44 protein-coding genes and 16 pseudogenes (2 of these 60 running past the window's edge) are annotated in these 57,671 nt (G+C 56.4%); 41 read left to right on the forward strand and 19 right to left on the reverse strand.

The genetic code is table 11. The features are described 5' to 3' along the window. On the forward strand, nucleotides 1-943 hold the 3' portion of the coding sequence (hrpA, locus tag SOPEG_RS12075) for an ATP-dependent RNA helicase HrpA (protein ID WP_025245536.1). 2,945 nt of this gene lie to the left of the window's left edge; 943 of the gene's 3,888 nt are visible here — the last part of the coding sequence; its start codon lies beyond the left edge, outside the window; the stop codon is at nucleotides 941-943. A gap of 24 nt (nucleotides 944-967) precedes the next feature. Here the strand turns inward: hrpA and SOPEG_RS12080 are convergent. From SOPEG_RS12080 to rstA, 5 genes and pseudogenes are all read right to left on the reverse strand, one after another. Continuing rightward, nucleotides 968-1,758, reverse strand: a pseudogene (locus SOPEG_RS12080) (trypsin-like serine peptidase). 98 nt (nucleotides 1,759-1,856) lie between these two features. Continuing rightward, complete coding sequence (ydgU, locus tag SOPEG_RS31195; RefSeq protein WP_470250508.1) at nucleotides 1,857-1,985, reverse strand: small membrane protein YdgU; 129 nt, start codon at nucleotides 1,983-1,985, stop codon at nucleotides 1,857-1,859. A gap of 140 nt (nucleotides 1,986-2,125) precedes the next feature. Next, nucleotides 2,126-2,440: an acid resistance repetitive basic protein Asr gene (gene asr / locus SOPEG_RS12085; RefSeq protein WP_025245539.1), complete on the reverse strand. Its 315-nt coding sequence runs from the start codon at nucleotides 2,438-2,440 to the stop codon at nucleotides 2,126-2,128. A gap of 351 nt (nucleotides 2,441-2,791) precedes the next feature. Beyond that, nucleotides 2,792-4,079: pseudogene (gene rstB / locus SOPEG_RS12090) on the reverse strand (two-component system sensor histidine kinase RstB). Continuing rightward, nucleotides 4,076-4,803 (reverse strand): annotated as a pseudogene (gene rstA, locus SOPEG_RS12095) (two-component system response regulator RstA). The pseudogenes rstB and rstA overlap by 4 nt, the downstream one beginning before the upstream one ends. A gap of 276 nt (nucleotides 4,804-5,079) precedes the next feature. On the opposite strand from rstA, the gene SOPEG_RS12100 reads away from it, so the two are divergent. Next, on the forward strand, nucleotides 5,080-5,505 hold the full coding sequence (locus SOPEG_RS12100) for a hypothetical protein (RefSeq protein ID WP_025245540.1): 426 nt from the start codon (nucleotides 5,080-5,082) through the stop codon (nucleotides 5,503-5,505). 147 nt (nucleotides 5,506-5,652) lie between these two features. On the opposite strand, the pseudogene ydgH reads toward SOPEG_RS12100, so the two are convergent. Then, nucleotides 5,653-6,607, reverse strand: a pseudogene (ydgH, locus tag SOPEG_RS12105) (DUF1471 family protein YdgH). A 193-nt stretch (nucleotides 6,608-6,800) separates the two neighbouring features. On the opposite strand from ydgH, the pseudogene SOPEG_RS12110 reads away from it, so the two are divergent. The 3 genes and pseudogenes from SOPEG_RS12110 to pntB all read left to right on the forward strand — a co-directional run bounded on the left by SOPEG_RS12110 (nucleotide 6,801) and on the right by pntB (nucleotide 10,904). Next, nucleotides 6,801-7,725: pseudogene (locus SOPEG_RS12110) on the forward strand (IS5-like element ISSoEn1 family transposase). A gap of 250 nt (nucleotides 7,726-7,975) precedes the next feature. Beyond that, complete coding sequence (pntA, locus tag SOPEG_RS12115) at nucleotides 7,976-9,508, forward strand: Re/Si-specific NAD(P)(+) transhydrogenase subunit alpha (RefSeq protein WP_025245541.1); 1,533 nt, start codon at nucleotides 7,976-7,978, stop codon at nucleotides 9,506-9,508. Nucleotides 9,509-9,518: 10 nt separating this feature from the next. Continuing rightward, nucleotides 9,519-10,904, forward strand: coding sequence for a Re/Si-specific NAD(P)(+) transhydrogenase subunit beta (gene pntB / locus SOPEG_RS12120; protein WP_025245542.1), 1,386 nt, complete (start codon nucleotides 9,519-9,521; stop codon nucleotides 10,902-10,904). Here the strand turns inward: pntB and SOPEG_RS12125 are convergent. Next, a complete protein-coding gene (locus SOPEG_RS12125; RefSeq protein WP_071882190.1) occupies nucleotides 10,834-11,727 on the reverse strand; it encodes an SDR family NAD(P)-dependent oxidoreductase in 894 nt (297 codons plus the stop codon). The genes pntB and SOPEG_RS12125 overlap by 71 nt on opposite strands. Before the next feature lie 337 nt (nucleotides 11,728-12,064). Here SOPEG_RS12125 and SOPEG_RS12130 point away from each other — a divergent pair, with 337 nt between their 5' ends. Both SOPEG_RS12130 and SOPEG_RS30885 read left to right on the forward strand, forming a co-directional pair. Beyond that, complete coding sequence (locus tag SOPEG_RS12130; protein ID WP_417903412.1) at nucleotides 12,065-12,667, forward strand: LysR family transcriptional regulator; 603 nt, start codon at nucleotides 12,065-12,067, stop codon at nucleotides 12,665-12,667. Beyond that, on the forward strand, nucleotides 12,655-12,933 hold the full coding sequence (locus SOPEG_RS30885; protein ID WP_417903413.1) for a hypothetical protein: 279 nt from the start codon (nucleotides 12,655-12,657) through the stop codon (nucleotides 12,931-12,933). Before SOPEG_RS12130 ends, SOPEG_RS30885 begins: the two co-directional genes overlap by 13 nt. 345 nt (nucleotides 12,934-13,278) lie before the next feature. Here the strand turns inward: SOPEG_RS30885 and SOPEG_RS12135 are convergent, their stop codons facing one another. Both SOPEG_RS12135 and SOPEG_RS12140 read right to left on the reverse strand, forming a co-directional pair. Next, nucleotides 13,279-14,202, reverse strand: coding sequence for an IS5 family transposase (locus tag SOPEG_RS12135; RefSeq protein WP_025245544.1), 924 nt, complete (start codon nucleotides 14,200-14,202; stop codon nucleotides 13,279-13,281). A 118-nt stretch (nucleotides 14,203-14,320) separates the two neighbouring features. After that, nucleotides 14,321-15,244 carry an IS5-like element ISSoEn1 family transposase gene (locus tag SOPEG_RS12140; RefSeq protein ID WP_025243865.1) on the reverse strand — a complete coding sequence of 308 codons (924 nt, stop codon included), beginning with the start codon at nucleotides 15,242-15,244 and terminating at the stop codon, nucleotides 14,321-14,323. Nucleotides 15,245-15,358: 114 nt separating this feature from the next. Here SOPEG_RS12140 and SOPEG_RS12145 point away from each other — a divergent pair. Then, nucleotides 15,359-15,616, forward strand: a pseudogene (locus SOPEG_RS12145) (transposase); the annotation flags it as partial. A gap of 35 nt (nucleotides 15,617-15,651) precedes the next feature. Here SOPEG_RS12145 and SOPEG_RS12150 read toward each other — a convergent pair. Continuing rightward, complete coding sequence (locus SOPEG_RS12150; RefSeq protein ID WP_025245546.1) at nucleotides 15,652-16,863, reverse strand: IS256 family transposase; 1,212 nt, start codon at nucleotides 16,861-16,863, stop codon at nucleotides 15,652-15,654. A 394-nt stretch (nucleotides 16,864-17,257) separates the two neighbouring features. After that, nucleotides 17,258-18,254: pseudogene (locus SOPEG_RS26375) on the reverse strand (acyltransferase family protein); the annotation flags it as partial. 436 nt (nucleotides 18,255-18,690) lie between these two features. Between SOPEG_RS26375 and SOPEG_RS30245 the strand changes: the two are divergent. The 9 genes and pseudogenes from SOPEG_RS30245 (at nucleotide 18,691) to SOPEG_RS12190 (ending at nucleotide 25,666) form a co-directional block, all read left to right on the forward strand. Further along, the gene (locus tag SOPEG_RS30245) at nucleotides 18,691-19,263 is read left to right on the forward strand and encodes an inverse autotransporter beta domain-containing protein (protein WP_148297068.1); all 573 of its coding nucleotides are present in this window, start codon (nucleotides 18,691-18,693) and stop codon (nucleotides 19,261-19,263) included. Then, on the forward strand, nucleotides 19,175-19,933 hold the full coding sequence (locus SOPEG_RS30250; RefSeq protein ID WP_250635972.1) for an inverse autotransporter beta domain-containing protein: 759 nt from the start codon (nucleotides 19,175-19,177) through the stop codon (nucleotides 19,931-19,933). The genes SOPEG_RS30245 and SOPEG_RS30250 overlap by 89 nt, the downstream gene beginning before the upstream one ends. Nucleotides 19,934-20,354: 421 nt before the next feature. After that, nucleotides 20,355-20,822: an ATP-independent periplasmic protein-refolding chaperone Spy gene (gene spy / locus SOPEG_RS12165; protein ID WP_025245548.1), complete on the forward strand. Its 468-nt coding sequence runs from the start codon at nucleotides 20,355-20,357 to the stop codon at nucleotides 20,820-20,822. Nucleotides 20,823-20,959: 137 nt separating this feature from the next. Next, a complete protein-coding gene (locus SOPEG_RS12170; RefSeq protein ID WP_025244151.1) occupies nucleotides 20,960-21,883 on the forward strand; it encodes an IS5-like element ISSoEn1 family transposase in 924 nt (307 codons plus the stop codon). Between the two features lie 204 nt (nucleotides 21,884-22,087). Next, nucleotides 22,088-22,279 (forward strand): LysR family transcriptional regulator, encoded by a 192-nt coding sequence (locus SOPEG_RS30890; protein ID WP_071882192.1) that lies wholly within the window; start codon nucleotides 22,088-22,090, stop codon nucleotides 22,277-22,279. Beyond that, entirely contained in the window at nucleotides 22,189-22,839 is a 651-nt protein-coding gene (locus tag SOPEG_RS12175; protein WP_051419673.1) for a LysR family transcriptional regulator, read from the forward strand. The genes SOPEG_RS30890 and SOPEG_RS12175 overlap by 91 nt, the downstream gene beginning before the upstream one ends. A 116-nt stretch (nucleotides 22,840-22,955) precedes the next feature. Then, nucleotides 22,956-24,509 (forward strand): annotated as a pseudogene (istA, locus tag SOPEG_RS24775) (IS21 family transposase). 11 nt (nucleotides 24,510-24,520) lie between these two features. Then, nucleotides 24,521-25,270: an IS21-like element ISSoEn3 family helper ATPase IstB gene (istB, locus tag SOPEG_RS12185; RefSeq protein WP_025245549.1), complete on the forward strand. Its 750-nt coding sequence runs from the start codon at nucleotides 24,521-24,523 to the stop codon at nucleotides 25,268-25,270. A gap of 126 nt (nucleotides 25,271-25,396) precedes the next feature. Beyond that, the gene (locus tag SOPEG_RS12190; protein ID WP_025245550.1) at nucleotides 25,397-25,666 is read left to right on the forward strand and encodes a hypothetical protein; all 270 of its coding nucleotides are present in this window, start codon (nucleotides 25,397-25,399) and stop codon (nucleotides 25,664-25,666) included. Here the strand turns inward: SOPEG_RS12190 and nadE are convergent. Then, nucleotides 25,606-26,430 carry an ammonia-dependent NAD(+) synthetase gene (nadE, locus tag SOPEG_RS12195; protein ID WP_025245551.1) on the reverse strand — a complete coding sequence of 275 codons (825 nt, stop codon included), beginning with the start codon at nucleotides 26,428-26,430 and terminating at the stop codon, nucleotides 25,606-25,608. The two genes, SOPEG_RS12190 and nadE, sit on opposite strands and share 61 nt — an antisense overlap. 234 nt (nucleotides 26,431-26,664) lie before the next feature. On the opposite strand from nadE, the gene osmE reads away from it, so the two are divergent. The 5 genes and pseudogenes from osmE to SOPEG_RS12220 all read left to right on the forward strand — a co-directional run bounded on the left by osmE (nucleotide 26,665) and on the right by SOPEG_RS12220 (nucleotide 34,181). Continuing rightward, nucleotides 26,665-27,003 (forward strand): osmotically-inducible lipoprotein OsmE, encoded by a 339-nt coding sequence (gene osmE / locus SOPEG_RS12200; protein ID WP_025245552.1) that lies wholly within the window; start codon nucleotides 26,665-26,667, stop codon nucleotides 27,001-27,003. A 491-nt stretch (nucleotides 27,004-27,494) separates the two neighbouring features. Then, nucleotides 27,495-28,651 (forward strand): annotated as a pseudogene (locus tag SOPEG_RS12205) (efflux RND transporter periplasmic adaptor subunit). Nucleotide 28,652: 1 nt separating this feature from the next. Continuing rightward, a pseudogene (locus SOPEG_RS12210) lies at nucleotides 28,653-31,803 on the forward strand (efflux RND transporter permease subunit). A gap of 2 nt (nucleotides 31,804-31,805) precedes the next feature. Further along, nucleotides 31,806-33,233 carry an efflux transporter outer membrane subunit gene (locus SOPEG_RS12215; RefSeq protein WP_025245553.1) on the forward strand — a complete coding sequence of 476 codons (1,428 nt, stop codon included), beginning with the start codon at nucleotides 31,806-31,808 and terminating at the stop codon, nucleotides 33,231-33,233. Nucleotides 33,234-33,599: 366 nt separating this feature from the next. Beyond that, a complete protein-coding gene (locus SOPEG_RS12220; protein WP_025245554.1) occupies nucleotides 33,600-34,181 on the forward strand; it encodes a TetR/AcrR family transcriptional regulator in 582 nt (193 codons plus the stop codon). 114 nt (nucleotides 34,182-34,295) lie between these two features. Here the strand turns inward: SOPEG_RS12220 and SOPEG_RS12225 are convergent, their stop codons facing one another. From SOPEG_RS12225 to SOPEG_RS26380, 5 genes and pseudogenes are all read right to left on the reverse strand, one after another. Further along, the gene (locus SOPEG_RS12225) at nucleotides 34,296-34,853 is read right to left on the reverse strand and encodes a TetR/AcrR family transcriptional regulator (protein WP_025245555.1); all 558 of its coding nucleotides are present in this window, start codon (nucleotides 34,851-34,853) and stop codon (nucleotides 34,296-34,298) included. Nucleotides 34,854-35,064: 211 nt separating this feature from the next. Beyond that, the gene (gene katE / locus SOPEG_RS12230; protein WP_025245556.1) at nucleotides 35,065-37,317 is read right to left on the reverse strand and encodes a catalase HPII; all 2,253 of its coding nucleotides are present in this window, start codon (nucleotides 37,315-37,317) and stop codon (nucleotides 35,065-35,067) included. Nucleotides 37,318-37,662: 345 nt separating this feature from the next. Beyond that, nucleotides 37,663-38,247 (reverse strand): annotated as a pseudogene (locus tag SOPEG_RS12235) (metal-dependent hydrolase). Nucleotides 38,248-38,340: 93 nt separating this feature from the next. Further along, entirely contained in the window at nucleotides 38,341-39,102 is a 762-nt protein-coding gene (kduD, locus tag SOPEG_RS12240) for a 2-dehydro-3-deoxy-D-gluconate 5-dehydrogenase KduD (protein WP_025245557.1), read from the reverse strand. A gap of 76 nt (nucleotides 39,103-39,178) precedes the next feature. Beyond that, nucleotides 39,179-39,491 (reverse strand): annotated as a pseudogene (locus SOPEG_RS26380) (5-deoxy-glucuronate isomerase); the annotation flags it as partial. A gap of 80 nt (nucleotides 39,492-39,571) precedes the next feature. On the opposite strand from SOPEG_RS26380, the gene SOPEG_RS12250 reads away from it, so the two are divergent. Further along, on the forward strand, nucleotides 39,572-40,495 hold the full coding sequence (locus SOPEG_RS12250; protein WP_025243926.1) for an IS5-like element ISSoEn1 family transposase: 924 nt from the start codon (nucleotides 39,572-39,574) through the stop codon (nucleotides 40,493-40,495). Between the two features lie 78 nt (nucleotides 40,496-40,573). Here the strand turns inward: SOPEG_RS12250 and SOPEG_RS12255 are convergent, their stop codons facing one another. After that, complete coding sequence (locus SOPEG_RS12255) at nucleotides 40,574-41,782, reverse strand: IS256-like element ISSoEn2 family transposase (RefSeq protein WP_025245559.1); 1,209 nt, start codon at nucleotides 41,780-41,782, stop codon at nucleotides 40,574-40,576. Nucleotides 41,783-41,830: 48 nt separating this feature from the next. On the opposite strand from SOPEG_RS12255, the gene SOPEG_RS12260 reads away from it, so the two are divergent. The 18 genes and pseudogenes from SOPEG_RS12260 (at nucleotide 41,831) to SOPEG_RS12335 (ending at nucleotide 57,315) form a co-directional block, all read left to right on the forward strand. Next, nucleotides 41,831-42,673, forward strand: a complete 843-nt coding sequence (locus tag SOPEG_RS12260; protein ID WP_236851811.1) for a DNA adenine methylase — start codon at nucleotides 41,831-41,833, stop codon at nucleotides 42,671-42,673. Beyond that, nucleotides 42,651-43,067: a hypothetical protein gene (locus tag SOPEG_RS22995; RefSeq protein WP_148297069.1), complete on the forward strand. Its 417-nt coding sequence runs from the start codon at nucleotides 42,651-42,653 to the stop codon at nucleotides 43,065-43,067. Before SOPEG_RS12260 ends, SOPEG_RS22995 begins: the two co-directional genes overlap by 23 nt. Before the next feature lie 42 nt (nucleotides 43,068-43,109). Next, nucleotides 43,110-44,561, forward strand: coding sequence for a replication endonuclease (locus SOPEG_RS12265; protein ID WP_335334097.1), 1,452 nt, complete (start codon nucleotides 43,110-43,112; stop codon nucleotides 44,559-44,561). Beyond that, a complete protein-coding gene (locus tag SOPEG_RS12270) occupies nucleotides 44,531-44,953 on the forward strand; it encodes a hypothetical protein (protein WP_025245561.1) in 423 nt (140 codons plus the stop codon). The genes SOPEG_RS12265 and SOPEG_RS12270 overlap by 31 nt, the downstream gene beginning before the upstream one ends. After that, nucleotides 44,950-45,291, forward strand: a complete 342-nt coding sequence (locus tag SOPEG_RS12275; RefSeq protein ID WP_025245562.1) for a DUF2590 family protein — start codon at nucleotides 44,950-44,952, stop codon at nucleotides 45,289-45,291. The genes SOPEG_RS12270 and SOPEG_RS12275 overlap by 4 nt, the downstream gene beginning before the upstream one ends. Continuing rightward, nucleotides 45,269-46,453, forward strand: a complete 1,185-nt coding sequence (locus SOPEG_RS12280) for a baseplate J/gp47 family protein (protein WP_025245563.1) — start codon at nucleotides 45,269-45,271, stop codon at nucleotides 46,451-46,453. Before SOPEG_RS12275 ends, SOPEG_RS12280 begins: the two co-directional genes overlap by 23 nt. After that, nucleotides 46,446-47,012 (forward strand): annotated as a pseudogene (locus SOPEG_RS12285) (phage tail protein). Before SOPEG_RS12280 ends, SOPEG_RS12285 begins: the two are co-directional and overlap by 8 nt. Beyond that, nucleotides 47,012-48,673, forward strand: a complete 1,662-nt coding sequence (locus SOPEG_RS12290; protein ID WP_025245564.1) for a phage tail-collar fiber domain-containing protein — start codon at nucleotides 47,012-47,014, stop codon at nucleotides 48,671-48,673. Before SOPEG_RS12285 ends, SOPEG_RS12290 begins: the two are co-directional and overlap by 1 nt. 40 nt (nucleotides 48,674-48,713) lie before the next feature. Beyond that, a complete protein-coding gene (locus tag SOPEG_RS12295) occupies nucleotides 48,714-49,862 on the forward strand; it encodes an IS256-like element ISSoEn2 family transposase (RefSeq protein ID WP_025245565.1) in 1,149 nt (382 codons plus the stop codon). Nucleotides 49,863-49,954: 92 nt separating this feature from the next. Further along, nucleotides 49,955-50,110 (forward strand): annotated as a pseudogene (locus SOPEG_RS12300) (tail fiber assembly protein); the annotation flags it as partial. Between the two features lie 86 nt (nucleotides 50,111-50,196). Further along, nucleotides 50,197-50,715, forward strand: a complete 519-nt coding sequence (locus SOPEG_RS12305; RefSeq protein WP_236851462.1) for a hypothetical protein — start codon at nucleotides 50,197-50,199, stop codon at nucleotides 50,713-50,715. Nucleotides 50,716-50,794: 79 nt separating this feature from the next. After that, nucleotides 50,795-51,330: pseudogene (locus tag SOPEG_RS12310) on the forward strand (baseplate complex protein). A 4-nt stretch (nucleotides 51,331-51,334) separates the two neighbouring features. Continuing rightward, complete coding sequence (locus SOPEG_RS12315; protein ID WP_025245566.1) at nucleotides 51,335-52,801, forward strand: hypothetical protein; 1,467 nt, start codon at nucleotides 51,335-51,337, stop codon at nucleotides 52,799-52,801. 654 nt (nucleotides 52,802-53,455) lie between these two features. Next, nucleotides 53,456-53,608 (forward strand): type I toxin-antitoxin system Hok family toxin, encoded by a 153-nt coding sequence (locus tag SOPEG_RS24780; protein WP_071882195.1) that lies wholly within the window; start codon nucleotides 53,456-53,458, stop codon nucleotides 53,606-53,608. Nucleotides 53,609-53,823: 215 nt separating this feature from the next. Further along, on the forward strand, nucleotides 53,824-54,048 hold the full coding sequence (locus tag SOPEG_RS12320) for a hypothetical protein (RefSeq protein ID WP_025245567.1): 225 nt from the start codon (nucleotides 53,824-53,826) through the stop codon (nucleotides 54,046-54,048). 55 nt (nucleotides 54,049-54,103) lie between these two features. After that, nucleotides 54,104-54,646, forward strand: a complete 543-nt coding sequence (gene ycfP / locus SOPEG_RS12325; protein WP_025245568.1) for an alpha/beta hydrolase YcfP — start codon at nucleotides 54,104-54,106, stop codon at nucleotides 54,644-54,646. A 189-nt stretch (nucleotides 54,647-54,835) separates the two neighbouring features. Continuing rightward, entirely contained in the window at nucleotides 54,836-56,140 is a 1,305-nt protein-coding gene (locus SOPEG_RS12330) for an NAD(P)/FAD-dependent oxidoreductase (RefSeq protein WP_025245569.1), read from the forward strand. A gap of 669 nt (nucleotides 56,141-56,809) precedes the next feature. Continuing rightward, nucleotides 56,810-57,315 (forward strand): annotated as a pseudogene (locus tag SOPEG_RS12335) (glycine zipper 2TM domain-containing protein). A gap of 136 nt (nucleotides 57,316-57,451) precedes the next feature. Here SOPEG_RS12335 and mfd read toward each other — a convergent pair. Beyond that, on the reverse strand, nucleotides 57,452-57,671 hold the 3' end of the coding sequence (gene mfd, locus SOPEG_RS12340; RefSeq protein WP_025245570.1) for a transcription-repair coupling factor. It continues 3,230 nt past the right edge of the window; only the last 220 of its 3,450 coding nucleotides appear in the window; its start codon lies off the right edge, out of view — the gene reads right to left on this strand; it ends in the stop codon at nucleotides 57,452-57,454.

The raw sequence follows: 57,671 nt of genomic DNA on the forward strand, positions 1-57,671 counted from the left end.
AGATCTGGACAGTCTGAAAGCCCAGCTTAAAGACAACGTTCAGCAGACCCTGGCGGCGGTAGCGGAGGAAGGGCTGGAGCAGGAGAATGTGCAAAGTTGGCATTTCGGCTCCCTACCGCAGCGGTTTGAGCAGAAAAAGGGCGGCTATCGGCTTATGGCTTGGCCGGCGCTGGTGGATGAGCAGCAAAGCGTCGCCATCAGGCTGTTTGAGACCGAAGAGCAGCAGCGGCGGGCCATGTGGCAGGGCGTACGCCGCCTGCTGCTGCTCAATATTCCCTCGCCGATCAAATATCTGCATGAAAAATTGCCCAATAAAGCCAAACTGGGGCTCTATTTCAATCCTTACGGCAAGGTGCTGGAGCTGATAGACGATTGTATCAGCTGCGGCGTGGATAAACTGATGGCGGAACAGGGCGGGCTGGTGTGGCAGGAGCAGGACTATTTGCGGCTACAAGAGCATGTGCGCGGCCATCTTAACCCGATGGTGGTCGACATCGCCAGTCTGGTGGAGCAAATTCTAAGCGTGGTGTTCGCCATCAATAAGCGGCTGAAAGGGAAAGTCGATCTTAGCCTGGCGCTGGCGATGTCCGATATCAAAAGCCAGCTCGACGGCCTGGTGTACCGCGGCTTTGTCACCGCGAGCGGCGAGCGGCGGCTGGCGGACATTTTACGCTATTTGCGCGCCATCGAACGCCGCCTGGATAAATTGGCCATCGATCCGCATCGGGACCGTGCGCAGATGCTGAAAGTGGAAGCGGTGCAGCAGGCGTGGCGGCAATGGTTGGCCAAACTCCCGGCCGCCCGGCGAGAAGAGGAGGCTGTGGCGGACATTCGTTGGATGATTGAAGAGCTCAGGGTCAGCTTTTTTGCCCAACAGCTGGGGACGCCGCCCCCCGTCTCGGAAAAACGCATTCAGCAGGCTATGGATCTTATTCAGCCGTAAACTGTGCGTTAAAGGTGCCGGCGCTTAGGGCGCCGGCTTATTCCGCTCCCCGGCGCTGAGTTGCGTCAGTTGGTCGCGAATCGCGGTAATAGCCAACGCGCGGTTATCGGCCCGGTAGCGGTCTTTCGCCAGAGGCGCCGAACTTTGGATGGCTATCAATCGCCAGCCGGTCAAGGTATAGAGCATGAGCGGCGAGCCGCTGTCGCCAGGCAGCGGTGCGATGGCACCGCACTCTGCGCCCAGCCGGTAATCTGACAGTTTTCATGGCGATAGAGCGTATCGAGATGATCCTCGGGATAACCGGCCTGCGTAACGTGCCGTTCTGCTTGTTTCAACTGTAAGGTTAACTCTTCGCGATCGCCTTCCCAAAGCGGTAGCGGCTTTAATGCCGTGAAAGCCTGTTTCAGGCGAATTAACGCAAAATCTTCCCCGGGCCGCCGACGGTGGTACCACCCAGCCATCCCCGGCGGGTTTCAATCGTTTGCCTAGCGAAGAGGAGACCAGTGTTTCGATCGCGCTGGTCTGATAGCGCCAGCGCTGGTGGTCGGCGACAAAACGTAACATAACGGCGGCGTCAGCACACAATGGCCGGCCGTCAACGCCAGATGCGCAGAGATAAGCGTGGCGGTACACAAATTGCCGCTGGCGGTTTCCACCTGGCCAATAGCCTGCCACGGCCAACCGGTGGGATCCATAATGGCCTGACGTTGGTCGTGGCCGAAGAAAAGCGTGCGCTGCTCGTCGCTCAATGCGGCGGCGGCGCGGGACAAAGGGATCATCGTGACCAATAACACCAGCAATGGCGCAATACGCATAGAAAGACGTGCCTTATGATTATCTCGAGATTCATCCGTGCGGCGTTTACTCACTATAGCCGATAATAGTCACTAAGGAGAGTAAAAAACGTTGTGTTTCAGTCGGCTAAAGGCAGCCTGCCGTAGGCCGTCCGTCTGTCGGGTAGCCAGAGGTAGAATGACGTACTAATTAGCGCGCAGAGGATCAAGACGCCCAGAATAATTTCATAGCGATAACGTCGCAGCACATAGATCGGACCCTAATAAAGCGACACCCGGAATTCCGGGTGTCGCGGTAGAGCGATTTTCCGCGGACCAGGCCCGCGAAGACCCTGGCCGAGCGCGGCGGTGAGGGGGAGTAACCGCCGGTCGGCAGGGGTTACCTCAATTAAGCGGCAGGCGTGGCGGCAGCGGCTTTCGGCGCGGCTTTGGTGTGTTTTTTCACGTGTTTCTTCGCGGCCTGGGCAGTTTGGGTGGCTGCAACTTTTTTATGCTTCTTAACGGGTTTCTTAGCCGCCTGAGTAGTTTGTGCCGGTGCGGTTTTCTTGGCTTTTTTGTGTTTTTTGACGTGATGCATGGTTTTTGCCGGTGCCGTTTGGGTGCTGCTGCTGCCGGCGGCCGGTGCGGTGGTGGTATCAGCGGCGAAAGCTGCGCTTGACAATCCCATGGTAGCGGCAACAATCAGTGCGAAAATTTTTTTCATTATCATATCCTCAGCATTGCGGTTTCGGTGACAACCCCGAGTCGGGGCCGATGACGGAAGTTTAGGGGAAGGCGCGCGCGTTGTAAGTAAGTGAATGGTATCGCTCTGTAACCGTTTGTACGACGTGCGGGTCACTATGACTCTGGGAGGTCACGCCTTGAGGTTAGGCAGTCATATGCGACGTCACCTTCCGCTGCCGCCACGCCTTGGCCGCCGGCTGAGGGGAAGCATGCTACCGTGGGCTCGAAAGTCATAGCGGATATTAGTTACAACATACGATGGATTTGAATCATTTTTACTCCTCGTCCGGCGCTACCGCTAAAACAACGCATCAGAGCAGAGCGGGCTAGACTAACCGTGTGGGAAAGCGGCCGCCGATTTGAGCGGCCAGCAGAACAGAAAACGGGCGCCGCCCAGATGGCTTTCGCCGACGCTAATCTCGCCACCATAGGCGAGGGCGATGGAGTGAACGATGGCCAACCCCAGGCCGCAGCCGCCGGTGGTGCGATCGCGGCTTGGATCCAGGCGGACAAAGGGCTCGAAAATCCGTTCGCGTTCTGCCGCCGGAATCCCCGGGCCGTCATCATCGACCTGCAGATATCCCCAGTCGCCCTGCTGGCCGAGACGAATGCTGATGCTTTGACGGCTGTAGCGCAGCGTGTTGTTTACCAGATTATCCAGCACTCGTTCGGTAAGCCGTTCATCCAGGGGACCGAAATCTCCCCCGGCGGGGACCTCCTGCGCAATAGCGCGCTCCGGATGCAGGGTGCGCATATCCTCGATTTTCTCGCCGAGCCAGCGCGGTAGATCAAAGGCGGTCAGATTAAGCACCACCTGCGGCCGGTCGAGCCGGGCGAACGTCAACAGCTCATCGATAAGCCCCTCCAACTGGGCAATGTCATGATTCAGACGTTCTTGCTCATCCGGGGCCACGCCTTCGCTCATCGCCAGCCGGTAGCGCAAGCGTACCAGCGGCGTTCGCAGCTCGTGGGCGATGCCGTCGATAAGCCGTTTTTTACTGGCGATGAGCGTATTGACGCTATCCGCCATTTGGTTGAAAGCGATACCCAGCCGATAGAGACTGGAGGCGCTGTCAAAATGGGTACGCTCATTGAGATGGCCCTGGCCGAGACGCTGCGCGGCCAGCTCCAGCTTCAGCATGTCCTGCCAGTGCGGGCGCATCCAGACGAATACCGGAAAGGCCTATCATGACCAGTAGCGCTAAATCCAGCAGGCGCATCTCGTGCAGAAAGAATAAATAGGGGATCGGCCCGACCGCCAGCACGTAATTACTGCGCGAAATACGCTGGATAAAGGTGTATTCATCATCAAGGGCGATGATTTCGCCACGCCGTAAACGCCGGTCCGAATCCGGCCGCCGGCGGAATTTTTTCATCGGCTCGATATGCAACTTGAACGACAAATTGAGATCAAGATGGTTGATGGTTTTGTTCCAGTCGCGCGGCGGGATGGCGCGCAGTTCACTTTTCATCAGATAAAGCGAGCTTTTCATCAAATCATCAAGGGATTTGCGGCCGGCGCGCTCGGCGGTGACTTTGTAGACCAGTCCCACCAATAGCGTCATGATCAGAAAGCAAACGAACAAAAGCAGGTAGAACTGGATAAAGAGCTTTCTCATGGCCGGGTGCGGTCCCAGGCGTTGGGGGCTAACAAATAGCCTTATTGCGGATGGTTTTAATACGAAACGGCTCAAGGGCGCTGTCGTCGAGCTTTTTACGCAGACGGGATATCGCCACGTCGATGCTGCGGTCCAGGCCGTCATAACTGACGCCGCGCAGCTTTTTCAGCAGCGCCTCGCGATCCATTATCTGCCCGGCATGGCAGGCGAGCTCCCAGAGCAGTTCAAAGTCCGCCGTGGAGAGCAAAACGGTGTGGCCGTCGAGGATCACCTGACGATTGATGGCGTCGATACTCAGTTGACCAAAGTGCAGCACGCTGGCGGTGCTCGCGGCGGCGGGGAACGCAGGCGCGCGCGCCGCGCCGCTATTCTGGCGCAAATGCAGCCGTACTCGGGCCAGCAACACCGCGAGCGGCGTCGTTTTAAAAATATAATCGTTGGCGCCCATCTCCAGCGCCAGCACATGATTCATATCGCTGTCCAGCGAGGTCAACAAGACGATAGGGCCCGCGTAGCAGGGACGTAAATCCCGGCACAGCGTCATACCGTCTTTGCCGGGCAACAGGATATCCAGCAGCACCAGATCGGGCGCGTGCGCCTCGATAACCTCCAGCGCTCGGTTGCCGCGCGGCTCCACAATCACCTCGAAGTCGTGCTTACCCAGCCAGGCGGCTATCAGAGTGCCGACTTCGCTATCGTCTTCTACATATACGATCTTGTTCATCAATAGACTTCACCGCTTTCCAACGCCAACATCCCCACCCAGAGCATACCGCCACTCGCGCCTCGACGCCACGTGCCGGGATAAATGATTTGTTAACAGCAATAAAGGTGAGATCCCGGCCACAAATGTTGACAAAGAGGGGGCGATTGCGCGTGACCATGTCAACTTTTAGCACTTGCCGATGCGGCTTAGCACCTATTATCCCGACCGTTATGATATAGTGCGAAACGGGCGAAAGGCGAGCGACGCCAAACGGTTTAGAGAGGAACGGGCGAGATGAGCAAACCTCAGTTTGCAAATGCCGAGCAGGGTGAAACCTTTTGCTTCGATTACACGGATTATCTCTCCGCGAGCTGTAAGAAACGCTGGAGCTTCATCGACGCGATATACGGCGTTATTCCCATTTTCGGCATGGTCACGCGCAAGGCCGCGGCGAGTAGCCAGACCGATCAGGAGAAGCTGAAAGCGTTGGCGTTGCAGGTTCTTTCAACCCAGGTGAATGATGAAACGAATATTATCCGGCTAATCACGCTTGCCGGCCAGCAGGGGCTGACCCGCTTTGATATTCAATTGCCTTACGCTCTCGAAGGGGAGCAACTGGCGCAGATCCGCCAGGAAGTTGGCTCACCGCTGCAACTCACCCAACAAGATGAGCGGCTGCTTATACGTCTGCCTATCCCTAACGCCGCCACCTCGGCCTGAAACGCGCGCCTTGATCTGACTAACGTCTGCGCCGCCTGTCTTCGGGTGCCAGGGGCTAGGGCGACAATAACCCCCGGCGCCTGGCGCGCGCGGCACATCTACGGTGAAATTACCTCTACACGGCAGGCACTCAGGCTACGCGCGCCCTTATTTAAACAGGTCGGCGCTGATGGTCAGGTTACTGCCGCTCTGGTTCTGCTGCCACTGGCGCGTAATGTGATAAAACTTGGCGCCTTTCTTCGCCGCACGTCGCGCGGTTTCGGTTGAAATATCGGTTGAGCTATTGAAATGGCCGGTAAAGCTGATGGAGTCAAACGGGACCATTTGCGCCGCGGTGATGTTGTTAACTTCTTGAATCTTGGTACCGTCGGGTAAGGTGACGGTGTAACGCGCGCCGCGAGTGGATTGCGTCTCAAAGAAGCGGCCAACTTTACTGCTGGGGGACTCTAACGAAGCAACGCCCGGAATTTCCACATTGGCGGCCGCGGCACCCCCGGCGGCCAGCGCCGTTTTACCGGCTTCGGAGTTGGCCGGGATCTTGTCCGGGCTCTGCACTACGCGCTTCGGCGCATCCGCTCGATAAATGAAGGCGGTGGCAAACTGGTTTCCGCCCTGATTGGCGTTTATCTGGCGCACAATATAGTAGGAGTTGGCGCCTTTGGCTTTCGCCGTTTTGGAAATGGCGTCATTGATTTCCGGCTGGTTGCGATAAAAACCGTTAACCGATACGGTATCATAAGGCTCCAGTAAATTGGCCTCGGTGCGCGGTAGCTCCTTGACGCCATTGAATACCCGGTACTGCGTCTCGGTGGAGGCGGGGGGGCGCATCTTGACGATACAGATCGGCGGTGACGCGCCAGTTGCCGCTGTTGTTGGCGTCATTGATATTGACCACGTAAAACGCCGCGGCGCCAACCTGGTCCGCGCGGCGCGAAACCGCTGCGGCGGCATCGTTAATGGCGTTAAACCGACCGGTGATATTAATACGTTCAAAAGGCTGCAAACTGGCGGCCTTTTCCGGCGAAAGCTCCTGCGCCGCTTGCGCGCTAAAGGTCAGTAAAATCATTAACGCCGATGTCAATAGTGTCTTCTTCAGCTTCATACACGCAAAATGTGCTGAACTGTTGATGTATAACAGATTAGGCGCCGATTATGGCATGTAATAATGGCAACTGTCTCAGCATTTCATGTGACGATTGACAACATTTGCTTTTAACGACGGCTTTGTTGAATAAATCGAACTTTTAGGTGACTGGCGGCTCTGATCACTACATTCGTTTCAACATCAGGTCCCCATGGCAAAGCAAAAGTTTAAAATCACCAACTGGCCCGCATACAACAATGCGCTCAGGCAAGCGGGAGGACCTGACAGTATGGCTTGATGAGTCAGCCATTGCTGCATGGACTGAGAGTACACCACCTGAACATCGTGGCCGGCCGCTTCACTACACCGATATGGCCATTACCACGGTTCTGATGATAAAGCGCGTGTTTAACCTTTCGCTCCGGGCGTTACAGGGTTTCGTTGACGCGATTTTTAAACTGATGGGGCTGTCGCTGCGCTGCCCAGATTACTCTCTGGTCAGCCGGCGAGCAAAAACCGTCGACATCAGCATAAAAACGCCAACCCGCGGCGAAATCTCACACCTGGTCATCGATGGCACCGGCCTGAAAATCTTCGGCGAAGGCGAATGGAAAGTCAGGCAGCATGGGGCTGAGAGGCGCAGAGTATGGCGCAAGCTTCATCTGGCAGTGGATAGCGCGACACATGAAATTATCTGTGCCGATTTATCGCTAAGCGGTACGACAGATGCGCAGGCGCTGCCCGGGCTGATTAACCAAACCCACCGGAAAATCAGGGAAGCGTCAGCTGACAGTACTTACGATACGCGTTACTGTCATGATGCTCTGCTGAGGAAAAAAATAAAGCCGCTTATCCCACCGCGAAGTGGTGCGCAATATTGGCCAGCTCGATACCATGAGCGTAACCATGCGGTGGCAAATCAGCATCTGAGCGGCAATAACGATACCTGGAAAAAGAAAGTAGGTTATCACCGGCGTTCACTGGCTGAAACGGCCATGTTCCGGTTTAAAATACTTCTGGGTGGTCATCTGAGTCTGCATGACTATGACGCGCAGGTAGGTGAGGCTATGGCAATGGTCAAAGCGCTTAACCGGATCACGCTGTTAGGAATGCCAAACAGCGTCCGCATCATGTAACAATCGCCCTGATAGGGAGGAAGTCGTCACAAATTTCGGATTTATTCAACAAAGCGTTTAACGACCTGAATGCGGCGGGATTTTTATCCCAAAACGTAATTAACCGGCACAAAACATAGACCGCTTATCTTAATTTAAGTAGGTTAGTAGTTGACGCCTGCTGGATTTCCCGGGCGGCGGCCCGTGATGCCGCGCGTTCCGGCCCCGGCAACCTGTCATTTACAAAAGAACTGAATAATAAGGGAAAGCTATGCGTATTGGTGTACCAAAAGAACGCGTTGCCAACGAAGCCCGGGTCGCCGCCACGCCTAAAACCGTCGAGCAATTGCTTAAGCTGGGTTTTAGTGTCGCGGTGGAAAACGGCGCCGGTACATTGGCGAGTTTCGAGGATGCCGCGTTTGTTGCGGCGGGTGCGACGTTGATAAATACCTCTGAAGTTTGGCAGTCCGATATCATTCTTAAAGTCAATGCGCCGACCGAGGATGAAATTGCCCTGCTGAAAAGCGGCACGACGTTGATAAGTTTTATTTGGCCGGTGCAAAATGCCGACCTGCTGACGGCCCTGCGCGCCAAAAACGTCACCGTCATGGCGATGGACGCTGTGCCGCGTATTTCGCGTGCGCAGTCGCTAGATGCCCTGAGCTCGATGGCCAATATTGCCGGCTACCGCGCCATCGTTGAGGCCGCCCATGAATTCGGCCGCTTCTTTACCGGCCAGATTACCGCGGCGGGTAAAGTGCCGCCGGCGAAAGTGATGGTGATCGGCGCCGGCGTCGCAGGGCTGGCCGCCATCGGCACCGCCGGCAGCCTCGGCGCCGTGGTGCGCGCTTTCGATACTCGTCCCGAGGTGAAAGAACAGGTGCAAAGTATGGGCGCAGAGTTCCTCGAGCTGGAGTTTAAAGAGGAGGCGGGCGGTTCCGATGGTTACGCCAAGGTAATGTCTGACGCCTTTATCAAAGCCGAAATGGCGCTGTTCGCCGCGCAGGCGCAAGATGTCGATATTATCGTCACCACAGCATTGATTCCGGGCAAGCCGGCCCCCCGTCTTATCACCAAAGAGATGGTCGCCAGCATGAATCCGGGCAGCGTTATTGTCGATCTGGCGGCGCAAACCGGCGGCAACTGTGAGCTGACCGTGGCGGACCAGGTGACGGTGACCGATAACGGCGTGCGAATTATCGGCTATACCGATTTGCCCAGCCGGTTGCCCACCCAGTCCTCCCAGCTGTACGCCACTAATTTGATAAACCTGTTAAAACTGCTCTGTAAAGAGAAGAATGGCGATATTGTGGTGGATTTTGACGACGTCGTTATCCGCGGCGTTACTGTTATCCGTGACGGCGAATTAACCTGGCCGGCCCCGCCTATCACCGTGTCCGCTCAGCCGAAGCCGGCGCAGGCTGCCCCGGCGGCAACGCCCGCAGCGCCGCCCCGGCCGGCGTCGCCGCTGCGTAAATATGGGCTTATCGCCGTGGCTATCGTGTTATTTGGCGCCCTGGCGAATGCGGCCCCGCGCGATTTCTTATCGCACTTTACGGTGTTTGCCCTGGCATGCGTCGTGGGTTATTACGTCGTCTGGAATGTCAGCCATGCGCTGCACACCCCGTTAATGTCGGTCACCAATGCGATTTCAGGCATTATTGTCGTTGGCGCGTTATTACAAATCGGCGATGGCGGATGGGTCTCTTTCCTGTCGTTTATTGCCGTGCTGATTGCCAGCATCAATATCTTTGGTGGTTTCACCGTCACTCAGCGCATGCTGAAAATGTTTCGTAAAAATTAAGGGGTGAACCATGTCTGCAGGACTCGTCACAGTGGCTTATATCGTCGCCGCCATTTTATTTATTTGTAGCCTGGCGGGGCTATCTAAACACGAAACATCGCGACAGGGTAACCTGTTTGGCATTACCGGGATGGCTATCGCGCTCATCGCGACGGTGTTGGGACCCCATGCCGGCAATGTCGGCTGGATCATTGTTGCCATGGTCATCGGCGGCGCCATTGGGGTGTATTTGGCGCGCAAGGTAGAAATGACCGAGATGCCGGAGCTGGTAGCGATTTTGCACAGCTTCGTCGGCTTGGCGGCGGTATTGGTCGGCTTTAATAGTTATCTGGAGCACGACGCAATTACTAATGCGGTCATGGAGAATATCCATTTAACCGAGGTTTTCCTGGGGATCTTTATCGGTGCGGTGACCTTCACCGGCTCGATCGTGGCGTTTGGCAAGCTGCACGGGAAAATCTCATCCCGTCCGCTGATGTTGCCGCGGCGCCATCAAATGAACCTCGCGGCGCTGGTGATTTCGTTTTTACTGCTGATACTTTTCGTGCACAGCGACAATATCGGCCTGCAGGTGCTGGCGCTGTTGTTGATGACCCTCATCGCCCTGGCGTTCGGCTGGCACCTGGTCGCCTCCATTGGTGGCGCCGATATGCCGGTAGTGGTTTCCATGCTTAACTCCTATTTCGGCTGGGCGGCGGCGGCGGGTTTCATGCTGAGCAACGATCTGCTGAACGTCACCGGCGCGCTGGTGGGATCGTCCGGTGCCATCCTCTCCTACATCATGTGTAAAGCGATGAACCGCTCCTTTATCAGCGTCATCGCCGGCGGGTTTGGTAACGACAGCAGCGCCGGCGATCCCGAAGCCAAAATGGGGGAATATCGTGAAACCACGGCGGAGGAGGTGGCCGAATTGCTGAAAAATTCCAGCTCGGTCATCATCACTCCCGGCTACGGCATGGCGGTGGCGCAGGCGCAATATCCGGTACACGATATCACCGCCAAGCTGTGGCAGCGCGGCGTCAATGTGCGTTTTGGCATCCATCCGGTGGCGGGGCGCTTGCCGGGCCATATGAATGTACTGTTGGCGGAGGCGAAGGTGCCTTACGATATCGTGTTGGAGATGGATGAAATCAATGATGATTTCAGCGCCACCGATACCGTGTTGGTCATCGGCGCCAACGATACCGTCAACCCGGCGGCGCAAGACGATCCGCGCAGTCCCATCGCGGGAATGCCGGTGTTGGAGGTGTGGAAAGCGCACAACGTCGTGGTCTTTAAGCGTTCGATGAATACCGGCTACGCCGGAGTACAAAATCCGCTGTTCTTCAAAGACAATACGCAAATGCTGTTTGGCGATGCCAAGCAGGGCGTAGAAGCGATTTTGCGCGCGCTTTAATCGTTAGCCCAGCCGGCCGGCCCCGTATTTCTTTCGGTGGCCGGCCTGTAGGTTGACGCGCTGCCGGCTGTAATGGGTAACGCTTATCGTAGCGTGCCGCCAGCTGCGGCGACTGGGCGCCAAAGGCCGCCAGGTTGGCCTTGAATACATTCGCCAGTAGTGTGGCGTTCTCAACCCCCGGCGCACAGAGCACTTCCCCCAAATCAAGGGCGCGCAGGCTGGCGGTGACCACATTATCCGCACTCATTCGCGCTAATGCGCTCAAATCCATCCCCTGACGTTCATGAAATTCGGTGGCGACGATGCTGGGACAAAGCGCCTGGACGCGCAGGCCGGCGGAGCCCAGCTCTTCGTGCAGCGCCAATGACATGGACACCAGATGGGAAATGGTGGCGACATAGATGGCGCGCCCGGGCGCTTGCCCGGGCGGGGCCGTTGCGCCAAACGCCAGCATCCCCGCCACGGCGGCATGCGCCACCAGGGTGGGCGCGATACACTTCACCTGAAGTAATTCGCTTGCTTTCTCCGGCGGCAGCGTCGTGAAGGGCATATAATGGGCCCCGCCGGCATTGTTGATAAGCAATGTCAAAGGCTCCCGTCGGCATAATTCGGCCACGGCGGCAATACCGGCCGCGGAAGCCAGATCTGCTACGACCGGGCGGATGTTGACGGCGGGAAATTCGGCAGCCAGTGCGTCCAAACGTTGTTGGCGGCGTCCCACGACAATCATGGGGTCCCCCCGGGCGGCCCGCCGGCGGGCAAAGGAAAGGCCGATGCCCGAAGAGGCGCCGGTGACCAGCGCTAAAGGTGTCAGGCTTTGCATGTTTTCTCTCCTGTTTATAGGGAACCGTTGCGGAATGCGTCGCCTCGTCGGCGGCGGGCCGGCGAACGGCAGCGGCCGGCCGTTTGGCATTTCCCCGTCACTGCCCGGCATTGTAGCGTGGCATCAAAGTGGGCGGTATCCTACCGCCGGTGTACAGAGTGTTCGTTTTTACGTACACTCAGCGCGGAGGGCAAACGCGGAAAGAACGGTATTAAGCGCTTGGGCATCCTGCGCTGTGCGTCGCGCGCAGGTGAGAGGCGCCACCTACGTTTAATGGCTGGCAGCGGCGCCAGGGGAGCGAAAAGTGACAAAAAGGGCAACGGACAGGCTGAGCGATTTGAAAGCGTTTGCCGCCGTAGCGCAGGCCGGCGGCTTTCGTCAGGCGGCGCGCGCGTTGCACGTCAGTCCCTCCGGCCTCAGCGATGCGGTGCGGCGGCTCGAAAGCTACTTGGGCGTACGCCTGCTTCACCGCACGACGCGCAGCATATTGCCGACGGAAAAAGGGAAACAGCTGCTGGAGCGCATTGGTCCCGCTTTCGCTGAACTCGCGCAAGCGCTGGAAGCCGCCACCTCATCGAGCAATCGGCCCGCGGGTACGCTGCGTCTTACCGTACCGGTTAATGTCTCCCGCTTGGTGCTGCCTCAACTTCTTGCGCTTTTTCTCAAACGCTATCCAGACATCAAGGTTGAGGTGATGGCGGAAAGCGGCATTGTCGATTTCCTGTCCGCGGGGTGCGATGCGGGGATCCGTTATGACGATTGGCTTGAGCAGGATATGATTGCCGTCCCCGTGGGACCGCGCCAACAACGTTTCGCCACGGCGGCGTCGCCGGCCTACCTTGACCGGCACGGCCGCCCTCGTCATCCCCAGGATTTGATGAAAATGGAATGTTTGCGCAGCCGGTTCGACGGGGAAAATCTGGAAATATGGCACTATTGATCTACAGTGCCGGCACCGCAACCGATCTCGGCGTCGCCTCGGCGGTCGCCGGGCTGGGGGTCATCTCTATCTATTTGAAACCTGGCTGCACCCCGCGATTGACAGCGGCGAACTTGAACCGGTGCTGCAACCCTGGTGGCACACCTTTTCCGGGCCTTATCTTTATTATTCCGGCCGCAGGCTGGTCCCGCCGCCGCTGCGCGCGTTTATTGATTTTATTCAATCTACAAAGGATGCCGTTGCGTCATTTCCTGACCGGTAAATAACGTCGTCCTTAAAGGCAGAGGTGTCAGCCGCAAATCGGCCGCTTAGCGGGGCGCTCAATCAAGGGCCGCCAACGCTTGCGGCCTCGTTTCCCTCCTACCTACGTCAGTGCGCAACGCAATCCCCCGCCGTTGACCGAGCAGGGTTCGGCATCATAACCGGCGATAAAAGTATAATTTCCTGCAAACGGCCGGCAAAATAAAATTTACTCCTCCCTTATCGGAAATAAGCACTACAGTTTATTAGCGTATTTTCGGGTTCTCTATGCCGCCGGTTTTTCATCCGGCCGGTCGCTTTGTTGAATAAATCCGAAATTTGTGACGACTTCCTCCCTATCAGGGCGATTGTTACATGATGCGGACGCTGTTTGGCATTCCTAACAGTGTGATCCGGTTAAGTGCTTTAACCATTGCCATTGCCTCACCTACCTGCGCGTCATAGTCATGCAGACTCAGATGACCACCCAGAAGTGTTTTAAACCGGAACATGGCCGTTTCAACCAGTGAACGCCGGTGATAACCTACTTTCTTTTTCCAGGTATCGTTATTGCCGCTCAGATGCTGATTTGCCACCGCATGGTTACGCTCATGATATCGAGCTGGCCAATATTGCGCACCACTTCGCGGTGGGATAAGCGGCTTTATTTTTTTCCTCAGCAGAACATCATGACAGTAACGCGTATCGTAAGCACTGTCAGCCGACGCTTCCCTGATTTTCCGGTGGGTTTGGTTAATCAGCCCGGGCAGCGCCTGCGCATCTGTCGTACCGCTTAGCGATAAATCGGCACAGATAATTTCATGTGTCACTCTATCTACTGCCAGATGAAGCTTGCGCCATACTCTGCGCCTCTCAGCCCCATGCTGCCTGACTTTCCATTCGCCTTCGCCGAAGACTTTCAGGCCGGTGCCATCGATGACCAGGTGTGAGATTTCGCCGCGGGTTGGCGTTTTTATGCTGATGTCGACGGTTTTTGCTCGCCGGCTGACCAGAGAGTAATCTGGGCAGCGCAGCGACAGCCCCATCAGTTTAAAAATCGAGTCAACGAAACCCTGTAACGCCCGGAGCGAAAGGTTAAACACGCGCTTTATCATCAGAACCGTGGTAATGGCCATATCGGTGTAGTGAAGCGGCCGGCCACGATGTTCAGGTGGTGTACTCTCAGTCCATGCAGCAATGGCTGACTCATCAAGCCATACTGTCAGGTCCCCCCGCTGCCTGAGCGCATTGTTATATGCGGGCCAGTTGGTAATTTTAAACTTTTGCTTTGCCATGGGGACCTGATGTTGAAACGGAGCCTGTTTAGAAATTTGTGTATTTGCCTGATTTTGATATGCGCTGTGTTGAATAAATCCGAAATTTGTGACGACTTCCTCCCTATCAGAGCGATTGTTACATGATGCGGACGCTGTTTGGCATTCCTAACAGCGTGATCCGGTTAAGCGCTTTGACCATTGCCATAGCCTCACCTACCTGCGCGTCATAGTCATGCAGACTCAGATGACCACCCAGAAGTGTTTTAAACCGGAACATGGCCGTTTCAGCCAGTGAACGCCGGTGATAACCTACTTTCTTTTTCCAGGTATCGTTATTGCCGCTCAGATGCTGATTTGCCACCGCATGGTTACGCTCATGGTATCGAGCTGGCCAATATTGCGCACCACTTCGCGGTGGGATAAGAGGCTTTATTTTTTTCCTCAGCAGAGCATCATGACAGTAACGCGTATCGTAAGCACTGTCAGCCGACGCTTCCCTGATTTTCCGGTGGGTTTGGTTAATCAGCCCGGGCAGCGCCTGCGCATCTGTCGTACCGCTTAGCGATAAATCGGCACAGATAATTTCATGTGTCACGCTATCTACTGCCAGATGAAGCTTGCGCCATACTCTGCGCCTCTCAGCCCCATGCTGCCTGACTTTCCATTCGCCTTCGCCGAAGACTTTCAGGCCGGTGCCATCGATGACCAGGTGTGAGATTTCGCCGCGGGTTGGCGTTTTTATGCTGATGTCGACGGTTTTTGCTCGCCGGCTGACCAGAGAGTAATCTGGGCAGCGCAGCGACAGCCCCATCAGTTTAAAAATCGAGTCAACGAAACCCTGTAACGCCCGGAGCGAAAGGTTAAACACGCGCTTTATCATCAGAACCGTGGTAATGGCCATATCGGTGTAGTGAAGCGGCCGGCCACGATGTTCAGGTGGTGTACTCTCAGTCCATGCAGCAATGGCTGACTCATCAAGCCATACTGTCAGGTCCCCCCGCTGCCTGAGCGCATTGTTATATGCGGGCCAGTTGGTAATTTTAAACTTTTGCTTTGCCATGGGGACCTGATGTTGAAACGAATGTAGTGATCAGAGCCGCCAGTCACCTAAAAGTTCGATTTATTCAACAAAGCCTTTGATATGTTCAATCCAACATCAAAAACAGGTTAATTTATGGACGAAAAACAGTTGCAGGCTCTGGCTAACGAACTGGCCAAAAATCTCAAAACCCCTGAAGATCTCAGTCACTTCGATCGGCTGCTGAAAAAAATCAGCGTCGAAGCAGCTCTCAATGCCGAAATGACCCATCACCTCGGCTACGATAAAAATCAGCCTAAACCGGGGACCAACGCCCGCAACGGCTATTCCACAAAAACCGTTACCACTGGCGATGGCCCGCTGGCGCTGCGTACTCCGCGCGATCGTGACGGTTGACCCTGTACACGATTCTGTGTAAATGCCTTTTCTCAGAAGTGACCGTCCAGGCGGTCACCGAACTCGATAATAAAGCGGCTCATTGCCATGCGCCAGTCCCTCAAAGGCATTATCCATTTCTGTGAAGCCGCCTGTATCGCCAGCCACACCACCTTTTTCACTGCGTCGTCGGTCGGGAACACCTTGCGCTTTTTAATGGCATGCCGGATCACGCTGTTTAACGACTCGATGGCGTTGGTCGTGTAGATCACCTTGCGGATGTCCGTTGGGTAGGCAAAGAACGTGGCCAGATTGGCCCAGTTTGCCTGCCAGCTTCGACTTATTTGCGGGTAGCGGATGTCCCAGGCACTGGAGAACGCTTCCAGCGCCTGCAAGCCGGCTTCTTCCGTAGGGGCCTGATAGATAGCTTTCAGGTCGCGGGTGACGGCCTTGTAGTCCTTCCAGGAGACGAACCGCAGGCTGTTGCGCACCATATGCACGATACACAGCTGGAGCCGCGCCTTCGGATACACCGCGTTAATAGCGTCAGGGAAGCCTTTCAGCCCGTCTACGCAGGCGATAAGGATATCGTTCAGGCCGCGGTTTTTCAGCTCTGTCAGCACGTTCAGCCAGAACTTTGCGCCTTCATTTTCGGCCAGCCACATACCTCTAGCAACTCTTTCTGGCCTTCGGATGTTGATGCCCAGCGCCAGGAACACAGATTTGTTGATGATGCGGCTGTTCTGCCGGACTTTTATAACGATACAGTCAAGATAAACAATGGGATAGACTGCATCCAGAGGCCGGTTTTGCCATTCGACAACCTGCTCCATGACCGCATCGGTGACCTTTGAGACCAGCGCCGGCGAGGCATCGGCGTTATACAGCTCTTTGAACGCGGCGGCGATCTCGCGGGTGGTCATCCCTTTGGCGTACAACGATAAAATCTGGTTATCCATCCCGGTAATCCGGGTCTGGTTCTTCTTCACCAGTTGCGGTTCAAAGGAACCGTCACGATCGCGCGGAGTACGCAGCGCCAACGGGCCATCGCCAGTGGTAACGGTTTTTGTGGAATAGCTGTTGCGGGCGTTGGTCCCCGGTTTAGGCTGATTTTTATCGTAGCCGAGGTGATGGGTCATTTCGGCATTGAGAGCTGCTTCGACGCTGATTTTTTTCAGCAGCCGATCGAAGTGACCGAGATCTTCAGGGGTTTTGAGATTTTTGGCCAGTTCGTTAGCCAGAGCCTGCAACTGTTTTTCGTCCATAAATTAACCTGTTTTTGATGTTGGATTGAACATATCAAAATCAGGCAAATACACAAATTTCTAAACAGGCTCTGTGACTCCCCAATCAGCTGTATCTCCGCAGAAAATGGGGAGTCGCTGGAGAAGCGAAAATAGATCTGTGTGGCCGTCAAAATCCGTAATCTAACCTGTGGTCAGGTCAAACACGGAACCGGAGTTGTCAGGACGAAGTTTGGCTAAATCGGGAGCAGAAATCTCTCGATGCATAACTTAACAGATACGATAACTACATTGACGTCTACCTTAGCTATAAATTTTGTAACCACTTCTGGACTGTCCAAAATAGCTATTTTTTAGGGTTTTAGGGAGTCCAGAATTGTTTGCAAATTAGTCCAGAATATTTTGCATCGCTACACGCCGCGCCCAGGCGGGGCGACCAATGGCGCAGCCAGGCGCTGTCTGGATTGCGCGCCAGCGCGCACAGCGTGATAAGCATCAGTTGCGAAGGCAGCAGCAGGCCATTATGCAACAAGAAATACCAATATTAGGGGCCGTGGGTAAACAGCACGGTGGCTAATAAGAAACAGCCCACGATAAACAGCACCATCATGCGGCGCGCGGAGGCCGATAGCACGACCCCCGACAGATGGGCGCGTTTGAATAGTGCATACGCCAGGATACCGCCGAAGAATTCCGGTACGCGAAACAGCGGCAGACGCTGCAATAACCCGGTATAAGGCACGCCATACTGATGCTGCCAAATAACCCATAGCGGCGGCAACAGATAGACCAGCATGCAGATCCCAAGCCACAGCCAGGGGTTGCGCACATTCATCAGACGCGGCGCCGCCCAGGGGAACAACAGATAAAAGAAAAACAGCGCCGAGCGACCAGAGCGGTGCATTGAACGTCAGGAAATAGGGGTTCCACGCCTGTAGCATAAATAGCTGTAAGACGCTGTTGAACGCCAGCTGCACGTTATCCATGTAATGACGGAACAGTTCCGGATGCGTCTGGCCCAAAATTTCATTGGTGTCGTACACCACAAACCAGATTGTCGCGCCGGGACCTTCGGGCGGTATCGCCAACCATTGCATGAACGTAACGACCAGCATGGACGACACCAGCGCCACGATATGAATGGGATAGAGATTAAACAAGCGCTTACGCCAAAAATGGCTGGCCGGCTCGCGTAATCCGCGGCCGCGAACATAGACATGGGCGAGTAGAAACCCGGACAGGACAAAAAAGGCGCTGGTGGCGAAAAAGCCCATACTGGTCAGCTCGCTCAGACCAAACACTGCGTTGAATTGCGGATAGTGGTGAGCGGTATGATAAATCATTACGTAACAGCCAAGCAGGAAGCGCAGCCACTCCAGGTCGATAAACCGTTCCTTTTCCAGTTGCGTCATTTTTCCTTCTCCGGACTATAAGCGTCAAACACGATAGCGGGCAGGTCAAACATCAGATATTTGTCAATGTATTTATTATGGTTTTGAATGGTAAGTCATCTTACTATCTAAGCCCATCCCGAATGTGATAGAGTAAGGGTTCTCGGGTTACTTTATGAGCAATCCGGCGACATCGCCGGTCATCAAAGCAACGGACGCAGCGGCGAACAGAGAAGGCCATGAACGTCTTTATACCAAATCGGCGGCTTTGCGCCGTCATGTCTTACGTCATTATGGGATTTATCTTAGGCGCCGCTACCGCTGGCCCTTTCTTCTGTCCGTTCCCCGCCGTGGCGCGGGTCACCCCGCAGGACAATGACAATACCCTGCTAAGCCAACAACAATCGTTGCCCAGCCTCGGGAGCGCAAGTGTAAACGAAAGCGGTTCGGAAAAAAGTTGGCGACGATCGCCAGACAAATGGCGGAAGTCAACCAGGATGAAAATAACGATCAAACCTGGCTCAGCTATCTGCTGGGGGAGGCGAAAGATCGCGTCCTTAACCGGCTGCAGCAAAAAAGCGAAGCGATGTTATCTCCCCTCGGCTATACCCAAGTGCAGCTAAATGTCGACGAAAGCGGCCGCTTTAGCGGCAGTTCCGGCCAGATGCTGTTGCCGCTGGACGATCAAAAGACGCGCGGTCTGACGTATGGCCAACTGGGCCTGCAGGGCGTGGATGACGACATCGTCGGTAACATGGGCCTGGGCCAGCGCTGGAACGCCGGGAGATGGTTGCTGGGCTTGAACGTGTTTTACGATCAATACCTGCAACATAATAGCTTGCGCCGGGGCAGCGTTGGCGCTGAAGCGCGCAGCGATTACCTGTCGCTCTCGTCCAACTACTATTACCCGCTGTCGGCAATGTACGCCCTTAATGATGATGATGACGAACGGGTGCGCATGGCCAGCGGCTACGATATTACTACCCAGGGCTTATCTCCCGTTTTACCGCCAGTTGGGCGCCTCGGTTAAATACGAACAGTACTTTGGGCAATGGGTGGATGTCTTCGATAGCGGTAATTATCGCGCCAATCCGGCGGCGGTCGAGCTCGGCGTCAGCTATACCCCCGTGCCGCTCATGACGCTGTCCGCCAGCCATAAGCTGGGGGACGGCGGCGAAAGCGCTGAACAGTATCAGCTCACCCTCAATTATCGCTTGGGCGTGCCGTTATACAGGCAGTTGTCGGCGGATTACGTGGCCGAGGCGCACTCGCTGCGCGGCAGCCGCTATGATCAGGTGCAGCGCAATGCCGTGCCGGTTCTGGCGTTTAAACAGCGCAAAAGCCTGTCGGTGTTCCTGGCGACCCCGCCCTGGTCGCTACAGCCGGGCACCTTGCTGGCGCTCAAAGTGCAGGTGTCGGCGCGCTATCCCCTGACCGCGGTGAGCTGGCAGGGCGATACCCAGGCGCTAAGCCTGACTCCGCCGGCCGATAGCGGCCAGCCCGATGGCTGGTCAATCATCTTGCCTCCCTGGGATGATGCCCCGGGCGCCCGTAATCAATATCGCCTATCGGTAACGGTGGAGGATGAAAAGCAGCAGCGCGTGACCTCTAATTGGATTGTGTTGAAACTTAACGCACCGTTGCAGGCGGCCGCTGACGGCGAAGAGCCGCTGACGTTTGCAACCCGCGACGGGGCTTAAGCCGATGGGCGGGGTGCGGGCGACATTGTCGCGCTTCGCTCGGCCGAGGGAAAGAAAAATCGGCCAGGGAGAAAAGGGTTATTGCCCTATAATATTCTCTCAGCTTGCGGCAAAATACGATAAGCGAAACGGTAGGGGCCGCGAATAGTGTTGGCGAGGCCAGGGGAATCGCGCTATTTTAACCCAGGACGTAATTTTGACCCAAGGCACAATGCGAAGCGCTTCATTAAATTTCACTACAGTTTACCCCCTTATTCTCCTTTTTTTCTTCATTATTGCGCAGAAATTAAGTGATAGGCTTTAACATATTTACTCAGGCTCGCACTACTTGAAGTTAACTCGAGTAAAGTTATTCTTGTAATGCACGCTTCGGTGTTTATTTCGCGCCGCGGCATACAGGTAAAAATAATGAGGAAATGTCATGCGTAAATTAACCGCTTTCGCTCTGGCCACATCATTGATGTTAGGTACCGTCCAGCTGGCTTCCGCCGCCGATACCGCCGCGGCGCCTGCCGCTCCGGAGAGCGCGAAAATGCATCATCATCCGAAGCACGGGCCCATGATGGAGCAGATGTTCAAGGATCTGAATTTGACCCCCGCCCAGCGTGAACAGATGCGCGATATTGCACGCGATTCGATGAAAAATATGAAGAAGCCGTCGGCTGACGAACATAAACAGCTCCATGATGTCATTGCCGCCGATAATTTTGACAGCAGCAAAGCGCAGGCGCTGGTCACCAGCATGTCACAAGCGCAAAATGAAAGAATGCTGGCTCGTCTAGAAATGCAGAATAAAATGTATAATGTCCTGACTCCGGCGCAGAAGCAGGAATTCAATAAAAAATTTGAAGCTCGTCAGGCTAAAATGGCGGAACACGGAAATAACTAAATTCCGTTAACACGCCTTTATTCCATCGCAGCCCACGGCTGCGATTTTTTTTGCCTGTGGACGGCTTTGTTGAATAAATCGAACTTTTAGGTGACTGGCGGCTCTGATCACTACATTCGTTTCAACATCAGGTCCCCATGGCAAAGCAAAAGTTTAAAATCACCAACTGGCCCGCATATAACAATGCGCTCAGGCAGCGGGGGGACCTGACAGTATGGCTTGATGAGTCAGCCATTGCTGCATGGACTGAGAGTACACCACCTGAACATCGTGGCCGGCCGCTTCACTACACCGATATGGCCATTACCACGGTTCTGATGATAAAGCGCGTGTTTAACCTTTCGCTCCGGGCGTTACAGGGTTTCGTTGACTCGATTTTTAAACTGATGGGGCTGTCGCTGCGCTGCCCAGATTACTCTCTGGTCAGCCGGCGAGCAAAAACCGTCGACATCAGCATAAAAACGCCAACCCGCGGCGAAATCTCACACCTGGTCATCGATGGCACCGGCCTGAAAATCTTCGGCGAAGGCGAATGGAAAGTCAGGCAGCATGGGGCTGAGAGGCGCAGAGTATGGCGCAAGCTTCATCTGGCAGTAGATAGCGCGACACATGAAATTATCTGTGCCGATTTATCGCTAAGCGGTACGACAGATGCGCAGGCGCTGCCCGGGCTGATTAACCAAACCCACCGGAAAATCAGGGAAGCGTCGGCTGACAGTGCTTACGATACGCGTTACTGTCATGATGCTCTGCTGAGGAAAAAAATAAAGCCGCTTATCCCACCGCGAAGTGGTGCGCAATATTGGCCAGCTCGATACCATGAGCGTAACCATGCGGTGGCAAATCAGCATCTGAGCGGCAATAACGATACCTGGAAAAAGAAAGTAGGTTATCACCGGCGTTCACTGGCTGAAACGGCCATGTTCCGGTTTAAAACACTTTTGGGTGGTCATCTGAGTCTGCATGACTATGACGCGCAGGTAGGTGAGGCTATGGCAATGGTCAAAGCGCTTAACCGGATCACGTTGTTAGGAATGCCAAACAGCGTCCGCATCATGTAACAATCGCCCTGATAGGGAGGAAGTCGTCACAAATTTCGGATTTATTCAACAAAGCGCCTGTGGACAGCCAGTCGGATCTGTCGGGCGTTATCTCAAGCGGCATTGGTACGGGCGCGCTGTTCAACCGCCGCAAATTCTCTTACTATGCGGGCTATGTTGTCGATACCGACCAGCCCCTGAGGCCGTCGGCCCGGAGCGCCCATCATGCGTTTACGTCATATCGAAATCATTCATGCTATTATGGCGTCCGGCAGTATCAGCGGCGCGGCGCGCCGGCTTAATGTCTCGCAGCCCAATATCAGCCGGTGCTGGCCCATGCCGAACAGCAGCTGGGATTTGCCTTATTCGATCGCCGGCCCTCCGGGCTACAGCCGACGTCGCGGGCACAACGGTTGATGCCGGAAATCGACCAGCTTTATCTCCAGTTACAACAAATCGACCAGCTCGCCCAACGTTTACGCGCCCCTGAGCAGTTACGCATTGGCGCCGCCCATGCGATTGGCCAATCTTTAATGGCGCAGGTGCTGTTGGACTACCGCCGACAGGCGGAACCGCTGCCGGCGGATGTCGAACTGGTGACCGGTCATCATGACACGCTTTGCCAGGATCTGTTGGCTGACTGGCTGGATCTAGCGTTGACCTTTGGTCAATCCCTAGCGCCGCGGCTGACGGCGGAAGTGCTTGATCGGGCCGATATGGTGGCGCTCGTCCCGCCGTCGTTGACGGTCGCGGCGCCGGTTAGCCTGGCCTGGCTATGCGAGCATCATCTGCTGATGATGCAGCCGCAGGATCCGCTGGGGCGGGTAATGCACCAGACGTTGCGCGCCCAGGGGCTGCGCTCTTGCGGCACGTTGCAGATCAAGACCTATTCCGTTATTGCCGATATGGTGCTGACCGGTGGTGGTGCTGGTTCCGGTCACATTCGATCACTGAGTCCGATTTCACCCGATCACTAATTCTGATTTCATCCGATCACTGATTCCGGGCGCCCGATCAGCGATTCCGATTCTGTCCGATCGCTCATCTTCTGTTCCGCCATACTCTGGAGACTTTTAGCTTCCGGGGGCATGGCATGGCACGTAAAAAGAAGAAAGCGAGAACGGAAATGTGCATCTATATTAATGTCTTACGTATGAAATTCGAGCAGCGTCGCTCGAATCGCACTATCTCAGCAGCGCTCGGCATAGACTGTACTACCGTGCACGATATCCTCGGCCGATTCACGGTAGCTAACCTGGTCTGGCCATTGCCGGCGGAACTGTCCCCCGTCGACCTCGACCGCCTGCTCTATCCCGGCAAATCCGGAAAAGTTATCAATACCTTACCCAGCTGGCTTGATATCGATACCGAGTTAAGCCGCAAGGGCATGACCAAGCAGCTGCTCTGGATGGAATATCAGTCCGCCGTGGGCGGTGATGCCCTCGGTTACTCACAGTTTTGTGCACTGTTCCGTGACTGGAAAAAGAAGCAGCGGCGTTCCATGCGCATGGAGCACAAGGCTGGCGAAAAGCTCTTCATCGACTTCTGTGGCCCCACCGTACCTATCGTCAACCCTGCGACCGGTAGCGTACGCCAGGTCGCTATCTTCGTCGCTGCCATGGGCGTGTCAGGATATGCGTATATCGAAGCCTGCGAAGGCCAGGACATGGCATCGTGGCTCAACGCCAATAGCCGCTGCCTGCACTTCATGGGTGGGGTTCCGGAGCTGATGATACCTGATAATCTGCGCAGCGCTGTCAGCATCCCTGACCGCTATGAGCCGGTCATAAATCAGAGCTACCAGGCGCTGGCAAATCACTATGAGACAGTGGTGCTACCGGAGCGCCCGAGAAAACCGAAAGACAAGGCGAAGGCAGAATCAACTGTGCAGCTGGTAGAACGCTGGGTTTTGGCCCGGTTGCGTAAACGTAGGTTCTACTCGCTGGCCGAACTCAACCAGGTGATACGAGAACTCAATCATGAGTTGAATTTGCGCCCGATGCGTCATTACGGCGGACAAAGTCGCCTTGAACGCTTCGAGCAGCTGGACAAACCGGCTCTTGGGCCTCTACCGCCCACATATATGGGAATACAGTGAGTATCTCGTTGCCCGAGTGGGACCTGATTACCACATAGACTACGGCAAAAACTGGTACTAGGTGCCGCATCCGCTGGTTGGCGAGCGCGTTGACGTCATCGCCACCCAACGGCTGGTGCAAATCCACCATAAGGGCGTCTGCGTGGCTACGCACCCTCGCAGCGATAACGCCTATAGGCACACGACTCAGGCGGCGCACATGCCGGCTAACCATAAGGGGCAGAGTCAGTGGACGCCGGAAAGGCTGTGCAGTTGGGCGCTGTCGGTGGGTGTGTGCACACTGTGAAAGTGGTCGAGTCCATCCAAAAGAGCAAAGCCCATCCGGAGCAGGCTTACCGTTCCGTGATGGGGCTACTCAATCTGCAACGGCGCTATGAGACGACGCGACTGGAGAAGGCCTGCGCGCTGGCGTTGGAGAAAGGGTGCATTAACCGCTCTTTCATAGCCAACGTATTGAAACACGGTCGTGAAAGTGAGGTCACCCAGGACGAAGCCGGCGTATCAATGCTGGTTCACGAAAACCTCCGAGGTCCGGACAGTTATCACTAAGGAGAATAAATATGGATACACTGTTAATGGCTCTGCGAGAGCTGAAGTTGTCGGCAATGGTCCAGGCGTTGGAGACGCAACGCGAACTCCCGGGGAGTTATGGGGAGCTGGGGTTCGAGGAGCGGTTGTCGCTGATGGTAGAAGCGGAAAATTTGCATAGAAAAAACAATCATATATGCCGTCTGCGACGGCAATCGCAAATGCGCTTGCAGGCAAAACCAAAAGATATCCGCTATATCCCTAGCCGAGGAGTGACACCGGAACAGATGCGAGATCTGCTAGGGGGACAATATCTGAAATATCAGAAAAGCATACTCATCACGGGGCCAACAGGTACGGGCAAAACCTGGCTCAGTTGTGCGCTTGGTGAGCAGGCATGCCGGCAGCAATATAGCGTGCGTTACTGGCGAGTGGGTCGGTTGCTGGCCCATCTTCACCAGTGTCAGGTAGACGGGACCTATCTAAAACAGCTTAAGCAGTTAGAAAAAATAGAGTTACTGATCTTGGACGACGTGGGCCTAGAATCAATAAGTCCGATGCAGGCAACGATGCTGTTGGAGGTGATGGAAGATCGCTACGACAAAAGCAGCAGCATCCTGATCAGTCAACTGCCGGTGAAAAAATGGTATGGACTGATAGAAAACCCCACGACAGCTGACGTGTTACTCGATCGGTTAGTACACCCCAGCTATAGACTGGAACTTAAAGGCGAATCACTACGCAAAGAGCAAGGAGTAGCCAGCACAGGAAAAATAGACTAAACCCGAGTCAGAAGATGAGCGAACACGTGAACGAATATCACTGGAATGGGTGATCGGAAAATATCGGAATAACTGATCGGATGTCGCCGGAACAGCTGATCGGATACGTCGGAATCTGCAGGTGGCGTGGGGATCGTCGACACCTTCACCGCCAGACGTTATGCCCAACAGTTACAGGTCGTAAAAATCCAGGGGGCGCTGCCGTTTGAAGTGCAACTGCTGATGACCGCGTCTCACGCCGCCGATCCGGCGGTGCTGCTGATGCGCAGCATTATCCGCCGGCGGCTGGAACAGTGGGTCGACGCGCAGGCGGCTGACCGCGGCCGGCGGGGGGATTATTGCCAAAAGTCGTCAAACACCGTCACCGGCGGATGGCGTTTATGCTCGGTGCGTTGATACCAGTTTTCAATCACGCGCGCCGCGGCGGCATCGATGGTTTTGCCCTCCAAGTAATCATCGACCATTTCGTAAGTGACCCCGAGCGCGGTTTCGTCAGGTAACGCGGGGCGATCTTCTTCCAGGTCGGCGGTCGGCGCTTTGAGATAGAGATGCTCGGGGCAGCCGAGGTGCTGCAATATGGCGCGGCCCTGGCGTTTATTCAGCCGGAAGAGGGGGTTGATATCGGTACCGCCGTCGCCGTACTTGGTGAAGAAACCGGTTACCGCTTCCGCCGCGTGATCGGTACCCACCACCAATCCCGCCGTCATGCCGGCGATGCTGTACTGGGCTTTCATGCGTTCGCGCGCTTTTTCATTGCCTTTAACGTAATCGCTTAACGCGATGCCCGCCTCGCGCAAGGTCGCCTCGCTAGCCTGAATAGCGCTTTTAATATTGACGGTGATCACCTGGTCAGGCTGGATGAAGGCGATTGCATCCCGGCAGTCCGCTTCATCTTTCTGCTCGCCGTGGGGCAAGCGCACGGCGATAAAGCGGTAGTCGGTCACGCCGGTTTCCTGACGGAGCTCGCTGATGGCCTGCTGGCAAACTTTGCCCGTCAGCGTGGAATCCTGGCCGCCGCTGATACCAAGCACCAGCGTGCGCACGAAAGTATGCTTTTTCAGGTAGGCTTTGAGAAAATCCACGCTCACCCGAAATTCGGCCGCCGGGTCAATCGTGGGTTTTACGCCCAGCGCCGCTATGATTTCTTGCTGTAGTGCCATTCGCTTTGTCTCCTGAAACGTCAAGCTGCGGGTATCGCAAACGTTATGATGAGGGTAATCACAAAAGTGTAAAGCCTAACGCTTAGAAGAGAAAGCGTTACCCGCCGGCGAGGCCATTATCGATTTCGGCGGCCGGCATGGAACAAAAATAAGCACCAAAATGAACGGCCTATTTGAAAAAATGTGTTTTGGCATCTAGGCTTATTGATACACACAATGAATGAGGTGACCTCAATGAATAATAAAATGGTTCTGGCTATTTCCGCCGCCGCGGCGATTTCTTTCCTTTCTGGCTGTACCGCCTATGATCGTGCCGACAGTTATTTGAACAAACCCGTCGTTAGCGATGTGAAAAAAGGCATGACCAAAGAGCAGGCGCGCGCTATCGGCGGCGTGCCGGCGACCTCCTCGACCATGATTAACGCGCGCGGCACTTGTGATTCCTATGTCCTGGGTAACCGTGACGGCAAACCGATTAATTATTTCGTCAGCTACGACGAAACCGGTAAGGTATTGAACAAAGGGTTCCAGAGCTGCCAAAAATACGACACCAATCCTCAGCAGGGCCAATAAGCGTTCCTAGCGTCCTCTTGGGCGCCGGGTCGCCGCCGGCTCTGACGGGCCGGCGACTGGCTCTGGTGGCCCGCTGCCGGCAGGGCGGCGTGGATCCCAGTTCTGCTATCCTGGCACCGACCCGCGCGCGACAGTAATGGCTTTCAAGCATCAGCCGACGCGACCGTAATTCCCCTTAAGGCGTTTGCCTCGTTGCGCACCTTAGGTGAATGTTTTCGCCCCCTGTTGCATCACTTAAGCCCAGGGAAATCCTCAAATTTACTGGCCCGCAGTCACTTTCCCTTTCCCTGACCTCGTGCTGTCGATTATGACTGCCTGCTGTCGAGGGCGACGCGCGCGCGTTGCCCGGCACGCCCGCGTCACAGACCGCATGGCGTGGTAAAAACCTATTTAGATAACATGTATTTTCTTTTTTTTACCAAAGTACGCCATCGGCCCTCTGGCGTCTGCGGGTATAATGAGAATGAATATTCATTATAGGATTGGGCGTGATGTTTCTCTCAAGATTTTTGGCGGTAGGACTGATATTCCTCGTCGTGGCCGGCGATCGGCAGCCGGAAACGAATCCCGCTGGCGCGGCAACCGAGGTGAGGGGAAAACGTTACAGCCCCAGTCGGTCACCTTAACCAGCGATTTAACCGGTCGCGTAAAAGGATCGTTGGTTTCCGATGTTCGCCCCCAGGTGGACGGTATCATTCAGAAGCGGCTTTTTACCGAAGGAGATGAAGTCAAGGAAGGGCAGGCGCTGTATCAAATCGACCCAGCCAGCTATCAGGCCACCTATGATGAGGCCGTGGGGCAGCTGAAAAATACCGTGGCGGTGGTAAACAGCAGCAAACTGAAGGCACAGTGCTATACGGCGCTGGTGAAGGAAAACGACGTTTCCCGCCAGGATGCCGATGAGGCCGTGGCCACCTGGCAACAAAACGTTGCCTCGGTGGACCAATACCGCGCCGCGGTACAGAGCGCGCGTATCGATCTGCAACGCACCGTGATTAAGGCCCCCATCTCTGGCCGTATCGGCATCTCTTCGATTACCCCCGGCGCGCTGATCGAAGCCAATCAATCCAACGCGCTGGCCACCATCCGCACGCTGGATCCTATCTATGTCGACCTGACTCAGTCCAGCAGCCAGCTGCTGCAACTGCGTCGCCAACAGGGGACGTTAAAGCAGGAGGGTGACACGGTACCGGTGACGGTCACGTTGGAGGACGGCACGCGTTACGCGCACACCGGCAAGCTTGAGCTGACCGAGGTGGCGGTGGATGAAAGCACGGGCACCGTCACGCTGCGCGCCATTTTACCCAATCCGCAGCACGAGCTGTTGCCGGGAATGTATATCCGCGCAAGCGTAAGCAATGGTGTGAAGGCTAATGCGATTCTGGCGCCCCATCAGGGCATAACCTGCGATGCGAAAGGCAACGCCACCGCGCTGGTGGTGGGGCAGGATAACAAAGTGGAAAGCCGCCACGTCACCGTCGATCGCGTCATTGGCAGCGATTGGCTGGTTAACGAAGGATTGAAGGCGGGCGATAGGGTGATCGTGGAAGGGACCAGCAAAGTGCAAACCGGAATGACGGTGAAGGCGGTAGAAGCGACTACCCCATCCGACGCCGCGCAAACGACCGACGGTAGCGGAGGAGAGTAACATGCTGGCTGGTTTTTTTATCCGTCGCCCGGTTTTTGCCTGGGTGATAGCGATTATCATCGTGCTGTTTGGCGTGTTGAGTATTAACAATCTGCCGGTAGCCCAGTACCCCGACGTGGCGCCGCCGCAGATCACCATTGAGGCCACCTACACCGGCGCCTCGGCGGAAACGCTCGAAAGCAGCGTCACGCAGGTTATCGAACAGCAGCTTACCGGCTTGGATGGGTTGCTTTATTTTTCGTCAACCAGCACCGCCTCCACCGGTCAGTCAAAAATTACGGTCACCATTGAGCAGGGGACCGATCCGGATATCGCGCAGGTCCAGGTGCAAAATAAAGTGCAGCAGGCGGAAAGCCGGCTGCCGGATTCCGTCACGTCGCAGGGCGTGACGGTGGCGAAAGCGCAGTCCGACTTTTTGCTTATCATGACGCTTTATGACAACGCTGACAAAAGCACCTAGTCGGACGTGGCCGATTACCTGATAAGCAATATGCAAGACACCCTGGCGCGCGTGCAGGGGGTAGGGGATGTGCAGGTGTTCGGCTCCGAATATGCGATGCGCATCTGGCTTGATCCGGCCAAGCTTGCGGCCTATTCCTTGATGCCGTCCGATGTGGAAACGGCGCTGGAGAATCAAAATACCCAGGTATCCTCCGGGCAAATCGGCGCCCAGCCCGCCGGCAAAGACCAGCAACTGGTGGCGACGGTACGTTCCCGTTCACGCCTGCAAACCCCGGAGCAATTCCGCCGCATTGTGTTAAAAACCAACAGCGGAGGCTCCATCGTACGTTTGGCCGATGTGGCTCGGGTGGAGATGGGAGATGAGGATTACAGCACCAACGTGCTGGCCAACGGTCATCCTGCCGCCGGTATGGCCATTAAACTGGCGCCGGGCGCCAATGCGCTGTACACGGCGGAAAAAGTGAAGAGCACCATTAGCGAGCTGCAAAGCGGTATGCTGGCGAGCTATACCGTGGCGTATCCGCTCGATAGCACCGAGTTCATCAAAGTCTCCATCGAAGAAGTGGTGAAGACTTTGGGGGAAGCGATTCTCCTGGTGGTGGTGGTCATGTTCGTGTTTTTGCAAAACTGGCGCACGACCTTGATCCCCGCCATCGCGGTGCCGGTAGTGTTATTGGGCACCTTCGGCGTACTGGCGCTGTTTGACTATTCTATCAATACGCTGACCATGTTCGGCATGGTCCTGACGATTGGTCTATTGGTGGACGACGCCATCGTGGTGGTGGAAAATGTCGAACGCGTGATGCGTGAGGAAAAACTGTCGCCGCGGGACGCTACGGCGAAATCCATGAAGGAAATTACCAGCGCGCTTATCGGTATCACCTTGGTACTGTCGGCGGTGTTCCTGCCCATGTCGTTTTTCAGCGGTTCAACTGGCGTCATTTACCGTCAGTTCTCCATTACCATTGTTTCTTCCATGATCCTGTCGGTGGTGGTGGCGCAGACCCTCACGCCGGCGCTGTGCGCCAGCTTTTTGAAACCTCATGACGATGAGCATAGCGAGAAAGGCTTTTTCGGCTGGTTTAACCGTCACTATAACGCGCTGCAAACGCGTTATGAGAATCGCGTCGGCCACGTCATTCACGGTCCCATGCGCTATTTGTTGCTCTATGCGGTTTTGCTGCTGGCCTGCGCCGTGATGTATTTACGTTTGCCTACCGGCTTCCTGCCGACGGAAGATCAGGGTTATATTATGGTGCAGTACCAACTGCCGCCGGGGGCCACGGAGAGCCGCACCCGCAACGTGCGCAGTGAGATCCAACAGTACTTCCTGAACCAAGAAAAAGACAATATCAACGTCGACATGCTGGTTAACGGTTTCAGTTTCGCCGGTAGCGGGCAAAACGCCGGGGTCGGGTTTATCGCGCTGAAAAACTGGAGCGATCGTAAAGGCACGGAAAACGAGGCGGACGCCATTGCGCTGCGGGCGATGAAACATTTTGCCGGCATGCGCGATGCGCAGGTGTATGTCTTAACGCCGCCCGCCATTTCCGGCCTGGGGCAATCCAACGGGTTCACCTTTGAACTTCAGGCCCGCGCCGGTACCGATCGCAGCCAACTGCTGAAACTGCGCGATCAGCTGATCGCCAACGCGGCCAAGGACGCCACGCTCTCTAGCGTGCGCGCCAATACGCTGCCGGATTTACCGCAGTTGCAGGTCTATATCGATGATGACAAAGCCGAGACGCTCGGCACCTCGGTCAGCGACATTAACGACACTCTCGGTAGCGCCCTGGGGGGAACCTATGTCAACGACTTTACTGATCGCGGACGGGTAAAAAAAGTGTATATTCAAGGCGACGCCGATTTTCGCAGTAAACCCGAGGACATCAATCGCTGGTTCGTGAAAGGCACGGACAGCGACGGTAATGACACCATGGTACCGTTTTCGTCCTTCGCCACCTCTCACTGGATCTACGGTGCGGATACCTTGTCCCGCTACAACGGGCTGGCGTCCTATGAAATCCAGGGCGAGGCGACTTCCGGCAGCAGTTCGGGGAACGTAATGAATCAGATGGAGACGTTGGCCGGGCAATTACCCGCGGGCAGCACCCATGCCTGGTCGGCGTTATCTTATCAAGAACGATTGTCGGGCAATCAGGCGATGTCGCTGTACGCTATTTCGCTGGTGGTGGTGTTCTTATGTCTGGCGGCGCTGTATGAAAGCTGGTCGGTCCCCTTTTCGGTCATGATGGTAGTCCCGCTTGGCGTTGTTGGGTCGCTACTGGCCATCACGTCGCGCGGTTTGGAAAATGATGTCTACTTCCAGGTCGCATTGTTAACCATCATTGGGCTTTCGTCGAAAAATGCCATCTTGATTGTGGAATTCGCCGAGGAACGCTATCGCCAGGGCCAGACCCTGATAGCCGCGGCGGTGCATGCGGCCGCGGCCGGTTCTGATGACGTCGCTGGCGTTTGCCGCCGGGGTATTGCCGCTGGCGGTGTCGACGGGGGCGGGGGCCAATAGCCGTATCGCGATTGGTACCAGCATTATTGGCGGCATCATTACCGCCACGCTGCTGGCGATATCCCTGGTGCCGCTGTTTTTTGTCATCATCAGGCGGATTTTCCCTGGCATTCCTGAGGGGGAACACCCCGTTAATTCCACCCACCAGGACATGGGGGCATGAACATGTTAGCAAGACGAATCATCATGGTGGCGCCCCTGCTGCTGAGCGGCTGTTTATCGCTGGATCCCCACTATACGCGTCCGGCGGCGCCGGTGCCGGACAGGTTGCCAACGGGCGGCGCTTATGCTTCACTGGGCCACGCCCCGGGCAGCAATTATCGCGACATCGCCTGGCGGGACTATATTCTGGATGACCGGTTGCGTCAGACCGTCGCTATGGCGTTGAACAGCAGCCGCGATTTGCGCGAAGCCGTAGCCGATGTTAAAGCGGCCAAAGCGCAATATGGTGAAGAACGATCGAATCTGTTCCCCACCGTTGATGCGGAGCTGTCGGGGACTCGCTCCCGCGCGCTGACCGGCGAGGGCAACCAGACGGCGATAAGCCAAAGCACCCAGGCGGAGGGGAGCATCAGCTCCTTTGAGCTGGATTTGTTCGGCAAAAACCAGAGCTTGACGCGGGAACAGTATGAAACCTACCTCGGCACGCTGGCGGGTGCGCGCAGTACCCGGTTAACCGTGCTGTACAATACGGTGTATTACTGGCTGGCGCTCGCCGCCGATCAAAGCAACCTGGCGATTGCGCAGCAAACGGCGCAAAGCGCGCGTCAATCCCTTGAGGTCACGCAAAAAAAATTGCAACACGGCATCGTCTCCGGGGTCGATGTGGCGTCGGCTGAAACCACCTATCAATCCGCTATGGCCGATATCGCCAGCTATCAAACCAGCGTGGCGCAGGATAAGAACGCGCTGGATCTGGAGGTGGGCCAGCGCGTGCCGGACGCGTGGCTGCCGAACGGCATTGAGCAGCTGCCTGGCGCGCTAAGTGAAATGCCCGCCGACATTTCATCGCAGGTATTGCTAAACCGGCCGGATGTCCTGGAAGCGGAGCACAATTTGAAGGCGGCAAACGCCAGTATCGGCGCGGCGCGGGCCAATTTCTTCCCGTCCATTTCCCTGACGACGTCAGCCGGGGTGGGCAGCGCCGAGCTGTCTTCATTGTTCAAACACGGTGCGGGCATCTGGTCCTTTTCACCTAGCGTCTCGCTGCCGTTATTCACCGGCGGCTACAATGCCGCGCAGCTGAATTACACCCGCGCGCAAAAAGAGCTTTACGTCGCGACCTATGAAAAAGCGATACAGACCGCGTTCCAGGAAGTGGCTGACGCGCTGGCGCGCCGCGGCACGATTAACGCGCAGCTGACGGGCCATACGGACTATGTCGCCGCGGCCGGGCGCTATTATCATCTGGCCGATTTGCGTTATCAAAACGGCGTCGACACCTATTTGAACGCGCTCGATGCCCAGCGGGAACTCTACAGCGCCAGAACCGAATTAGTGAGCACCCAGCTGGCGTATTATCAAAATCTGATCACGCTGTATAAAGTGATGGGGGACGGGACGGCGCTGGCGGAATCAAAATTCGCGCTTTAACGCAACGGCACGGGGCGCGACACGTCCTGCCATATTGCCGTGCTGCTATGTAGCCATGTAGCCGTGCTGCTATGTTGCCGTGTTGCCGTGCCGTGTCGCACCGCTGCTGCGTTCACAGGTCGCCGAGAGCGGCTGCGGGCTAAGTTTGGCGCCGAGATAGGATGTGGGACGAAGGGGGTTTTACCCAGCGCGCCAGGGCGCGCGCCCGGTTGCCACTTGGAAAAGCGTGTGCGGCCGGGGGCGCTGGTCGCGGGCGTACAGGAGTACGAGGGCCATTTCTTGCGCCGGGAGGTTCTTCTTGTACGCGGAGCAGGGTAACATAACCCCCTTGCACATCAAGGTGTTATTGCTCAGAAGGGGAAGGCGGTGAGAAAAGGGGCGGGTGAGGACTTTCACAGGCAACGTCGTGCGCAAATCATTGAGGCCGCAAAAGAAAGTTTTGCTCAATCCGGTTTCCACGGCGCGACCATGGCCGAGCTGAGTCAACAATCCGGCCTCAGCGCGGGGCAGCTCTATCGCTATTTTGACAGTAAGGACGCGCTGATTGATGCGGTGGTGCGCCAGGTCGCCGGGCAATGGTATCGCCTGCTTGCGGAGAAATTACTCGCTTTGACCGATTACTCGGCGATTTTATTCCCCCAATCGCCTTTTTGGTCTGACTGGCCGGCGAGAGAACGGGTTTTACTGCTTGAAACGTTCTCCGAAGCCTCGCGCAGCGCTACTCTCCAATCGATTTTACGTCAGGAAGAACAGGATCTGATCGACGCGCTGGTCAATCATGACGCTCCGCCGACGTCGTTACAGGACGAAAGCCGACGCCGCGCGGCCATTGAACTGCTGTTAACCCTTATCAACGGTGCGGTTTGCCGGACGTTCCATGAAGAAGATATCGATAGCGCTATCACCGCGGTGGTAACGCGGTTTTTGTCAGCGGCCGTGCGCGCCTAGCACTCTGACGCCACCGTCTTGGGCGGGGGCTTGGCCGGCGGGCGCTACGTTGCCGGGGCGATCGCCCGGCAAAGAGCGAACGCCTGCGCAAACGGCCTGGCTTGGGGGCTTGCGTTAAACGCCTGAATTCATCTGGCGGATCAAATCGTCGACCAAGGGCCAGAAGGCCGCGTTATGCTGGGCGATATTCACGTTTTTACGCATGATCACGCCATCAATAATCAAGGAAAAAATATACAGGCGCGTGCGGATTTCACTATCTTTGGCGTTGGCGTTCAGCGCTCTGAAATGGCTAAAGGCATAATCCTGCAAAGTCAAATGCGCGCGGTGGATGATGTGCTGAACGTGAGCATTTCTGCTGGCTTCCGCCGAGATGGCCAGCATCAGCGCGATACTGTCCCGCGTGTCGGCGTTAACGGTATCGCCCGCGAAGAGCGTGAGCCAGGCGCTATCGCCCTCCAGAACAGAGTCGGCTTTCATTTTTTGCTGTAACCGCTGAACCACCTTGTTCACCAGCGCCTCAATGATGTCACTTTTCCCTTTAAAATAGCGGTAAATCAGCCCGGTGCTGATACCCGCCATCACGGCGATTTCCTGCACGGTCGTATTGTGAAACCCTTTTTGCATCACGCACGTTTTTGCGGCAGAGAGTATTTGATCGGCACGATTCATCTTCATCGTTCATTGCTCTCCACCTGACTCTATCGCCGAATGTCGGCCCATGCGAATAGCTTAACATGGGGGGGGCGAGCAGACCTAGTGATTCGCGGCGCACCGCCCGCCGCCAGAGGGGATGGCGGCGAGAGACATCATCGCCTGTGGTCAAAAAAAGGGTAAGCGCGCCAGGCGCTTACCCTGCAAGACCCTTGCTACTGCCGCCCAGTCAGGCGGGGACCGCGGCCGCTTTAGCGAGCCGAGACCAGATGCGATGCTCACGTAGACTCGCCAGGAACGCCTGCATCAGCTGGTCGCTAATCGACCCGTCCTCGCTGATGCCTGCTTCATTATCGCCGTCCTTCAGCCCCAACTGTGGTTTAAACCGCCGGGCGTCGCCGCTAAGGGCGATGGGTTTCAGGTGCTTATAGGTTTCCAGGATGTAATGGCGCGCCGCTCCGTCCCGCAACAGCGCGTCGAGATTGCCGTTCGGCACCACAACGCCATCCACCGTAATCGACGGATTGCCCTCTATGGTGCTGTCTATGGGCAGTGTGGAGCCGTCGCTCGCCAGCAGCTTGGCGTGAACTCCTTCCGCCTTCAGGGCCTGCATCGCGGCCAGCACATCGGCGGCGTCCACCCCGTCGCTGATCAGAAGCGCCACCTGTCGTCCCTTGAGCGCGCCGGAGCCGGTCGCATACAGGCTGAGGGTGGGATCGCGGGTGATGCCGTTGACCGCGGGCGGCGGCGCAATGTTTTTCGCCTCGTCGGACAGACGATAGCCGAGGCGGGCGGCGACCTGGCTTGCCAGGTCGACATCCACCCGGGTAAGCAGATCGATCACCCGTTCGCGGATATAGGGCCGGGCGACTTTGCCTAACTCGAAACTGAATGCGTCGATAATGTGCTGTTGCTCGGCAGGCGTTTGGTTAAGCCAGAATAAACGCGGGTGGGCGAAGTATTCGTTGAACGAGTCTCTGCGCTGACGAATTTTCTCGCCGTCGATGCGCTCATGGTAATTCTCAAAGCCGCCGTTTTCCGCCGCCGGCGCGGTTTCGCGCGGCCAGTTATCGTTTAACGAGTTGGGCTCGTAGGCCGCCGGGTTGGTGTTGATATCCTGGCGGTGCATGCCGTCGCGTTGGAAATTATGATAAGGGCACACGGGGCGGTTGATGGGAATTTCATGAAAGTTGGGGCCGCCGAGTCGGCTGATTTGGGTGTCGGTATAGGAAAATAACCGTCCCTGTAACAGGGGATCGTTGCTGAAATCAATGCAGGGCACGATATGACCGGAATGGAACGCGACCTGCTCCGTTTCGGCGAAAAAGTTATCCGGATTGCGGTTAAGGGTCAACTTGCCTACGATTTCCACCGGCACCAGCGCTTCGGGGATCAACTTGGTCGGATCAAGCAAGTCGAAGTCGAGCTTATGTTCATCTTCCTCGGGGATCAGCTGTAAGCCCAGTTCCCATTCCGGGTAGTCGCCGGCTTCAATAGCTTTCCACAGATCGCGGCGGTGGAAATCCGGATCTTTACCGGCAATTTTTTGCGCTTCATCCCATACCAGCGACGCTTTTCCGGCAACCGGTTTCCAATGGAAACGGACAAAGGTGCTTTGACCTTCGGCGTTCACCAGGCGGAACGTATGGATGCCAAAGCCTTCCATGGTGCGCAGGCTGCGCGGTATCCCGCGGTCCGACATCGCCCAGAAGACGTTATGCAGCGTTTCCGGCTGCAACGAAACATAATCCCAGAAACTGTCGTGGGCGGTGCCGCCCTGCGGCATCTCATTGTGGGGTTCAGGTTTCACCGCATGGACGAAATCGGGAAATTTATGGGCATCCTGAATGAAAAACACCGGCGTATTGTTGCCGACCAGATCGAAATTGCCTTCCTGAGTATAAAACTTCACCGCGCAACCGCGGATATCGCGCACCGTATCGGCGGAGCCACGCGACCCCTGCACGGTGGAAAACCGCACATACACCGGCGTTTTGACCGACGGGTCGCGCAGAAAGCCCGCTTTGGTGATGTCGGTCAGCGGGCGGTAGACCTCAAAAACGCCGTGTGCGGCGGATCCGCGGGCATGCACGATACGTTCCGGTATGCGTTCATGATCAAAATGGGTGATCTTCTCACGCATAATGAAATCTTCCAGCAGCGTGGGTCCACGCTTGCCGGCGCGCAGCGAATTCTGGTCATCGGAAATTTTGGTTTCCTGATCGTTGGTCAGGGGCTGGTTTTCACCGTTTTTGCGGTGAGGCTCCAGCAAGTCGAGTTTAGCGTTGGTGGTCTTGGGAAACTTGGCCGAACCGGACGCGGTGGGCTGTTTCCCCGGCTCGGAAGGGCCAGGTTGCGACATGTGGCTGCCGTCATCGGGGGCCAGACTGCCCAGGCCGGGGGAAGAAGACCGGCCATCCGGGGCCGGGGCGGGATGGGACAGGCGTTGCTGAGCCTCAGAAGGATCCTTGGGTGTCGACATGGCTTTGTGCTCCTCTCACTGTTTACAACCGGTTAAGTAGCGATTTACCACCGCCTTTTGGGATCGGTTGGATCAACTATAGAACAGATTTCCCTTACCGGTTTTAGGGTAATAGCACGCGATGGGGTTGACGCTTCGCCCTATTTGCTCTGTAAAACAATCTGTTATGGGAATATCGTTGATCACGCCGGGTGAAAAATAAGCCCGTTTTGGCAGCAAATAACAGTATGAATGCTAGGGAATGACCGCGCCAAACCGCGCGCCGTCTGGGCCGCAGCAACAGGAAAATCTTTCTCTATCGTTACGATAGCCTGCGCCGTCGGCGGCGCGCTCGGCCCGATCTTCTCAGGGGGTGGGCAACAGGCTGGCGCGCACCCGCTGCCAGAGCGCCTGCACGGACTCGGGAACCGCCGGATGCCGTACCAGCGGCGCGCCCTCCGGGTGCTGTAGGGCGAAAATCAGCGCTGCGATACAGACCAATCGCTCGAGCTGGTTGCCTTTGGCGGGGCTCAAGATAGGCAGGCGAAACCGCCAGCGGCAGGGCCACAGTAGCGGCACGCCGGCCGGGGTTAGCATATCCGCCGCGATATGGCTTAAATAACCGATAATCATGGCGTGAAACGCATCCAGGGGAATGACGCTTTGCGGCGGCAGGCGCAGGGTAAATAACAGGATACCGGCGATGATCGCCAGCAGGCTATGGGTGAAGCCGCGATGACCGCACAGTCGGGCGATAGGCACGGACAGTCAGGTCAATCGCTGTCCCAGCACCGATTTGGGGTGGTCGATATCCGGCAGTAGGCAGGTAAGCAATCCACCGGCGATAATGTGCCACCAATCGCCGCCTTGGGCCAGGGCAGGCGTCAGCGCCATTTTCTTGGCTAAAATGGTGCTGGCCAAGGCAAAAATAAAATGTCCTTCGGCGGTCATAGGTGGCACGGCGCGAAATGGCTGGTCATTTGTCCAGTATAGAACAATCCGATGCCGCCGGGAATAGGTTACCTTGTAACTTTTCCTTGCCGGTTAGCGCGCGAGCCAGCCGCCGTCGACCGCCAGGGTGTAGCCGTTAACATAATCCGACGCCGCCGACGCCAGGAATACCGCCGGCCCTATCAAATCGTCGTGCAAGCCCCAGCGACCAGCAAGGATGCGCTCCAGAATCGCTTGGCTTCTGGCTTCATCCTCACGCAGTTGCTGGGTATTATTGGTGGCCATATACCCTGGCGCCAGCGCGTTGACATTAATGCCGTGTTGCGCCCATTCATTGGCCAGAAGGCGGGTAATCCCCATCACGGCGCTTTTTGACGCCGTATAAGAGGGAACGCGTATGCCGCCTTGATAGGAGAGCATTGAGGCGATATTGATGATTTTGCCACCGCGGCCCTGCTGAATAAATTGTCGGGCCGCCGCCAGGGCAATAAAAAACAGCGACTTGATATTGAGATTCATCACATCATCCCAATTTTTTTCGCTGAATTCGATGGCATCCTGGCGGCGAATAATGCCGGCATTGTTGACCAGAATATCGATATGGCCGAAGGCCGCCACCGCCTGAGCGATAACCCCCGGGATGACCGCGGTATCGCTCAGATCGGCTTTGATGGATAGAAAGCGACGGCCGCGTGTCTCCACCTGCCGTAGTGTCTCGTCAGGCTCAACGATATTGACGCCGACGATATCACAGCCGGCCTCCGCCAACCCGATGGCCATGCCCTGGCCCAGTCCGGTATCACAACCGGTAATGACCGCGACTTTTCCCTGTAATGCAAAACGTTCCAAGATCATAATGCCACCTTAGTGTACGCGGCCGAGCAGGCCGCCGGTATTAACGTATCTGCAGCCGGGCCGGCCGCAGGGGGAATTAGCGCAATTCGCTGACCAAGAGGTGATCCATATCGTCAAACACCTGGTTTTCGCCGACCATTCCCCAAATAAAGGTATAATTTTTGGTGCCGACGCCGGCGTGGATAGACCAACTGGGTGAAATCACCGCCTGCTGGTTGCGCACGATCAAATGGCGGGTTTCCTGCGGCTGGCCCATCATATGGAACACCGCCGTCTCGGGGTCCATTGTAGTAGAACAGCGCCGGTTGCCCCGCGTTAATGCTCTCAAAGCGGATATCCCGCGCGCCTTGGCCGACATACAGCGCTTCTTCATGCCCGATTTCATAACGGGTAGGCTTTGTTGAATAAATCGAACTTTTAGGTGACTGGCGGCTCTGAATCACTACATTCGTTTCAACATCAGGTCCCCATGGCAAAGCAAAAGTTTAAAATCACCAACTGGCCCGCATACAACAATGCGCTCAGGCAGCGGGGGGACATGACAGTATGGCTAGATGAGTCAGCCATTGCTGCATGGACTGAGAGTACACCCCCTGAACATCGTGGCCGGCCGCTTCACTACACCGATATGGCCATTACCACGGTTCTGATGATAAAGCGCGTGTTTAACCTTTCGCTCCGGGCGTTACAGGGTTTCGTTGACGCGATTTTTAAACTGATGGGGCTGTCGCTGCGCTGCCCAGATTACTCTCTGGTCAGCCGGCGAGCAAAAACCGTCGACATCAGCATAAAAACGCCAACCCGCGGCGAAATCTCACACCTGGTCATCGATGGCACCGGCCTGAAAATCTTCGGCGAAGGCGAATGGAAAGTCAGGCAGCATGGGGCTGAGAGGCGCAGAGTATGGCGCAAGCTTCATCTGGCAGTAGATAGCGCGACACATGAAATTATCTGTGCCGATTTATCGCTAAGCGGTACGACAGATGCGCAGGCGCTGCCCGGGCTGATTAACCAAACCCACCGGAAAATCAGGGAAGCGTCGGCTGACAGTGCTTACGATACGCGTTACTGTCATGATGCTCTGCTGAGGAAAAAAATAAAGCCGCTTATCCCACCGCGAAGTGGTGCGCAATATTGGCCAGCTCGATACCATGAGCGTAACCATGCGGTGGCAAATCAGCATCTGAGCGGCAATAACGATACCTGGAAAAAGAAAGTAGGTTATCACCGGCGTTCACTGGCTGAAACGGCCATGTTCCGGTTTAAAACACTTCTGGGTGGTCATCTGAGTCTGCATGACTATGACGCGCAGGTAGGTGAGGCTATGGCAATGGTCAAAGCGCTTAATCGGATCACGTTGTTAGGAATGCCAAACAGCGTCCGCATCATGTAACAATCGCCCTGATAGGGAGGAAGTCGTCACAAATTTCGGATTTAGACCCTGTACACGATTCTGTGTAAATGCCTTTTCTCAGAAGTGACCGTCCAGGCGGTCACCGAACTCGATAATAAAGCGGCTCATTGCCATGCGCCAGTCCCTCAAAGGCATTGTCCATTTCTGTGAGGCCGCCTGTATCGCCAGCCACACCACCTTTTTCACTGCGTCGTCGGTCGGGAACACCTTGCGCTTTTTGATGGCATGCCGGATCACGCTGTTTAACGACTCGATGGCGTTGGTCGTGTAGATCACCTTGCGGATGTCCGTTGGGTAGGCAAAGAACGTGGCCAGATTGGCCCAGTTTGCCTGCCAGCTTCGACTTATTTGCGGGTAGCGGATGTCCCAGGCACTGGAGAACGCTTCCAGCGCCTGCAAGCCGGCTTCTTCCGTAGGGGCCTGATAGATAGCTTTCAGGTCGCGGGTGACGGCCTTGTAGTCCTTCCAGGAGACGAACCGCAGGCTGTTGCGCACCATATGCACGATACACAGCTGGAGCCGCGCCTCCGGATACACCGCGTTAATAGCGTCAGGGAAACCTTTCAGCCCGTCTACGCAGGCGATAAGGATATCGTTCAGGCCGCGGTTTTTCAGCTCTGTCAGCACGTTCAGCCAGAACTTTGCGCCTTCATTTTCGGCCAGCCACATACCTAGCAACTCTTTCTGGCCTTCGATGTTGATGCCCAGCGCCAGGAACACAGATTTGTTGATGATGCGGCTGTCCTGCCGGACTTTTAGAACGATACAGTCAAGATAAACAATGGGATAGACTGCATCCAGAGGCCGGTTTTGCCATTCGACAACCTGCTCCATGACCGCATCGGTGACCTTTGAGACCAGCGCCGGCGAGACATCGGCGTCATACAGCTCTTTGAACGCGGCGGCGATCTCGCGGGTGGTCATCCCTTTGGCATACAACGATAAAATCTGGTTATCCATCCCGGTAATCCGGGTCTGGTTCTTCTTCACCAGTTGCGGTTCAAAGGAACCGTCACGATCGCACGGAGTACGCAGCGCCAGCGGGCCATCGCCAGTGGTAACGGTTTTTGTGGAATAGCCGTTGCGGGCGTTGGTCTCCAGTTTAGGCTGATTTTTATCGTAGCCGAGGTGATGGGTCATTTCGGCATTGAGAGCTGCTTCGACGCTGATTTTTTTCAGCAGCCGATCGAAGTGACTGAGATCTTCAGGGGTTTTGAGATTTTTGGCCAGTTCGTTAGCCAGAGCCTGCAACTGTTTTTCGTCCATAAATTAACCTGTTTTTGATGTTGGATTGAACATATCAAAATCAGGCAAATACACAAATTTCTAAACAGGCTCCCCCTTCCTGCCGGCTGCCTGGTTGAACCGTTTGTGGGTGGTGCCACGGTTTTCCTCGATACCGACTATCACCGCTATGTGCTGGCGGACATTAACCCGGACCTTATCAATTTCTACCAAACGGTCGTTGATAGCCCGGAAAGCGTCATGAAAGTGGCGCGTCAACTGTTCAAACACAGTAACAACTCATTTGAGTATGACTATCACCGCATCATATTTAATCAAAGTTCCGTGGGCAATGTAAATAGGGCTGCCCTGTTTCTTTACCTGAACCGTCATTGCTACAACGGCCTGTGCCGCTACAACCTGCGGGGCGAATTTAACGTACCGTATGGACATTACAAGAAGCCCTATTTCCCCGAGGCGGAAATCCGTCTGTTCGCCGAAAAGGCGCGCTATACCCATGCCCGGTTTGTCTACCTGCCCTTTGAGGAAACATTGGCGTTTCATGTAGATGAACACTGCGTTGTTTATGCCGATCCGCCTTATTTCCCGCCTGAAGACAAAGACGGCTTCACCGGTTATTACATCGAGCCGTTTCGTGACGAAGAACATCAGGCGCTGGCCGATGCCCTGATTGAAACGCACCGGCGCCGGGGTGTACCTGTGGTGCTCTTGGGCAGGAATGTTCCAAAGACCCACGCCGCCTATCGGGACTTTACGTTTCACTACACGCACACCCATTACAGCATCGCCGCCAAGGGGGCCAGTCGGGGTAAAGCCGGGGAAGTGATAGCCACGTTGCCGGTGCGGCAGTCTCGGCCGTCGACCTCCGAAGCGGATGGTTTCCTTACGGATGAGTGGCTGGAGTTTGTCTGATATGCCGCAGTCCAGCGTCGTCTACCCTTGGAACAACAAGCCCCTGCTGCCGATTAAGCGGGGTATTCCGACCCATGAGGAAATGCGCCTTGCCGAGCTTCGCCGCAAGGAGTTTCTCCAGGCGAGAAGGCGGGTTGACGACCAGCTGGAAACGGTCAGTTCAAGTATTTACTGGCGCTTCGACCAGCGCGAAAAGCAAAAGGGCTTTGACAGCGCCCGCCGCTGGTTAACTGAGTCCGTGGTTAAGGTGATGTTACCGCGCATTGCGCGAGTGAACTCCGGTTATTGCTTGAATGAAATAGCAGATGACGATTTCTGTGCACTGTTTGGCGATCGCGCAACCCAATCCCCCCAGCATAATGGCGTGGTGGCCTTTTTGCGCCTGCGCACCTAGCATCAGCGCCTGCCCGACCTGGACAGTCAGGCGCTTAAGTCCCTGGCGAACGCCGCCGCCCATGTTGCCGCCACGGAAGTGGCCCGCCTGACCCACGCGCTGGGCGATAAAAGCGAATGGCGCATCGTCTATGACCACTATCACCATCTCGCCCGGATCACCCGCCTGCTGGGCGTACAGCCGCCGCTCTGGAACAAGCTGGAAAAATGTTTTGTTCCCTTTGATGCCCAACCGGCCATCAAGCGAATGTGTGATGCGCGATGGTGGTTGAACAGCCTGCGCCGTACCGCCAACCGCTGGCGTGAACATCTGGCTATCGCCATGGGGTATGTGCATAAGCACGCCTCCCCGAACGTCAGCACAACCGCCTTGCGTGACTGGCACGAGCAGCGTCGCCATACCAACGAGTGGCGAAAATGCATGGAGCTGGAAGACGAAGAGGGTAACCGTATCAGCCTGATGGATGGCTATGCCGCCAGTCAGGCCAATCCAGCCATCCGACGGACTGAACTGATGGTGCGTATAAGGGGTCATGAAGATATCGCCAATGAACAGGGCTATATTGGCGCATTTGTCACTGTTACCGCCCCCTCAAGCCATCACGCCACGCTGGAAAATGGGCGCGTTAACCGTAAATGGAACGGGGCCAGCCCGGCAGACACCCAGCGCTACCTTAATGGCGTCTGGGCCTGCGCCCGCGCTAAATGCCATCGCCAGAAGCTGCGCTTTTTTGGTATGCGCGTCGCCGAGCCACATCATGACGGCACACCGCACAGCCATTTACTGGTATTTGCCCGCCCGGAAGACATGCCCCGCATCCTGGAAATCCTGCGCGACTATGCCATGGCGGCAGACTGCGAGGAATTACGCAGCGCCGTCGTGGCAAACGCCCGGTTTGATGCCAAAGCCATTGACCCGGAAAAAGGCAGCGCCACCGGGTACGTTGCCAAATACATCTCGAAAAACATCGACGGCTACGCCCTGGACGGTGAAACCGACGACGAAAGTGGCAGACCGCTAAAGGAAAGCGCGCAGCGCGCCACCGCCTGGGCTTCACGCTGGGGCATTCGTCAATTTCAGTTTATTGGCTGCACTCCCGTCACCGTCTGGCGGGAGCTGCGCCGCCTGAATGACAGCGAAACCGCGCACGGCCTGAGTGTGGAATTTGCCGCCTGCCACGTTGCAGCCAACTCCCCCGACTGGGCCGGGTATGTCAATGCCCAGGGCGGGCCACTGGTCAAGCGTGATGATCTGGCGGTGCGCACCTGGTACCAGCCCGTCGAGGTACTCAATCAGTACGGCGAGGAAATGCTCAGTATTCGCGGCCTGTTCGATACGGTCGTTGGTGGGGGCTCGCCGATCCTGACCCGGTTGAAGCAGTGGAAGATTGTGCCGAAGTTGGCCGTTGACGTTAGCAACGCGGACGCGTTGCCTCGGAGGGGATACGCGCAGGCTGGCAGGCGTTGTGCGCCTACTTTGCCGACTTTTCCCTGAGCGAAACCTTCGCGGGCATGATTGACGGCGTGGGCGAGCTGTTTACCGGTCTCTGGGCGTCAGTGAAAGCCACTTTCGCCCGCACCTGGAACACCATAGCGGAAACCCTCAATCATCTGCCCGGCGTTAACCTGTCCCTCTCCGCCCTGCCGGGGGATAACACCGCCGGCATCACCCCGTCAGGCCCCGCGCCGACGCGCCCTGCGAGCGGCCCGAAACTACTGACCGGCGGGCAGACCAAAGGACTCAGCCCCGGCGGCCTGAGCCGTGAGATCACCAGCCATCAGCGCAGCGTCACGGATAACAGCCGCCACATTGGGCAGGTGCATATCCACACTACGCAGGGCATGACGCCGGAGGGCTTACTGGAATGGCAGGAGATGCACGCATGAGCCGTTATCGTGATTTGCTGATCACCGACGGGGATTTCACCCTGAACAGCGGCCACGAGCCGCAACGCTGCACCGACCGGGTGAGCATTACCCAGGACTGCGCCCATGCACTACTAGAAAGCGGCCTGTTAACCCGCCTGGTGGCAGAGCGTAGCCGGACCTTGCGCGCGGATCTGCTGATGCAGGTCACCCTGCTGCTGGAAGAGGACGAGCGCCTGATCCCCGGCACCGTGTTGGTCAGTGAAGAAACACCGAAACGGCTGTGGGTGACAGCGCAACCCTATGATTTTGATCGTATTGAGATGAGTCCTCGCTATGACGAACAAACCCGAGATTGATTACGAGCAGGCGCTAAAGGACAGCGGCATGCCGACCACTGAAGAGGCCATTCATCAGGCGTTTGCCGAACAGGTGAGCGCTGCCGGGCTTATCACCAATACCTCGCGCATGTCGCCGTTCTGGCGGCTGATTCAGGCGACGGTCACCACTCCGGTGCTGTGGCTAAAAAACGCCCTGGTGTCGGTGGTGATGAAAAACATGTTTCTGATGACCGCTGACGGGGCCTTTCTTGATGCGTTTGCCGCCGGCGTCAGCCTGTCCCGTAAACCCGCCACCGCCGCCCGTGGCGTGGTCAGGTTTTTCAAGGAAAACGCCGAAGCCGAGGTCACCGTTCCCGCTGGCACCGTTATCGAGACCGAACGCCTTAACGGCACGATTTATCGCCTGATGACCGAGGCCGTTCATACCTTCGGCGCAGGAGCGGAAAGCGCCCTGGTCAACGTCAGCGCCGGGCAGACCGGCGGGGGCAGCAATCTGGCGCCGGGGTATTACCGCATTTTACCCCACGCGGTGCCGGGGATTGCCCAGGTCACTACGGAAGAGGGCTGGTTGTTGACGCCGGGGGCGGATGCGGAATCAGATGACGAGCTGCGCGAGCGCTGCCGCAATCAATATAACCTGGCCGGGAATTATCACACCGATGCGGTGTATCGCAGCATGATAGCCGCAGTGGCGGGGCTGAGCATTGACCGTATTTTCTTTGAGCACGATGCGCCACGTGGGCCGGGCACCGCCAACGCCTATCTTTTACTGGATTCCGGTGTGGCGTCAGGGCCGTTTATTCAGGCGGTCAATGCGTACATCACCACCCAGGGCCACCACGGACACGGCGATGATATGCGCTGCTTTGCCCTGCCGGATACCCGGCACGACCTCACTGTCACGCTGTTTGTGAAGAACAAGACCAATTTTACCCTTGAGGCGCTGACCACGTTGACGACCGGCTGTGAAACCCTCATCCGCTGCGCGTTTCGTGAGAATGCAGCCTATGACGTGAAAAAGACCTGGCCTCATGCGCGCTTTTCGTTTTCCTCGCTGGCCCGTTCGCTGCATCAGACGTTTGGGACGCTGGATTCGGTCGCTTTCTCACTGTCGGATATTGTCAGCCAGCTTGACGTCCCGCGCCTGAAAACCCTGACGCTTGAGGTGAAGGATGCGTGATTTTGACAAACAATTGGACCAATTGCGTCTGCCGGTCTGGATGGACAAGGGAGAGCCGGCGCGCCTGTTACGCGCCTGTCATGCTTTCTGGCGGTAGGTGTATGGCGCCCTCACCTGGCCGTTGCGCCAACTGGACACCACCACCTGCGCGGAGTCACTGCTTAACGTGCTGGCCTGGCAGCGCGATATTAGCCGTTTTGACGGCGAGCCGCTGGCCTTGTTTCGTCTGCGTGTGCGCTACGCCTTTGTCAATGCCCGTGACGCCGGCTCGGTAGCGGGCTTTATCGCCATCTTTGCGCGTCTGGGTATCGGCTATGTGGAAATAGTAGAGCGTCTGGACGGCCTGGATTGGGACGTGGTACAGGTGCGCCTCAGCGACGGCCAGCTAGCCGGCCATCCTGATTTGCTGCGCCAGATTATCCGGCAGTACGGGCGCACCTGCCGCCGTTACCAGTTTGAGGTGATAAACGGCACTGATCTGCATCTGCGCGCCGGTTGGGTCGGCGGTGATTACCAGTGCTACAGCGTCATGCTACCCCCATCGAGAGAGAAAACCTGATGTCACAAACGATTATCACTACAGCCTTTGAGCAATGGAAAGCCCAGGAAGCTGCCGAGGGAAAGTCGGTGGTGCTGGATGAGTTTGTCTTTGCACAGGTGCCGGGGCTAGATCCTGCCGCGCCCATCGACCGTAACGAAACCTTGCCCGCGGCCGAACATATCGTACACCGCCAGGCAGTGAACAAGACCGGCGTCGTCAATCAGCATGCGGTGGTGTATGCGGTGACGCTGGGAACGGAGGTCGGCGACTTTGATTTTAACTGGATTGGCCTGGCGAATCGGGCCAGCGGCACGTTGGCGATGATTGTGCATGCGCCGGTGCAACGCAAGCGGGCCACAGCGAACGGTCAACAAGGCAATGCCATTACGCGCTCCTTTTTGATGGCGTATACCGGTGCGGCAGTGGAAACTGGTATCACCACGCCCGCCGAAAGCTGGCAGATTGATTTTACCGCCCGGCTGTCCGGCCTGGATGAACACCAGCGCCTGATTAACCTTGACCATTACGGCGCGGCCGCTTTCTTTGGTGACGGTTTTCGGGTCACGCGCAGCGGCCAGCGGTATACGGTCACCGCCGGTATTGGCTATATCGGCGGACTGCGGGCTGAACTGACGAAAAATCAACCTTTGACCATGCGGGCCACGCCAAGCCGCGTCTGGGTAGATGCCAGCCTGCAAGGGAATGTGGTGAGCCGCTGGGAGACGGTTATCACCTTTTCCCTGGGCGAGGCCAAAACCGATTACGTGGATGAGAGCGGCTTTGCCCATTATGTGTTTGCCCTGGCGCGCATTGACGAGGACGGTACGGTAACCGACCTGCGACCGGCCGGATCGCTGTCAGAGCAGGCGGCCAACAACGCCTATCTGCGCATGGATGACAATCTGTCGGCGCTCACCGACAAGGCGAAGAGCCGGAAACATCTGGGGCTGGGGAAACTGTCGACACAAGACAGCGAACAGGCGGCAACGCTGACCCGGGCGGGGATTAGTGCGCTGAGCAATGCCACTGACAGCGAGGAGGACACAAAAGCGGCGACGCCCAAAGCCGTCAAAACGGTGCAGGATAACGCCAACCGTCGGCTCGAAAAGACGCAAAATCTGGCTGACCTGCCAGACAAAGGCATCGCTCGTCATCATCTGAATGTTCATAGTAAAAATGACGCTGATGGTCGCTACTACCAGAAAACCGGCGGTACCGTCACTGGCTCCATGATTTTACTGGGTCGCCACATCATATTGCAGGGGGATGACCGCAAGCATTTGGGTTTTCATAATCAGAACGGTAGCGTTCGCATGTGGCTTTACAAAGACAAGGGGGGTGATGGCGTTCGGTTAAACAACGGCAATGACGGCGGCGGAAATGGGGTTTTCAATAAAAACGGGCATTTTTACTCTCCGCAGGCACTCCATGCCGCAGGGGCGACCTATCAAGAAGATGGCAATATTCACGGGCCGGTATGGGGCGGGCATCTCAGCGGCTGGATAGAGAAACGTATTCACGAATCCTCTGCTTTCTGGGTAGTAGATGGTAATAACTGGTGGCGCAAGGATTTTCGCGCAGGTATTGAATTTATTACTCAGGGCGGATTTGTAGAAGGTGATAGAAATACACATCGCCGAGTGAATCGAGCCTGTTTAGAAATTTGTGTATTTGCCTGATTTTGATATGTTCAATCCAACATCAAAAACAGGTTAATTTATGGACGAAAAACAGTTGCAGGCTCTGGCTAACGAACTGGCCAAAAATCTCAAAACCCCTGAAGATCTCAGTCACTTCGATCGGCGGCTGAAAAAAATTAGCGTCGAAGCAGCTCTCAATGCCGAAATGACCCATCACCTCGGCTACGATAAAAATCAGCCTAAACCGGGGACCAACGCCCGCAACGGCTATTCCACAAAAACCGTTACCACTGGCGATGGCCCGCTGGCGCTGCGTACTCCGCGCGATCGTGACGGTTCCTTTGAACCGCAACTGGTGAAGAAGAACCAGACCCGGATTACCGGGATGGATAACCAGATTTTATCGTTGTACACCAAAGGGATGACCACCCGCGAGATCGCCGCCGCGTTCAAAGAGCTGTATGACGCCGATGTCTCGCCGGCGCTGGTCTCAAAGGTCACCGATGCGGTCATGGAGCAGGTTGTTGAATGGCAAAACCGGCCTCTGGATGCAGTCTATCCCATTGTTTATCTTGACTGTATCGTTCTAAAAGTCCGGCAGGACAGCCGCATCATCAACAAATCTGTGTTCCTGGCGCTGGGCATCAACATCGAAGGCCAGAAAGAGTTGCTAGGTATGTGGCTGGCCGAAAATGAAGGCGCAAAGTTCTGGCTGAACGTGCTGACAGAGCTGAAAAACCGCGGCCTGAACGATATCCTTATCGCCTGCGTAGACGGGCTGAAAGGTTTCCCTGACGCTATTAACGCGGTGTATCCGGAGGCGCGGCTCCAGCTGTGTATCGTGCATATGGTGCGCAACAGCCTGCGGTTCGTCTCCTGGAAGGACTACAAGGCCGTCACCCGCGACCTGAAAGCTATCTATCAGGCCCCTACGGAAGAAGCCGGCTTGCAGGCGCTGGAAGCGTTCTCCAGTGCCTGGGACATCCGCTACCCGCAAATAAGTCGAAGCTGGCAGGCAAACTGGGCCAATCTGGCCACGTTCTTTGCCTACCCAACGGACATCCGCAAGGTGATCTACACGACCAACGCCATCGAGTCGTTAAACAGCGTGATCCGGCATGCCATCAAAAAGCGCAAGGTGTTCCCGACCGACGACGCAGTGAAAAAGGTGGTGTGGCTGGCGATACAGGCGGCCTCACAGAAATGGACAATGCCTTTGAGGGACTGACGCATGGCAATGAGCCGCTTTATTATCGAGTTCGGTGACCGCCTGGACGGTCACTTCTGAGAAAAGGCATTTACACAGAATCGTGTACAGGGTCTGCCATAGCCCCACTCCAGGACGCTGTAGACCTCGACATGGCAACGGATGCCGAAAAAGCCGCTCTGCTGGCGTGGAAGAAATACCGCGTACTGCTAAACCGCGTGGATATCACCCAGGTGCCGGATATTGACTGGCCGGATCCGCCCGCATGATATGGCGCAAGACAACACTACGTTTGACTGATAGCCTGCCGCCTCTAACCTGCACCGTCCTGCCTGTACACCCCTGGACGCCGGGAGTGGGACGTACTGTCGCCTCGGGAAGCTACCTGAGTCCACAAAATGCCGTGCACTGGCTGGCGCAAAAGCTGTCTGGCACCGGGCGCAACCTGCGCGTGATGGTGGTGATGCTCTGCGCCACCTCACAGCCGGAATTTATGTCCCTGCTCGCCGCCTTCTCAGCGGTGTTACCCCTGCCAGTGCTGGGGCAAGTCTCACGCATGGCGCAAACAGCGGCCACGCAGGCCATCACCCGTATGCAGCTTCCGCCTAAAGCTGGCGGCGGCTTACCCGTCCCGCTGCCGTTATCTGCCGACACACTGCGTCTGGCGCAACGGGCCAACATCATGGCAGAGACAAAGGCGGAGGCGGCCAGCGGGGCCAGTGTGGCGCAACTACAGGCTCACTTAACCGCGCTGTCTGACGCGCGCCAGTCGGCCCACGATGCTATCGGTCAGGCTCTGGGAGACCTGAGCCAGAAAAGCGTCAACGCCTGGGTATTTACTGGCGAAGGACTGGCGGCCAACATGCAAAAATAGGTGCCGCAGCCCGATGCGGTGATGACCCTGGCGACGCTGTTTGCCGGAGAAGAGGTATCCGCACTGGAGGCGATGGTCCATGACAATCATCACATTGGCCCTTGATGGCGAAGCACTGCCGCTAAAAAGCCTGATGGTGACGCCCACCATGCAGTTTCAGGAAAAAGGCCAGTCGGGGCAAACCTCCAGCACCGCCAACGCGGAGCAGGGCATCAAGCCCAAGGAGCTGCGCGTCTCTGGCGTTATCCCGTTTACGGAGTCCGAGGTGCTGACGCGCCTATTTGCCCTGGCTGAAGCCACCGAGAGCGGCAGGCTGAAGCGCTACCGCGTGGCGAATCATACCGCCCAGGCCATCAATTTTCGGCTGGCGACGTTTAGCGGCTCGATAGAGGCCCGAAGCAGGACGGTAAACAAGCCTGGTTGGTGACATTCACGTTACGCGAACATCTGAGCGTGCCCGAGAAGAAAGACGCACGCGAAGGCAGTCAAACCGCCGCCCAGAAACAGAGTCCGGGCAAGGGGCCAGCAAACGGCCCCCCGGCGGCAGAGAGCGACGAACAATTAAGCTGGTTTGAACGCAAGGTGCTCAAACCCGTCAATGACGCGCTGGGGTAAGACTATGAAACCGATTAAACGACTGATGCTGTCAGGGGATACGGTGCCGTTGGTTGACGTAAACCTGATACTGGAGATAAGCGCCAGCGGGCACGGATTTATCACCGCCCAGACGGAAAAGGACTACAGCGGTAAGCTGGTCCGCCTTGATATCGGCTACCCTGAGCGGGTATTGCGCTGGTTTACCGGCTTTGTTGAACGTGCGCAACCTGCCGGAAAAGGCTTTCAACGCCTCTTTGTCCGCGAGATGAGCGGCATCTTTGACCACCCCTGGCCCTGTTCATTCCAGCACCCGACCTTGCGCCAGATAGCGGAGTGGATACAGGCCCAAAGCGGCCTCAGCGTGGTCCTGCCGACCGCGTCAAATGACACCGATACCCCCATTCCCCATTTTACCCACAGCGGCAGCGGCTATCAGCTGCTGGCCACCCTGGGGCCGGCATTTGGTATACAAGACTACCTTTGGCAGCCGCTGCCGGACGGCGGTATTTACCTGGGCGGTGCCGCGCACTCCCTGTTTGCCGGCAAACCGGTCTCTATCCCCCCGGAATTCAGCCAGACACAGGCGGCAGGCAATACGCTAACGCTGCCCATGGTGCCCAGCCTGCGCCCCGGCGTGGTCGTCAACGGCAAGCCGCTGATCACGGTACGCCTGGAAAATGACACCATGGCGCTGACCTGGCAGGCTGCCAACCCGCTGACGGGAAAAACTACGGCCAAATCACCCGCCCAGCGCCAGATTGATGCAGCCTACCCGGAACTGTCCGCCGGGCTGCATCTGCCGAAATTTGCGCGGGTCGAGGGGCCGAGCGAAGCGGTCAGTCGGGGTGACTTGGCCGATCCGTTCCGCCCGCGTTACGCGGTGGATGTTCAATTACTGGATGCGGACGGCAACCCGGCAGCGAATACGCCGGTATATCCGGCCGTACCGCTCCCCCTGCCGATGGCCGGCGCAGAGTCGGGGCTGTTCCATTTTCCGCCGCCGGGTACGCTCCTTGAAATCGGTTTTACCGAGGGTCGCCCGGATAAGCCCTTTGTGCGCCAAATCCTCGCCCACGGCCAGACCTTGCCCGATATCAAACCCGGCGAACAGCTTCAGCAACAACGCGCGGAAGTGTTCCAGCGCGTCCCCGTGGCGGGCGACTGGGAGCGCCAGACAGATCAGTCTATCCGCGAAAACGCCCAGCACCGTGAAATCACGGCGGATAGCGAAAACCGCACACTGGTGACTCGCACCACCACGGTACAGGCCACGGACAAGACCACGGTACTGGGCGGCGCCCGTCTTCTGGCCGGCAGTATCCAGCAGATCGCCGAGGGCGATTACAGTGTGGCGACCCGCGCACACTACGTCGCCAGTATCGGGCAAAACGCGACAACGGACATTGGCGGAGACCTGATAGAGAAAATCGGCAACATCCGCCGTAGTCTGGCGACAGCACGCCAGGGCCGCGTCATCGCCACGAAATAAGCGCATCCTCCACGGAAACGGCGCTACACCGCACCCGCCTGCACACTTTGCATCGTAAAATTTTTTCAAAATGGCCTGCCTACAAATCACCCCGCCAGCCCGCGCCCGTGCTTGGGCTTTTGGGCGACAGGCGAAATTGTAAAGTGTGAAAAGAATTTCAGTTTTTTACAGTTTTTGGCAGCAGAGAGATACCCCACGTAAAGCACATCCCATTGAAGTCACAGGAAAAATCATGGATTACGTGGCGAACAGCATAAAATCAGCGCTGAAAAGGCAAGGCAGACTTTTACAGAAAACCCAGGCGTGGCGCGCCTTACGGGCGAACAGGTGGCGAAGAGGGCTTTTCAATTTTTTTCACAACTGATTGGGCTGGTAGCGTCTCGGCAGAGCCGTCAACCACGTGACGAAATCGACTGGCGTAACGTGCGGAATGAGGCTTTACGTGGTGATTTCGTGGGCGGGTAAGAATTTGCAGAGAAGAGGATTACTGTTACACTTCGCGCGGGTGCTCTGGATCTTTCTGTCCTGAGCCTCAGCAAAAGGCAGAAAGAGAAAGGCTCCGAATCGATGTTAATCAACCCGAGGCCACTCTAATGCTTACACAACATAAAAGGTAGCCTCTTCCACGCCGAAAGGCAAGATAAGGAGGCCAGGATGCCGCAAAAATTCGCTATCACCGCTCTGGTGGTTATTTGTATCACCTTACTGGTGTTTACCTGGATAACCCGGAAATCACTCTGTGAGATCCATATCAGAAAAGGCGAAACGGAGGTTGCGGCCATAATGGCTTACGAATCTGTGAGGTAAGGCAACCCAACGGCGGGGCTTGTCCTCGCCCGTTGGTTGTTTGAGCGGAGATCCGTGAGCGCCCATTTTTCCGGCCAGCCTCAGCGCTGGCTTTTTTATGTCCCAAAAAAAGCCCTGAAGATCAGGGCTTGAATCGAAGCGTGGTCAACATGTGGACACAATCTAAAATAAATCCTTTTATTTCAGCCTATTAATGCTTATTTTAAAGGCGCCAGGTGGACCTGTGGTGGGGTCAGTTTGGGGCCGCTGCCGCTGCTATCAGCAAAGGCCTGATACGGGTCGGCGGCGGAGTCAAGTCAACGCTTGCCGCCGCAGCTGGTGTCAGCAACGGCTTGTCGCGGGCCGACGCCGGGTCAAAACAGATCCCGCGCCGCCGGCCGGCGGCGTACCAACCTCAGAATCTGTCATCGATCAATGTTGCCGAGGGGCGGACGTTGTAACCTCAAAGACGTAATCGCCGCTCCGCGCCGTCGAACCCAATGTAAGAGGAAAACGATGATTATTTATTTGCACGGTTTTGATGCCACGAGTCCTGGAAATCACGAAAAGGTCCTGCAATTGCAGTTCATCGATCCCGATGTGCGACTCATCAGTTACAGTACCCGCCATCCCCGTCACGATATGCAGCATCTGCTTAAGGAAGTGGACAAAATGCAGCAATTGACCGACGACGATCGGCCGCTTATCTGCGGCGTTGGCTTAGGCGGATTTTGGGCCGAGCGGATCGGTTTTTTATGTGACATGCGCCAGGTGATCCTCAACCCCAATCTTTTTCCCGAAGAGAATATGCCGGGCAAAATTGATAGGTCCGAGGAATATGTGGATATCGCCACCAAATGCGTGGGGAACTTACGCGAAAAAAACCGCGACCGCTGTCTGGTGCTATTGTCGCGGCAGGATGATGCGCTGGATGTCAATCGCAGCGCCGGGGTGCTTGCTCCCTTCTATGAAATCATTTGGGATGAGCAGGAAGGCCATAAATTTAAAAACATTTCTCCTCATTTACAGCGCATGCAAGCCTTTAAAGCGCTGGGATAAAAGAGGACAGCAGATGACGTCAGCCATCAGAACAGGCTGAAAAAAATTGATTAATATCAATTTTGGTATGACCAAATGACCCCTCATGTTATTCTTGCGCAAATAGGGTATTGAGATATAACCATATGTTATATAAGGATGTTTTTTGTTTACTCTTAGTTAACGGCCGGTTTACATTTAGGGGGCATTTTGACCACACCATTTAAGAAAATTGTCATTATAGGCGGCGGCGCCGGCGGTCTGGAGCTGGCGACCAGCCTGGGGCGTAAATTGGGGCGCCACAAGCGGGCAGATATAACGCTGGTGGATCGCAACCATAGCCATTTATGGAAACCGCTGCTGCATGAGGTGGCCACCGGCTCGCTCGATGAAGGCGTGGATGCCCTCAGTTACCTGGCCCATGCCCGCAATCATGCTTTCCAATTTCAGCTCGGCAGCATGATCGACATCGATCGCGAGCATAAACAGGTCCTGCTGGATGAAATCCGCGATGAGCAGGGGGCGCTGCTGGTGCCCGCCCGCCGTCTGGACTATGACATTCTGGTGATGGCGCTCGGCAGTACGTCGAACGACTTTGGCACCCCCGGCGTTAAAGAACACTGCATCTTCCTCGAGAATCCGCGTCAGGCGCAGCGTTTCCATAACGAGATGCTTAATCTGTTTCTTAAATTTTCCGCGCAGGGCGACCTGGAAGGAAAAGTAAATATCGCCATCGTCGGCGGCGGCGCGACCGGCGTCGAATTGTCGGCTGAGCTGCATAATGCGGTGCAACAGCTGCACAGCTATGGTTTCAAAGGGCTGGACAATCAGGCGCTGAATGTCACCCTGGTCGAGGCGGGAGAGCGTATTCTGCCGGCGCTGCCGCCGCGGATCTCCGCCGCCGCGCATCAAGAATTGACCAAGCTGGGGGTAAGGGTTTTGGCTAAAACCATGGTCACCAGCGCCGATGCGGGCGGACTGCATACCAAGGATGGCGAATATATCCAGGCGGAACTCATGGTCTGGGCCGCCGGCATCAAAGCGCCGGACTTCATGAAGGCGTTGGCCGGTCTGGAGACCAACCATATTAACCAATTAGTGGTTGAACCGACACTGCAGACCACGCGCGATCCGCATATTTTTGCTATCGGCGACTGTGCGTCGTGCGCGATGCCCGCCGGCGGCGTGGTGCCCCCGCGCGCACAGGCCGCGCATCAGATGGCCTCACGGGCCCACGGCAACATTTTGGCGCTGCTGCGCGGGCATACGCTCAAGCCCTACACCTACAAAGATCACGGCTCGCTGGTGTCATTATCGCGCTTTAGCACCATCGGCAGTCTGATGGGCAACCTGATGCGCGGTTCGATGATGATAGAAGGACGCATTGCCCGAGCGGTCTACATCTCGCTATACCGCATGCACCAAATCGCGCTGCATGGCTACATCAAAACCGGCCTTATCATGCTAGTGGGCAGGATCAACCGCGTGATCCGTCCGCATCTCAAACTGCACTAACCACGGGGGTGGCCCCTTTTAGGGTAACCGCCTTTTCGGCCCGGCGCAGGCGCTCCCTGGCCGGGTTTTTTAACAACAGTGCAAGCCGCGCCGTCGTCTCGCCCGGCAGCCGCAAGCGCTTTTTTGCCCCTTCCCTGGCCGCCGATCCGCCGTCCTGCGCGGCGCGCGGGGCAATAAACCCCCCCTGTTGCCAGAGTCTTCGCTTTCACCCCACGCGCGAAGAACGCAGCAACCCAACCGCCTCGGGTACTCGGCGCTTTGGCGCGCGGGGGCGGACCTCGAGGTGCAGACAATGGCGCTTAGCCCCCGTCCCAGCGCCTTGCGCGTGGGGGCGGAGGTCCGCACACCAAGCGCCGTGCCGTCGCCGTCCGTAGGCCATAGAGCTGCTGTGCGTCTGGTCATTGGCAGCATGAAATAGCGACTTTAGGCTTTTGGGGGTTAGGAATCCTCCCAAATCGCATAAAGTGCCGACAGAGTAGACTTTTTTCGCCCTTAATCTTATTGCCGCTGGGGCTTTCCTTCGGCAGACTTTGAGCTATCCCGGGAGCGCCACGCTTGCCGTCCGGGAGGAGCGCCCAGGCTCGGGTTACGCTTGCGGTCAAAAGGAAGCGAGGGTTATGCATCCGTTCACCGTTAGCGGATGCGTGATAATTGTCAGGAGGTTCTCCCGTGAATAAATCATTATTGGCGGGCGTCGGCATCGGTATTGCCGCCGCGTCGGGTATCGCGGCGGTCGCCGGGCTGGATGTGTTCTCCTCTAGCCTGAAATACGCCCAGGTCGTCACGGCATCGCCCATCAATGAAACGATTAAGACACCGCGTCAGGAGTGCCGAACGGTCGCCGTGACCCATCGCCGCCCGGTGCAGGACGAAAATAAAATCGCCGGCTCGGTATTGGGCGCCGTGGCCGGTGGCGTACTCGGCCACCAGTTCGGCGGCGGGCGGGGGGGGGGTATGCGGGCAACCAGGTGCAGGGTAATCTGCAAGATAGGGATACCTATACCACCAACCGTCAGCGTTGCCAGACGGTCTATGATAAATCGCAAAAACTGCTGGGCTATAACGTCACGTACAAAATTGGCAATCAGCAGGGCAAAATCCGTATGGACCACGATCCGGGCACGAAAATCCCGCTGGATCGCAACGGCCAACTGGTGCTGAACGACCAGGCATAAGGCGGGCGGCTCGGTTCGCCACCACCATAACATTCTTGAGGACGCCGCGCCGGGTGCGCAACACCGGGCGCGGCGTTTTTCCGTCATGTGGCGCGCGCTGGGTGACGCCCCTCCGTGCCCTGGCCCCAGTCGCGTTTTAGGCGCTTAGCGTATGCTGCTGTAATTCTTCCAGTAGCGCGTCAACATAGTCCAGCCGCACCGTACGATCCGCCAAATCGCGGATAAATCTCAAGCGGGTCGGGCCGTCCAGTCGATAGGTGACCGGTTCGCGTGTAAGCAGACCGATCAGATACGCGGGGTCGACGCGGTTGGTTTCGCTGAATTCGATAAAGCCCCCTTTATCGCTGCCTTCAATG

Source organism: Candidatus Sodalis pierantonius str. SOPE, from assembly GCF_000517405.1.
GTDB lineage: Bacteria > Pseudomonadota > Gammaproteobacteria > Enterobacterales > Enterobacteriaceae > Sodalis_C > Sodalis_C pierantonii.

What these genes read in the sequence shown, in the direction of transcription:
- asr (WP_025245539.1), bottom strand. Translation starts at nt 2,440, where the DNA reads ATGAAAAAAATTTTCGCACTGATTGTTGCCGCTACCATGGGATTGTCA.
- SOPEG_RS12100 (WP_025245540.1), top strand. Translation starts at nt 5,080, where the DNA reads ATGAGCAAACCTCAGTTTGCAAATGCCGAGCAGGGTGAAACCTTTTGC.
- pntA (WP_025245541.1), top strand. Translation starts at nt 7,976, where the DNA reads ATGCGTATTGGTGTACCAAAAGAACGCGTTGCCAACGAAGCCCGGGTC.
- pntB (WP_025245542.1), top strand. Translation starts at nt 9,519, where the DNA reads ATGTCTGCAGGACTCGTCACAGTGGCTTATATCGTCGCCGCCATTTTA.
- SOPEG_RS12125 (WP_071882190.1), bottom strand. Translation starts at nt 11,727, where the DNA reads ATGCAAAGCCTGACACCTTTAGCGCTGGTCACCGGCGCCTCTTCGGGC.
- SOPEG_RS30885 (WP_417903413.1), top strand. Translation starts at nt 12,655, where the DNA reads ATGGCACTATTGATCTACAGTGCCGGCACCGCAACCGATCTCGGCGTC.
- SOPEG_RS12135 (WP_025245544.1), bottom strand. Translation starts at nt 14,202, where the DNA reads ATGGCAAAGCAAAAGTTTAAAATTACCAACTGGCCCGCATATAACAAT.
- SOPEG_RS12140 (WP_025243865.1), bottom strand. Translation starts at nt 15,244, where the DNA reads ATGGCAAAGCAAAAGTTTAAAATTACCAACTGGCCCGCATATAACAAT.
- SOPEG_RS12150 (WP_025245546.1), bottom strand. Translation starts at nt 16,863, where the DNA reads ATGGACGAAAAACAGTTGCAGGCTCTGGCTAACGAACTGGCCAAAAAT.
- SOPEG_RS30250 (WP_250635972.1), top strand. Translation starts at nt 19,175, where the DNA reads ATGACGAACGGGTGCGCATGGCCAGCGGCTACGATATTACTACCCAGG.
- spy (WP_025245548.1), top strand. Translation starts at nt 20,355, where the DNA reads ATGCGTAAATTAACCGCTTTCGCTCTGGCCACATCATTGATGTTAGGT.
- SOPEG_RS12170 (WP_025244151.1), top strand. Translation starts at nt 20,960, where the DNA reads ATGGCAAAGCAAAAGTTTAAAATCACCAACTGGCCCGCATATAACAAT.
- SOPEG_RS30890 (WP_071882192.1), top strand. Translation starts at nt 22,088, where the DNA reads ATGCGTTTACGTCATATCGAAATCATTCATGCTATTATGGCGTCCGGC.
- istB (WP_025245549.1), top strand. Translation starts at nt 24,521, where the DNA reads ATGGATACACTGTTAATGGCTCTGCGAGAGCTGAAGTTGTCGGCAATG.
- nadE (WP_025245551.1), bottom strand. Translation starts at nt 26,430, where the DNA reads ATGGCACTACAGCAAGAAATCATAGCGGCGCTGGGCGTAAAACCCACG.
- osmE (WP_025245552.1), top strand. Translation starts at nt 26,665, where the DNA reads ATGAATAATAAAATGGTTCTGGCTATTTCCGCCGCCGCGGCGATTTCT.
- SOPEG_RS12215 (WP_025245553.1), top strand. Translation starts at nt 31,806, where the DNA reads ATGTTAGCAAGACGAATCATCATGGTGGCGCCCCTGCTGCTGAGCGGC.
- SOPEG_RS12225 (WP_025245555.1), bottom strand. Translation starts at nt 34,853, where the DNA reads ATGAATCGTGCCGATCAAATACTCTCTGCCGCAAAAACGTGCGTGATG.
- katE (WP_025245556.1), bottom strand. Translation starts at nt 37,317, where the DNA reads ATGTCGACACCCAAGGATCCTTCTGAGGCTCAGCAACGCCTGTCCCAT.
- kduD (WP_025245557.1), bottom strand. Translation starts at nt 39,102, where the DNA reads ATGATCTTGGAACGTTTTGCATTACAGGGAAAAGTCGCGGTCATTACC.
- SOPEG_RS12250 (WP_025243926.1), top strand. Translation starts at nt 39,572, where the DNA reads ATGGCAAAGCAAAAGTTTAAAATCACCAACTGGCCCGCATACAACAAT.
- SOPEG_RS12255 (WP_025245559.1), bottom strand. Translation starts at nt 41,782, where the DNA reads ATGGACGAAAAACAGTTGCAGGCTCTGGCTAACGAACTGGCCAAAAAT.
- SOPEG_RS22995 (WP_148297069.1), top strand. Translation starts at nt 42,651, where the DNA reads ATGAGTGGCTGGAGTTTGTCTGATATGCCGCAGTCCAGCGTCGTCTAC.
- SOPEG_RS12275 (WP_025245562.1), top strand. Translation starts at nt 44,950, where the DNA reads ATGAGCCGTTATCGTGATTTGCTGATCACCGACGGGGATTTCACCCTG.
- SOPEG_RS12280 (WP_025245563.1), top strand. Translation starts at nt 45,269, where the DNA reads ATGACGAACAAACCCGAGATTGATTACGAGCAGGCGCTAAAGGACAGC.
- SOPEG_RS12290 (WP_025245564.1), top strand. Translation starts at nt 47,012, where the DNA reads ATGTCACAAACGATTATCACTACAGCCTTTGAGCAATGGAAAGCCCAG.
- SOPEG_RS12295 (WP_025245565.1), top strand. Translation starts at nt 48,714, where the DNA reads ATGGACGAAAAACAGTTGCAGGCTCTGGCTAACGAACTGGCCAAAAAT.
- SOPEG_RS12315 (WP_025245566.1), top strand. Translation starts at nt 51,335, where the DNA reads ATGAAACCGATTAAACGACTGATGCTGTCAGGGGATACGGTGCCGTTG.
- SOPEG_RS24780 (WP_071882195.1), top strand. Translation starts at nt 53,456, where the DNA reads ATGCCGCAAAAATTCGCTATCACCGCTCTGGTGGTTATTTGTATCACC.
- ycfP (WP_025245568.1), top strand. Translation starts at nt 54,104, where the DNA reads ATGATTATTTATTTGCACGGTTTTGATGCCACGAGTCCTGGAAATCAC.